Below are 43782 nucleotides of genomic sequence, written 5' to 3' on the forward strand. Positions count from 1 at the left end.
AGTGAGTGGCGGTGAAAATGCATCCGATGTATTATCACTTCAGCAAATTGATGACTATACACATACGCCGGTTAATTCAGCCTTAACCGAAATATGGCAATCGTCTTACGAAGGAATTAACCGTGCTAATTATATGACACAATACAAAGCTGCAAATCTTGCAGGTAAAACTGTTGATTTTGCAGGAAAAGAAGCATTGTATGGTGAAGTATATTTCATTCGGGCATACTACTATTTTACATTGGTAAGAATGTTTGGCGATGTGCCATTGTTTGTTGAAAAACGTTTAAGTCTTAACGAAAGTAAAAGTCTGCAACGCACTGCAAAAGCAGAAGTGTACAAACAAATAGAAACTGATCTCAACGCTGCCATTGCTGTATTACCTGCTGTTCAGCAACAAAAAGGAAGAATAACCAAGTATGCAGCACAAGCATTGTTAGGTAAAGTATTGTTGTATCAAAATAAATTTGATGCTGCAGCAACTGTCCTGGAAAGTGTAATCACTGCCAATGCATTTACACTGCCATCAAATTTTGGTGCTACATTTTTAGCAGCCGGTGAAAATGGTCCTGAATCTATTTTTGAAATTCAGTATTCCAATACTTCTCCTTATTATAATTGGGGTGGTGTTACAAGAGGTCAGGGAAATCATTCGGTGCAGCAATGTGGCATCAGGGGTTTAAATGGTTCGGGGGCTATGCCTTATGCAGCGGGTTGGAGTACAAATTTACCTACAGTAAATTTAGCCAATGCTTACACAGCTGGCGATATTAGAAAAGCAGTAACTGTTTTAGATATTGAAGCTTATAAAAATGCTAACCCCTCTTTTAATATTACTTACCAGGTAGCGCCTTTTAAAAATACTGGTTTATATAATCAAAAATATTTACCCCGCAAAGGCGAAACATCAGGCCAGGTAGAACTTAATTATTTAAATAATTTCAGAACTATTCGTTACGCAGAAGTTTTGTTAATGGCTGCTGAAGCTAACAACAGGGCTACTGCACCTAATGATACCAAAGCACAGCTTTATTTAAACAGGGTACGCCGCCGTGCATTTGCAGTTAACGATGCCAGTAAGGATATTACATCAACCGGCACTACATTAAGGCAAGCTATTTGGGATGAGAGAAGATTAGAACTTGCTATGGAAGGTGACCGCTTTTTTGATTTGGTTAGAACCGGGCAGGCTGTAACAAAAATTACAGGCTTTGTTGCTGGCAAGCATGAATTATTTCCTATTCCTCAAAGAGAAATTGATATTTCGGGCTTAAAACAAAACCCCGGTTATTAATTACTAACTAATAAAAAATTAACGATTATGAAAGTATTAAAATATTTTTTTAGCATAGCTTTTTTACTGGCTGTTGCAATAAGTTGTAAAAAAGAATTGAATGAGGATATATCTTTTTTAGATAGTGATACTGCACCGGCTAAATTATCCGCTCTGTTCGATATTACACAAGATAATACCGGCCTTGTAACTATTACGCCTAATGGCGAAGGCCTTGCCTTTTACGAAATTTATTATGGTGATGCTGCCACAACACCGGCAAAAGTTTTACCAGGAAAAAATACACAGCATGTGTATGCTGAAGGTATTTACAATGTAAAAATTGTTGGCCACAGTATTACAGGAAAAATTACAGAAACAACAAAACAATTAACGGTATCATTCCGGGCACCTGAAAATTTAGATTTTACCATTACTATTGACCCCAACAATAATTATAAAGTAACCGTAACTGCAAAGGCACTTTACGAAACCTTCTTCAGGGTATATTTTGGTGATGTGCCTAATGAAGTACCGGTATCTTTTTTAGAAGGAGATATTGTAAGCCATACTTACGCAGCTGTAGGAACTTATAATATTAGAGTAGTAGCGTTAAGTGGCGGCGCAGCAACCACACAATTAATAAAGCCAGTAACTATTGTTGATCCCGTTTTATTACCAATAACTTTTGAATCTCCTACTGTAAATTATGCTTTTACCGATTTTGGCGGTGGTGCAGTTACTAAAATTAACAACACACAAATAAATGGAATTAATACCAGCGCCAAGGTTGGTAAGATGGTAAAAAATGCACCAGAAGTATGGGGAGGAAGTTTTATAGCATTAGGCACACCAATTGATTTTACTGTAAACAGGGTTTTTAGAATGAAAGTTTTTTCTCCACGTATTGGCGCTAAAGTTTTATTAAAAGTAGAAAATTTAAACAACGGGGGAATAAGTTTTGAAAAAGAGACAACCACTACATTTGCTAATGCGTGGGAGGATTTAATTTTTGATTACAGTGCAGTTAATACTGCTAACTCTTATCAAAAAATTGTTTTAATATTTGATTTAGGCACAGCGGGAGATGGCTCTGCAAATTTCACTTTCCTTTTTGATGACATCAGGCTTACCAATCAGCTTCCTACAAGCTTATTAACCTTGCCTGTAACTTTCGATAACCCATTAGTAAACTATGCTGTTACCGATTTTGGCGGCAATGTAACATTAAACGATGTTGACCCGGGTAATGCTGCAAATAAAGTAAAGAAAACTACCAAAACAAGTGGTGCACAAACATGGGCGGGTACAACTATTGGCGCAGGCTTTACATCTAAAATTCCGTTTACTGCAACTACAACTCAAATGAGTGTTAGAGTATATTCTCCAGCCGCAGGTATTCGTGTAAGGTTAAAAGTAGAAGACAGAACCAATAACACCAGGTCGGTAGAGACAGAAGCAATGACGCAGGCTGCAAATACATGGGAAACATTAGTGTTTGATTTTGCCAATCAATCTGCCGGTACTGCAGGTATGAATCTTGCTTATAATTACGATATGGCATCTATATTCTTCGATTTTGGAAATGCCGGTACCGGAAGGGTTTTTTACTGGGATGATGTTAGTTTTTTACCGGTTAATGTAACACCTAACTATTTAGCGCTGCCACTCGATTTTCAATCTGCAACCATTGCTTACAATTTTGTAAACTTTGATGGAGGTAATGCCACAGTTATAAATAATCCATTTGCTGCAGGAATTAATACCAGTACCAAAGTTGGTAAAATGGTTAAAAGTGCCGGACAGGTTTGGGGTGGTAGTTTGATAGCATTAGTTAATCCAATTAATTTCTCTGTAAAAAAGACTTTTAAAATGAAAGTATATTCTCCAAGAATTGGAGCCAAAGTGTTGTTGAAAGTAGAGGGTCCTAATGGTGCTGCATTTGAAAAGGAAGTAGCTACTACTACTGCCAATACCTGGGAAGAATTAACTTTTGATTACAGTACCATCAACACAGGCCTTTCCTATCAAAATATTGTATTGATTTTTGATTTGGGTACAATGGGTGATGGCTCTGCAAATTTTACCTTTTACTTCGACGATATTTCTCTTAACTAATTATAAAAAAATAATATCATGATCACTAAAATAAAATCACTCATCATTATGTTTCTTGCAACAGGCATTTTTTTTACAGCCTGTAAGAAAACAGAATATAAATTCGGAGAATTAAAAGCTCCAACTAACCTTACATTAACTACTGCAATTGCAGGTGTAGATGCAAGCAACCCCAATGGAAACGGAACAGGTACAGTAATAATTACTTCAACCGCCGATAAAGCATTAACATATAACATAGATTTTGGCGATGGCAAAACGCTGCTAGTACCATCGGGTGTTATTACTTATAAATACACCAACCCCGGAACTTATGATTATACAATTAATGTGAATGCTGTAGGTACGGGAGGCATTATATCTACTGTAAGTAAAAAAATAAAAGTATTTGTTGCTTTTGAAATACCGGCAGCAATTTTACAGGCATTAACTAACGGCTCATCTAAAGTTTGGGTAACAGATAAAGATGCAGTAGGCCATTTTGGTGTTGGCCCCAACGATCAGTTTGCTCCAATATGGTATGCAGCAACACCTAACTCAAGAGAAGCTTGTGCGTACGATGATGAGATCACTTTTTCAAAAGATGCCAGTAACAATGTGTTTATGGCCGTTAATAACAAGGGTGATAATTTTTCAATAGGTGCCTCATCCGGGTTTTATGGTTTTAGCGGTGGCGATGGTTGCTATGCCGTTAACACAGGCGGCAATAAAAAATTAGCTTTTATGGATGCTACAACTGCATCTACAAGTGCTAACTCTACAAGGATACAATTTACTGTACCGGGTAACGGCATAATAAATTTTGGAACAGGCGGAACTACTTATGAAATTTTGTCGATTTCGGCCACAGGTATTAACTTACGTAACATAGGTGCAGATGGCAATTCCTGGTATCAAAAACTAAAAAATAAATAACAGTAAAATGAGATACATTAACAGATCAATACTGCTGGCAATTATGTCAATAGCTTTTATGGGTGGCAGTTGCAAAAAAGGCAGCGACAATAAACCGGCACAAACAGCACCATCTAATTTAATGGTTACTGCAGTACCCAGTACAGATGGCAGCGGTATGGTAGCATTTACAGCTACTGCAACTAATGCTGTTTCGTACGATTATGAATTTGGAAACGGAGTTGTTGCAACAATTATATCTGGTGTTACAAATTATAAATATACGCTTGCAGGTACTAATACTTATACAGTTATAGTTACAGCAAAAAGCAGCTCAGGATTAACTGTCAGTAAAACTATTAGTGTAACCGTAAATGTGGTTATTGGTCCACTGGCGCTTGTATGGTCGGAAGAATTTAATGTAGATGGTGCACCAGGCAGTACAAAATGGGGATACGATTTAGGTGCAGGTGGTTGGGGTAATAATGAATTACAGTATTATACCAGCAGACCGGAGAATGCAGTAATATTAAATGGTGTACTAAAAATTACGGCTATTAAAGAATCTTACAGCGGCAGTGCTTATACATCGGCCAGGCTATTAACAAAAGATAAATTTTCTTTTAAATATGGTAAAGTAGAAGTAAGGGCAAAAATACCTGCAGGTGGCGGTACGTGGCCGGCAATATGGATGCTGGGCAGCAATATTAATACTGTAAGCTGGCCAGGTTGCGGCGAAATTGATATTATGGAGCATGTAGGGAACAGCTTGAATAAAATTTATGCCACGCTGCATCACCCCGGTCACTCAGGTGGTAATGGAGATGGCAGTACTGTTATGATTCCTGATGCTACCACAGCATTTCATAATTATATTATGGAATGGTCGGCAACAACTATTAAATTTTATGTAGATACACAATTATTTTACACATTTAATAACAATGCCACTTTACCATTTAATCAAAACTTTTTTTTAATACTGAACGTGGCAATGGGTGGTAATTTTGGTGGGGTAATTGATCCTGCAGTTACCAGCGCAACAATGGAAGTGGACTATGTAAGGGTTTATCAATAACGAATCATTTAATATTTTTATGAATAAATTTAGAAACTTAGTTTCTTGTATCATTCTTATAGCTGTAAGCGTAATCATTCTGGTTAAATGTAAAACCGCCAAGGCAGATGTACCGGCAACGGCTAGCCCAAATGGAGCAACAATTTTTTTTGATGATTTTTCTGCCTCCGGTTTAGACAATACAAAATGGAATGTTGAAACTACAGGTATGCATTTTAATAACGAACTGCAGGCTTATGTGGATTCAACCGTTGCTATATCATTTATAAAAGGAGATGCGGAAGGAGCAGTAAATGGTGCATTGGTTTTACAGCCACAATTTGCACCGGGTTTTGTAACAAAAGATGGACAAAAATTTGATTTTATTTCGGGCAGGATAAATACAAGAACTAAAGTTGAATTTACTTATGGTACTGTTGCGGCAAGAATTAAATTAACAGCAGGGGCAGGGCTTTGGCCGGCATGGTGGATGTTAGGTACAGGCAACTGGCCCGAAACAGGAGAAGTAGATATTATGGAAAACATAGGTGAAAAAGATTGGGCTAATGCAGCAGTGCATGGTAAAGGATATAGCGGCGACGCAGGCTTAGTAAACCGATTATATTTCCCTGAAAAAAACGATGTAACCAGCTGGCATGTTTACGCTTTAGAGTGGACACCCGATAGCATGGTATTTAAATACGACGATGTGCCGATGTTTCGTGTTACAAAACCAATGGCTCAATTTTTTGGCGAATGGGCTTTTAATACACCTAAATTCCTCCTTTTAAATTTTGCAGTTGGTGGTGTATATCCATTTAAAATTAATGGAGTAAAGGAACCTTACTATGGCTTACCGGATGCTACTTTAAAATCAATAAAAAATAAAGAAAGTAAAATGCTGGTGGATTGGGTGAGGGTAACAAAAAACAGCAACAATTAAAAGATAAAAATTTTACTAAAACAAACGGCCCGGATTTAAAATCCGGGCCGTTGCCATTTTCTTTAGATATTAAATTATCAGTGTTTTTATATTAGCTGAATAAACCACCTTTCTTTAATTCACGTACACCTTCTCCAATTAAAAAGCCATTTTGATAAATCATTATCTTGTAGCTTCCCTGTTGAAAGTTTGCACCCGGAGCAAAAGCGAATTCAACATTTTTCCTTTTAGCGGTTTCAATTTCTACCGGTAATTTAGCTGTATAACTTTTAGCACCATCTTCACGGGTTGTAAAAGTTTCAGTTCCTGTAGCAACTGGTTGGCCATCCGGGCCTATAACTACTACATAAACCTCAGTAGCTCCCGGTTGTGCAATACGGTTAGTAACATCAAAGCTTACTAAAAGTTTATCTACACGCTTTGCAGTGCTTGATACTTTTTCTTTACCATTTCTTTTAATGTTTACCGGAGTAATAACAATGTTAGAAGCGTTTAATGTAGATGCTACATCAACTTTCTTTTCTAATTCTTCTTTAACAACTGTAGTTGCAACCAGGTCCTGAGTAACTTTCTCTTTCTCCTGAGTTAAAACAACTTTGTCGTTAGTTAATGTTTGATTTTCTCCTGTAAGTCTGGCAACATCTGCTTCTAAAACAGAAATTTTATCATTTAAAGAACCGATAAGTTTTTTAGCTCTTGCCAATTCACCAGCCGTTGCATTTTTCTTATTTAAAATGCTGCGTATTTCTGCTTTTACTTTTGTAATTTCAGAATTCTTGTCAGTTAACTGGCTGTTTAAACCTGTGTTTGCAGAAGTCATTGAATCAAGCCTGGCAAGTGATGCATCAAAGCTCACCTGGATGTCGCTTTTTTCGTCAGTAACTTTTGCAATTGTTGTTTGTTGTTGCTGAATAGTTTCTGAATTTTTGTTTTTGTCGTAAACCATGTAACCACCAAGGCCTAAAACTGCTGCTGCTAATACACCTATAACAGCGTTTTTTGCAGTATTGGTTTTACGGGTTGTTACAACCTGTGTTTCCTGTGAAGGAGTTGGAAAATTTGTTGTGCTCATGATAATAGATTTTATGATTAAAAAATTTGATAAACTAATTTAGATAACAGTATTTTTTTGGTACCTGCTGCCATAGTTTCCAAAACCGTGCCATAATTTTTTTATTTTAAAAAAAATAGGTAAAAATTAATTGCGTTTGCAGGCCATAAATCATTGATTTTATATAGAATAGGAGGGTTAAAAAATTTTTTTCTTTGTATGGAAAAAGGTATTTTATGATGTTAATGAATTACTAAAGGAACTGTTAAGCAGTTAAAAGAATTAATTTTTTCAGGAATATTTTAAACTTAACATTCAAAAAATTACATTTATTATACTGCATAAATTTATTCCTTTATTGCAACGGCAACCAATTGGCTTTACCTTACGATATTATCTTAAACCTAAAATTATTGTATGAGAAAATTATGTTTATTACTTTTTGTTTGTATTGGAAGCAGCGCTTTTGCACAGGAAGATACTGCAGTAACAAAATTAATGGCTTCAATGGATGAGCCAAAGACTAAGACAAAGGCAGCAACACCTGTATTCTATTCTCAAAAATTAATTAATGCAAATACTGTAGAAGTTTTGCGTAAAGGTATTTTAGAATTTAAAGTGGTTCATAATTTTGGAGATATAGCCGGAGATAACGGTGGTGCTAAATCTTTTTATGGCTTAGATAATGCAACAGATGTAAAAATTGCTTTTCAGGCCGGGCTGAGCGATAAACTAAATGTTTTTTTATCAAGAACAAGGGGCGGCGGAAATTTATCGCAGTTAATTGAAATGGGAATAAAGTACCAGTTTTTAAAACAGATAGAGAATGATCCTGCTCATCCGTTATCAGTAACCTTATTTGCCAACAATGTAATATCAGCAATGAGAGCAGATACAGACACCAGTATAGGCCAGCTAAAAGTAAAAGAAAATCATTTTACAAAATTTTCCGACAGGATGAGCCAGGTAGTGCAATTAATGATAGCAAGAAAATTTGGTAAACTCAGTTTGCAATTAAGTCCAACTTACGTACACACCAACTATGTAGTGCTTAACGACCAGAAAAGTTTATTTGCACTAGGTGGCGGGGTAAGGGTACCACTAAGTAAAAAATTTATTTTAATTGCTGATTATTTTCATGCCTTTCGCTCTAAAGAATCGGAAGCTGCATTGGCAGCACAGTATGCCAACTATTACGACGCCAAACGATACGATGCTTTTGGTATTGGCTTCGAGATTTTAACACCAGGGCATATGTTTCACCTGAACTTTACCAACACTACTAATATTTTGGAAAACAGGTTTATTCCACGTACTTATACAAGTTGGGGCAAAGGGCAGTACCGGTGGGGCTTTACTATTGCAAGAGAATTTGTTTTGTTCCGGGATAAGAAAAAATAGAATGTGTTTTGCGATGCTTTATAATAAAAAGGGTTCTCTAAATTTAGATAACCCTTTTTATTAACCTGCTTTTTATAATTTACTTTTTCTTTTTTGCAAATGGTTTTACTGCTGCTGTAACTAACAGGCCGGCACTGTTAAGTTTTACCTTACCGGCACCGATACCATTTATGGGGATTTTTAAAAATGGCTCAGCTAAAAACGAAAATCGATGATTTAATTTATACTGGTATCCGCCAGAAAGTGTAAGTACAGAAAAATAATTTTCATTTTCGTTTTTGTATGTACGCTGATAACTCCATACTTGTCCGTTTGCGCTTTTATACAGGTAATCGTATGTTTCTTTTTTCATTAAATAAGAGGAAAAGCCCATACCGCCATACCAGTTATGATTTTTTACCTGCTTAAAATTATACTGCAGCGTAAGCGGTATTTCATAAACATTGCAATCAGCATTTATTTTTTGCAACCAGGGATTTACAGTTGTTCCCGCTGCAAATTTATACTGACCCGGAGCGGCGGAATATATTTTTTTAGAAACTAAAAAACCTGAACGCAGTGTAAAGCGCTTAGATAAAGTATAATTTAAACCTGCTCCATAAAAAGGCTTAAGCTTTCCGGAATTATTTATATGTATATAACTTAATTCTTCACCCGCAGATAAAGTAACAGTAAACTTATCAGCAAATTTTTTATTATTATTTTTCTTTTCTTTTACAGCAGCAGCAACTGGTTCTTTTTTTTCTGCTGCTATTTTTTCTTTTTCAACATTTCCATTTTCCGTTTTTTCGGCGACAGAATCTGTTTTTATTATAGTTATTTTTAAATCCGGCTCATTTGTATTTACAGTTTCGGGAGTACTAACCATATTTTCGTTATCACTGTTTTGTACAATGGTATTTTTTTCAGTAGATAAATCAGTTTCGTTATCGGAAACTGTTGCAGGCTTTTTTATTTTTAATGCAAAGCCGCCTTTTTTGCTGTAAATTAATTTTGCAGTACTACCAGTTGTATTTTTATTATTTGCAAGCGTAAGTTTTTTTGTGCCCGGTAAAATATTTTCTGTATTAATATTATTTGCAGTAGCTAATGCTGGTGTAACATTTTGAGTTGATGATGGAGTTTTGCCTGATGTTTCAGCAGTTATTTTATCAGTATTATTATCAGGCGATGATGTAAAATCTTTTGCAGCAGCAACAGATTTTGCGTCTTGCTGGTTAGTTGAAACTGTTACAGTTTTCTTTCCTGCATTATTAACAGAAAAAATTACAGCACTACCCAGCAATAAAAAAAACAGTATGAAGAAAATATATTTTTTTCTGTCTTTCTTTTGTGGCAAATGTTTATCCAGCAACACCTCCATCTTACCCCATGCTTTATCATCATAAGGCGGATGATGCTGGTTTGCGGCATCCCTTATCAGGTTATCAATTTCTTCGTCAGGCATTTTTGGCAATTAAGGTTTTATTTTGGTGGTACAATATCTTTTGTAATTGTTTTCTTGCTTTAGCAAGATTTGATTTTGATGTGCCTACTGAAATGTCCAGGTGTTTGGAAATTTCATCATGGCTAAATCCTTCTACAATAAAAAGATTAAGCACAGTGCGGTAAGCCGGCGACAGATCCTGTATAAACCGTATTATTTCATCATGCGAAATTTTATCAACAGCAGTTTCTGATTCAATCGGCAAATGCACAACTGCGGAATCCAGTTCTATTACATTCTGATGCTTATTATTTTTTCTAAAATGATCAATGGCAGTATATACCATAATTTTTCTCAACCAACCTTTAAAAGAGCTTATCACATCGCTGTAAGCAGGTTTAAAATGGTGTATCTCCTTAAAAATTTTAATAAACCCGTCGTTTAGTATTTCAGAAGCATCTTCATCCCTGCTGGTATAGCGGTCGCATACAGACATAGCGTAGCCATAGAAAGAGTTATACAATTTTTTCTGGCTCTCTCTGTCGTTAAGGGCACAGCCCCTGATTTGTAGGTTTAATTCGTCGGCGGTTAACAAAAACTAAGCTTTAAAACTTTTAATATTAATCGTAAAAAAATGCAGTAAGGTTGCTACCAGTAAAAGATAATACTTTTTGCGCTGCGGCACAAGTGTTTATGTAAAATTTAAAATCGACTTTAAAATATTAAGTGGTGTTTTTATCTGAATAATACTTTTTTAAAATAAACACTACTTATTGAGATAAATACCCTTTTTTATCTAACGATTTTTTGTAAACACACCAAGTACATTTACGCTGTTAAATATTCTAAAAAATTAAATTTATTTGCTTTGATTTATCTGCACAATAAAACCGTTGTTTAAAACGATTTATATGTACGATTTTATATCGCCGTATCCAAACTGAAAACTATAAGAATGAAATTAATCCGTAACGCATTAATGCTGCCTGCATTGCTGCTGATGGCAAATGCCACTTCTCCTCTTACTGAAAATAAACTAACAATTAAACTGCCTTTGGTTGAGGTGCCGGTTACATCATCCACAGCAAATTGTTATGCAGAATGGAATTTAACAGCTGCAGGTTTATCTTACGAGGTATTTAACGATGCAGTAAAAGGGTATAAATATTTACTCGGCAAAAAATTATTAAATAACAGTAACGTACTTACAATAGTAGATTACAGCAAACCCTCTTCTCAAAAAAGATTGTATGTGCTGGATATGAACAGCGGAGAAGTTTTGTTTAATTCAGTAGTAGCACACGGAAGAAACTCGGGACTGGAATATGCCAATAATTTTTCAAATGCAGAAGCATCTCATAAAACAAGTTTAGGGTTTTTTATTACCGGCAATACATACAATGGTGGTAATGGTTATTCTTTAAAATTAAATGGCTGCGAAAAAGGCATTAACGATAAGGCGCTGGAAAGAGCAATAGTAATGCATGGTGCAGCTTATGCCGATGAAAAATTTATACAGTATAATGGTTACCTGGGCAGAAGTTACGGTTGCCCTGCAGTGCCACAAAAAATAAATAAAAAAATAATTGATGCAATAAAAAATGGCAGTTGTATGTTTTTATATCACCCAACAAAAAAATATATCGCTGCATCAAAAATACTAAACAGTTAGGCTTTTTTCAATCTACAGTTAAAGTTTCAATTGTTAGGCACAACAGGAGAAAGATACCTCACCGCATGGTGGGGCATTCTTTTTTTACAGAATAAATATTGCAGCAGCAAGCTGGCAAACAATGCCAAAAAATAATCCCCAGTAAATTTCTTTTTGTGTATGATTGCTTACAATTAAACGGCTGGTACAAACCAGGCCTGTAACTAATAAAGCAATGCATAAAGGCCATGTCATTAACATGGTATTGTAAGTCATTATTATTAAAAACAAACCCAGCAAGCCACCCATGCCCATGGCATGCATGCTTATTTTAAAATAAATGTTACTGAGTAAGCCCACTACTGTGGTAAGAAAAACCCCCGTCATAAATGAAGGTAGTATAAGCGCAAGCTGAGGATCCATTTTAAAAAATACCCACGCTGCCCAAAAATAAAAAATCATACTGGAGAGGTAAGGTCCAATCCTGTCTTGCGGCGTAACTAAAAAAATTGATTTAATAAACCCTAAGCCCTTCATCAATAAAACTGCAAATGCCGGAAAAAAAACAGTGTTTAAAACGGTAGTTAATAATACCCTGTATTTTTCATAAGGTGTAAAGCCGGCAAAATAAGACGGATGAAAAAAAACTAAAAAACTTATGGCATACAACGGAATAAAAAGCGGATGAAAAATGTATGAAAAAAAATGTGCCAGTACTTTTAGTATACCAGGCTGCGATTCTTTTATTGTTATTTCTTTATTCATATGCTTTCTTTCTCCTCCCCTTGGGGGAGGCTGGGAGGGGCTATAAAACTTTTCTTAAACGGGCCACCGGTATATTCAGTTGCTCCCTGTATTTGGCAACTGTACGGCGTGCAATATTGTATCCTTTTTCCTGTAATAATTCTGTAAGGCGTTCATCACTCAGCGGGTGCTTTTTACTTTCCTCCTCAATAAAATCGCTCAGTATTTTTTTTACCTCTCTTGTACTTACTTCTTCGCCGCTGTCGGTTTGTAAACTTTCGCTAAAGAAAAATTTAAGCCGGTAGGTACCAAATTCTGTTTGTACAAATTTACTGTTGGCCACACGGCTTACGGTAGAAATGTCGAGGTTGGTAGCTTCGGCAATATATTTTAAAATCATCGGCCGCAGTTCTGTTTCATCGCCGGTAACAAAAAAATCATGCTGATAATTCATTATGGCTTCCATGGTATTCAGCAAAGTATTTTGCCGCTGTTTAATAGCATCAATAAACCATTTGGCGGCATCAATTTTTTGTTTAATAAAAAGTACCGCTTCTTTTTGGCGCTTATCTTTTTTGCTGCCACGGTCGTAATCTTTCAGCATATCCCGGTAGCCTTCACTAATTCTAAGGTCGGGAGCATTTTTACTGTTAAGCGTTAATTCTAATTTGCCGGCATTGTTGAAAATAAAAAAATCGGGTATCACATAGCTTTCTCCTTTGTTGGTGTCACCAATATTACCCGCCGGTTTAGGATTTAATTTTACTATCTGTTTAATAACTTCCCTCAGTTGCTCATCGCTAAGGGTTAAGCCACGCTGTATTTTTTCGTAATGTTTTTTTGTAAACTCATCAAAGTATTTATCTAATACTTTCATCGCTATTTCTACCGCTTTGCCTTCATCTAATTTTCTTTCTAACTGCAGCAGCAAGCATTCCTGCAGGTTTCTTGCACAAATGCCGGGGGGGTCAAACTGCTGTATCTGCAATACCAATTGCCCTATCTCTTCTTCTGTAGTGTTAACATTTTGCCTGAAAGCCAAATCATCTACAATAGAAGAAATATCTCTCCGCAAATAACCATCATCATCTAAGTTGCCAATAATTTGTTCGGCAATTTTTTGCTGATGATCGTCTAAGTTGAGTTGTCCCAGCTGCTCCAGCATCAGTTCGTTAAAACCTACTTCCACCCGGTGCGGAATAACTTTGCCATCATCAATCTCCGGATAATTTTCATCACGTAGTTTATAATCTCCTACCTCATCATCACCATCATTTACATATTCGCTGATGTCTAAATTATCATAATCGTCTGAACTGCCATCTGCCTCAAAATCATCTTCAGTATCTTTAAACTCGTCGTTGGCCTCATCATATTCATCTTTATGATCTTCCTCTGCTTGTTCCAACGCCGGGTTTTCCTCCATTTCTTCTTTAATCCGCTCTTCTAAAATGGCAGTAGGTACCTGCAGCAATTTCATTAACTGAATTTGCTGAGGCGATAATTTCTGTAATTGTTTTTGGTATAATCCCTGACTTAATGCCATAACCCCTATCTCCGCCAGCTGCCGGAGGATTTATTATGTTTTATTGTTAAAAATTTTGTTATCAGCATTGAGAGCTTTATTTGGCTTCATTGGCGTCGCACTCTTCAACAGTAAATCTTTACTGAACTTTTATCTAAGCGAAAACTTTAACGCACAAATGACCGTATCTCTTGTTATAAAATGTAAATTTACCCACAAACTTACTTGTAATATGAACGCAAAAGCTAAATTTTTATTTTTTTGCATGATTTTTGTGGGAACTGGCGTTTTTGCCCAAAAAAATGGTATAAATAATGTAACAGAAAAAAGCAGGGTTGCTATTTCCCGATTGGATCCGCCCAGTTTTTACAATTTGTATTCAGTAAAAAAAGACAATAAATTTTATTTAGGCTCCCCGGCATTTAAAACTACCAACGAAAACAAACCCATTATTTCCGCCACACCAATTATCAGCAGCAATTTTTACACTCAAAACTTTGGTTTTTTCTGTAAAAAAGAATTACAGTTGGAAAAAATAACAAAGATCCCTTTTAAGTTCAGGTTAGGAAGTGTGCAGCAATGCGATTGGATGGAAGGGAAGGCGAATGCCGGAATAAAATCGTTTTAATATTTTCAGTCAATAATTTTTTCAACCACGGTCCAAATATCTCCTTCTACTTTATATAAATACTTCGACATTTGCCTGTGGTAAGTATAATACTGATCTGTTACTAATTTTCTAATTTCATCTATAGCAACTAAATTGTCTTTTGTTGTAAAAAGAACCATATCTCTTGCAGGTATAGATACATAGAGTGCACTTGCAAGCTGTTCCTGTAAATTCAACCAGATATCTTCAAATAAAATTAACGAAGCTTCATAATTACCGCCACACACAATCATATTAATACCACTTTCCGACGAACGGATTTCGGGTACCCTTTCATGTTCAGAAAAATAAGTGAGGTTTTCTTTTGCTATCAGGTGTATATTATCTAATCGTAAACTTGCAGTAAAATCGGAGGGCATTACTTGTACAAACATAGTGTCCAAATCAAATCCATAAAACAAAAAGCAATCAGGTAAAATCTTTTTACAGATTATTTCCATTTTTTTATCTTCACTATCTCCCTCAACTTTAAAGTAAGATGTGGCAATTATTGGGTTATCATCCTCAATTTTAAAAACATCACCAGGCTTTGCATCTCCATCACCCGAAAATTTTAAATAAGGAAATATGGTAGATGTTTTTTTCTCCGGCAATTGCGATTCTACCGAAGATGGTTTGGGCTTATTTTTATCATTGCCACCAAATAAATCTTTTAAAAAACTCATTACTGTATTTTTAAGCAGTTACGGAATGTTTTTTTAAAACACTTTTAATTACCGCCACCATTTTTTCTCCCTTCTCTTTTATCTGTTCATCACTCCATACCAAACTAATAGCAGTGGAAACACAACGGCTCATTACTGCGTCGCTTGCAGCAAAATCTTTATTGGCATGATGCATTACTTTTTGTTTTAGCTCGGGGCTTAATGCATTTAAGGTAATAGAATTTTTTAAATGATCCCATTTGCGAATGTAATGCCAGTTATTATCGAACCAGTAAAAATTACCGGCTAAAATATTTTGTGCTTTTAATTCAGCCACAACTGCTTTTGTAATTTCGGCAGTAGGTAAAAACCAGCTTACAAAAGAGCCACTGTCGCCAGCTTCATCAGGCACACGGCGAAAACTTATTTCGGGCACTGCGGCTAAAATGTTTTTTAATGCTGCGTTATTTTTTTTCTGTATCGTTAAAAATTCATCCAATCTTTTTATTTGTGCCAAACCAACTGCAGCATGCAGTTCACTTATCCTGAAATTATATCCTATAAACGGGTGCAGATCGGCACCACGGTCAGCACCTTTATGATCGTGCCCATGATCGCTGTAACCATCGCTGCTTACAAAAATATCTTCCCTGTTAGTCATTATCACACCACCTTCGGCACAGGTAATTGTTTTTACAAAATCAAAACTAAATGTACCGGCATCACCAATAGTACCCAGCATTTTTCCTTTGTATGTGCCGCCAATAGCCTGGCAGGCATCTTCCAATAAAATTAAATTATGTTCTTTGCATATTGCCTGCAATGCATCCATATCGGCCATACTACCGCACATGTGTACTGGCATTACGCATTTTGTTTTTGATGTAATAGCAGCTTTCACTGCATCAGGAGCAAGCGTAAGTGTATCATCCACATCTACCAAAACCGGTACAGCACCTACACTTATGATCGCTTCAAAACTTGCAACAAAAGTAAAAGAAGGACAAATTACTTCGTCGCCATAGCCAATGCCTAAAGCACTTAATGCTGTAGTTAGTGCAGCTGTGCCACTGCTTACTAATTGTGCATGTTTGCATCCGAAAGTGTTACAAACTTCCTGCTCCAATTCTTTTGCTTTCCAAATTCCTTTGCGTGGGCCATCAAAACCATAGCGCATTAAAATTCCTGTTTGTAACACATCATTTACGTGTTTGCGTTCTGCATCGCTCCAAAGTTCAAAACCGGGCATAAAAAAATAATTGATAATTAAAAATGAATAATTAATAATGCCTTTGAGGACAGAACTTAATTATAAAACAAAGGTAAAGAATAGCAAAGGGAAATAATAAAACTTTACCGGTAAAAAATCTGGTGATTCTGCCATGGATATTCAGGACCCCGGAATATTGTAGCCTTTAAACAGAGTGATAATAATATTATAAATGTAAATAAAGCAACTGCATTTTGGGCTTCTTTCCTTTTTTTATATGCTATAATTAAAAAGATGCAAAGCATTACAAGGAAAGCGGCTGCAGATATACCAAGATAAAAAACATCTCCTAAACCATGACCAAATACTATTTTACTACTAAAACCAAACAGGTTAAATAATGCAAATAAAATAAAAAGTAAAATATTCAGGTTTTTCAATGTTTATTGTATTGAAGGTGTTTTTACCGGTACAGAAAAATAATTTAACCGCAAACTATCGCTCCAGCCATTAGGGTTTTTATCAAAACTTTTACTGCTGAAAAATATCATGCCCTGAATGTTGGGGGTACTGCGTAAGGCTTCTATTTGCCGGGGCAGCTGGGTTACATCTTTCCAGTAAACATTACTGCCGGCTTTGTAAATACCCAGGCCTATGTAACAGTTTTTGCCATAAGTATGTGTGCTCCACCAATCGAGTATAATTTTATAAGGTGCATTTTTTTGCTCAAACTCCCAATAAATTTGTGGCGCCACATAATCTATCCAGCCATTTTTTAACCATAATAAAATATCAGCATACAAATCATCGTAATTGGTTTGGCCGGCTCTTGTATTACTGCCGTTTACAGGGTCTTTATCAATATTGCGCCACACACCAAAAGGCGAAATACCAAACTGGCATTTTACATTTTCTTTTTTTATTACCCTGTAAAGCATTACAATTATTGAGTCCACATTGCTTCTTCTCCAATCATCTTTACTAAGTCCGTTGCCATACAATTTATATTTTTCGTTATCAGGAAATTCCTGCCCGGCAATGCGGTAAGGATAAAAATAATCATCAAAATGTATAGCATCTACATTGTAACGGCTTACCACATCTTTTACAATATTGGTTACATATTGCTGTACCTGTTTATTGCCGGGGTCGAAATATTTTTTATCGCCGTAAGTTAAAAACCAATCGGGGTGCAGCCTGGTAATATGTGTTGCAGCAATGGATGAGGTATTAATATTAAACTCGGCCCTGTACGGATTCATCCATGCATGAAACTCCATGCCACGTTTGTGCGTTTCGGTAAGCATAAATGCTAAAGGATCGTAATAAGGCATCGGCGGCTGTCCCTGTTTACCGGTAAGCCATTCGCTCCAGGGTTCGTACTGCGAGGGATAAAAAGCATCGGTAGCCGGACGTATTTGCACCACCATCGCATTCATGCCATTGGCTTTGTGCCCGTCTAATATTTTTATAAATTCTGCTTTTTGAGCATCTGAATTTAAGTTTTTGTTTGATGGCCAGTCTATATTATCAACCGAAGCAATCCATACGCCACGAAACTCGGGTTTGATTTGTGCGGATGCGGCAATAGGCAATAGACAATAGGTAATAAGCAAAACAAAAAGGGAAGAAAATTTCATGAATAATAATTATTTTGGTTCACGGATCTTATCTAATAATTTATTTAATGTTTTGGCATCGGTTTCAGATAAATTACTGAGTACAGCATCCATTTCATCCTGGCTTTCATCTAATTTAGCCAGCAGCTTTTTACCTTTATCAGTTATAGAAACATCTACCAAACGTTTATCGCTTTTGCAAATAACTTTCTTTGCCAATTCTTTTAAAATTAGCCTGTCCACAATGCGGCTGGTGTCGCTCATTTTATCGAGCATGCGCTGCCGTATTTGCAATGTAGAAAGCGGCTGGCCGGCACCACGTAAAATACGCAGTATGTTAAACTGCTGCGACGTAAGCCCATGTTTTTCAAAAAGACCTTTCATTTGTTCACTCATCCAGTTAAAAGTATAAATGAGATTAATGCTGGCCTTCTGGTATTCGTTCCTGAATTTTGATTGGTTAATATCTTCTTCTATACCCATAATAAAAAATTATTCTTTTGGTGATGGTTCGGCAGTTGCCGGCGTTGGTTCGGCAAATTCGTTAAGGTAAATTTTTATTAAAATAATAAAATAGCTAACTAATAAAGGGCCAAAAATTAAACCCATAAAACCAAATAATTTTAACCCAACTATTACACCCAATACTGTTATCATGGGATGCACATTGCCCATTTTTTTTAACAACCCCAGCCTTGTTATATAATCAACATTACCGGTTACCACAATACTGTAAATCATTAAGCCTGTAGCAGTATAATTATTACCAGTGGAATACAAATAAACAACCAGCGGCACCCAAATTATCATAGTGCCTACCAATGGGAAAAAAGCAAATACGCCTGTTACAAAACCCCACATGCCCCAATCTTTTACACCAAAAATTAAGTAACCAATAGTGGCAAATATGCCCTGCACAATACAAATAATGGGTATGCCAATGGCATTGGCCCTTATCATTACTATGGTTTCGCTGGCCAGTTTATCTACATTTTCTTCTTTTAAAGGAATTATTTTACCAAGATATTTTTCAATGGCCCTGCCATTTACCAAAAGATAATAGTACAAAAAGAAAAGCATAATTAGATTAGTTAACACATTGGCGGTGGTGTTAAGTAATTTAGGAATTGCAGCAGAAATTTTTGCTGCTACCGACTTTGTGTTTTCATCGGTAAATATTTTCATACCGGTGAAGGCTTCAATTTTATCCGAAAAAATTTGTATGCCCTGCATTACTTCGTGCTGGTTATTAACCAGCGAATTTATTTTAGGCGATACCATCTTAATTGAAAAATAAACCGGTATGGAAATAATAATAATTGAACCCAAAATAAAAAGCAATGCCGTAAGTCCTTTTTTCCATCTTTTTTTCAGAATTAGTTTATGATACCAGTTACGGGTGAGTATGTATAAAGTAGCGGCACCCAAAAGGCCGGGTAAAAAAGCATACAACTGTGTTAAAAGTGCAATAAGCAGAAACGCAATAATAATAAGTAATATAATTTGCCTTAGCCGGTTATTAAATACATCGGGCATAAATTAAAGTTGATTTAAAATTATAAAAGTAAGTTACTGTTAATCTTTCCATACCGAAGCCCCTTCGCTGCAGTTGGCACAAATATCAATATTCTTCCGGCTGTTCATTAACTCTTTTCTAAATTGTTTATAATTATCGTTGTGCCAAATTTGTTTAAACGATTGATTTTTTAAATTCCCCAGTTGATGCATGGCATCTTTATCAAAACAGCAGGGCACCACCAAACCATCCCATGTAATTACGTTGGCATGCTGCAGCTTCCAGCAGCGGTTGGCTAATTTGTTTTTTGCTGTATAAGTACCATCAGCATTTTTTTTATAGCGGCTGAATTTATCTGTTTCAGGAATTAAATTGTTGGGGTCAGTTTCGTAATCGTACACCTGTGCAGTTTTAAAACGCACTTCATCTACACCCACTTCTTTTGCTAATCTTTTTATATCTTCTATTTGATGTTCGTTGGGTTTTACAACCAAAAACTGGAAGAATACAAAAGGTGTTTTACTGTTGAGTTCCTTTTTCCACTTTACAATATTTTTTGCGCCTTCAATTACTTTATCAATATTGCCACCCACACGGTATTGTTTATACACATCCTGTGTAGTGCCATCAATAGAAATTATTAAACGGTCTAATCCACTCTCAACAGTCCGCTTTGCATTATCATCATTTAAATAATGTGCATTGGTACTGGTGGCGGTGTAAATACCTTTTGATGATGCATATTTTACCATCTCTAAAAAATCAGGATTTAAATAAGGCTCGCCCTGAAAATAAAAAATAAGGTATAATAATTCTTTATAAATATCATCAATAGTATCCCTGAAAAAATCTTTTTGCAGCATTCCAGTGGGCCGGGTAAAATGGCGTAAACCGCTGGGGCACTCGGGGCAGCGCAGGTTGCAGCTGGTGGTAGGTTCAAACGAAACAGAAACCGGGTAACCCCATTGCACAGGTTTGTTTAACAGGCGGCTGATATAAAAACTGCTGAGTACTTTAATACCGTTAAAAAAACGGCGTGGTGTAAGTTTGCTTAATAAATTGGTACTATCGTTCCAGTTAAACTGAGGCATGCGGCAAAGGTAAGATGAATGGGAGTTATTTAATACTTGCCAAACATTACACCTTTAATATCTTCTTTTTTAACAAAACCAATTTATTCCCATTGTATAGATTTATTAAATAAAAAAACCGGCACAATCGTACCGGTTCACAAGATATCATTTCAATTTATTATTGTATCAATAATTTAAAGAGGTTGGCGCTCCTTCTTCCTCCGAAGTATTAATGTCTGCATTATCTGCCTTAGCTTTAACAGGTTTAAAGTTCAGCGTATTGTTAGTAAACTTTTCGTAATTATTAAAGATAACATTCAGCGCAATAAAATTCATTACATAACTTCTGGTTTCAGAAGGTAAATATTTTTTTACATCCCAAAAATCGGGATCGGCTTTGCCGGTTTTTTTCATAGCCTGCCACACATTGCCCACACCACAATTGTAACTGGCTACCACTAATAAATAATCATTATCCAAATTGCGGCAGCGGTCTTTTAAATACCTGGCAGCGGTGTAAGTTGATTTATTAAAATTTTTCCTATCGTCTCTTACAATAACTTTTCTCGCTTTTTTATTTCCTTTTTTTGCAAGCGATTTTGCTAATTTTAATTCCCTCTTTTTTTCGGCAGCACTTAGTTGTGGCGCATATTTTAAACCATACTCCCTTGCTACTTCATCCATAATTTGCCAGTAACCAACTGCACCTGCTTTAGAAACTGCATTACCGTTAAAAGCGCTTTCCAGCGCCAGTAAAATTTTAAACTCATGCGGCAAACTGTGCTTGGTTAAAATGGCGGTAACTTTTGGAAAAAACTTTTTGCCTTTGTTGTAAGTGCGTATTAAATATGCTCTTCTGCTGGCAGAAAATTTTTCAATGTAACCTAAAGATTGTTCTTCGTTGCCACACAGCAAATCGGGGTAAACAACATTTGCAGCTTTTACAACAGTATTGCTGCCTTCTTTTTTATCAAGTCTGGACAGCAGTATTTTTTTTGTACTGTCTTTATTTACCTGTGCCACTACTGGTACACAGGCAAAACAAATACAACTTAAAACTGCTGCAAAAATGCCGGGTACGGAACGATTTCTTTTTATCATATTTGAAATAATTACGGTTGGGTTACGTTAATAAAAACGGGAATACTTAAAACGGATGAGCAAACCCTTTATTGCCCGTTCACAAAACTTTAAGAAACTTTATAAATCTTTTACTTATAGCTGTTTAACTACATTTTTATGCGTTTAATTTCGATATTTTTTTGTTGTATAATTTTTAAAGCAACAGCACAGCCACCTGCCAATTATTACAAACAGATAAATGAAATTGCTGCCGCAGAACAATTGCGCCATGCAAGATTATCTCCGAACGGTACAACAACAACTAATGATCTTTTAACCGCTGCATCTAACTTTGATGCTAAATATTACCGTTGCGAATGGGAGGTTGATCCTGCAATAAGGTATATCAAAGGGAAAATTACCGTGTATTATACCATTAGTGCAACAGGCAATTCAATAAGTTTAGATTTGATGAGCCCGTTGGTTGTTGATAGTGTTACACAACGTAATATGGCGCTTTCAAAAAATCATGCTAATAATATTTTACAAATAGATTTTCCGGCAGCGGTAAATGCAGGCACCTTCGATTCGGTAAGTGTTTATTACCAGGGCGTGCCACCCACCACCGGCTTTGGTTCGTTTATACAAAGTACACATACAGGCACAGCGGTAATGTGGAGTCTTAGCGAACCTTATGGCAGCCGTGATTGGTGGCCATGCAAAAATGGTTTGGATGATAAAGCAGATTCTGTTGATATTATTGTTAGTACACCATCGCAATACAAAGCAGCAAGTAATGGTTTATTGCAAAGCGAAACTTTAATTGCAGGCGGCACAAAAAAAACAGCGCACTGGAAACACCGTTATCCCATTGCATCTTACTTAATGTGTTTTGCAGTTACCAATTATGTGGTGTTTAACAATGCTGTGCAGTTAGGTAATGTATCGTTGCCCATGCAAACCTATTGTTACCCTGAAAGTCTTACATCTTTTCAAAACGGCACACAAAATGTATTGGATGCCATGCAGTTGTTTCACAATTTATTTGGCGATTATCCTTTTATAAAAGAAAAGTATGGTCACGTACAATTTGGATGGGGCGGCGGCATGGAACATCAAACAGCAACTTTTATAGTTTCTATTAACGAAGGGTTGATTGCTCATGAACTGGCACACCAATGGTTTGGTGATAAAATTACCTGCGGCAGCTGGCAGGATATTTGGTTGAATGAAGGCTTTGCAACACATCTTGCCAGTATTTACAACGAAAAAAAATATCCGGCCAACATAATTGCAAACAGAAGATCTTTAGTAAATAATATCACATCGCAACCCGGTGGTTCGGTTTGGGTAGATGATACTACAAATGTGGGAAGAATTTTTGACGGACGTTTAAGTTATAACAAAGGCTCGTATTTAATATATATGCTGCGATGGAAACTGGGAGATACCGTTTTTTTTAACGCCATAAAAAATTATCAAAAAGACCCTAAAGTAATGTATGGTTTTGCAAGAACAGCAGATTTAAAAAAACATTTGGAACAGGAAAGTAAACAAGACCTTACCGAATTTTTTAAAGATTGGTTTACCGGCCAGGGTTATCCCTCTTATAATGTAGAGTGGACACCTGTTGGCAGCAGTACTGTAAAAGTAAAAATGAACCAAACAACCTCACATCCATCTGTTAGTTTTTTTGAAATGCCTGTAGCATTAAAATTTAAAAATGCCACTCTGGAAAAAACAATTGTGGTGGATAATAAAACCAATGGAGAAATATTCATGAGTAATTTAGGGTTTGTTGCCGATACTGTTTTAATTGATCCGGAATACTGGTTATTATCCAGAAATAATACCACATCAAAAGTAGCCGATATAGTAAGCGGACAAAATGTGGTTCAAATATTTCCAAACCCCATAAAAAACCAGTTTTATATTTATTTAAGAAATTTTACTTTTTCAACTGCAACAGTTAAATTATTTAACGCTATTGGTCAATTGATTTATACAAAAAATGTACCACTGGTAAACGGATCAGAATATCTTGACATTCCATCGCAGCATTTGCCTGCAGGCGAATACAATTTGCAGATAATAAGCGGTAACAATTTTAAGTATTTAAAAAAAATAATAAAGCAGTAGAGGATAATACGGCAATATTTTTTAAATAAAAATACAATTTGTGTTAATCTCTTCAATCTGGTGCAAAACAATTTTCTTAATTGATAAACATTACTGTACTTTGCCGCAATTAACCAACCGTGGCAAAAAAAAAGACAACAGCTTTTAAAGTTATTACCGTATCAATTATTTACCTGGCAGCTGCAGCGTTAGCAATTTATTTAATTACCTGGTTTCTTAACAAACCAAAGTTTGTGCGTTACGCCGCTTTTGGTATTCCCATTCCTGTAAGTTATCAAATTCATGGTATTGATGTTAGCCGCTACCAGGCTGCCATTGACTGGGAAGCTGTAAGAGATATGCAGGATAAAAACATTAAAATTGGTTTTGCATTTATGAAAGCTACCGAAGGGTTGGGCAATGTAGATGGCACATTTAGAAGAAACTGGTTTAAGGCGAGGGAAGCAAAAATTACCCGTGGCGCCTATCATTTTTTTATTGCCAGCAAAAGTGGTAAAGCCCAGGCCGAAAATTTTATACAAACTGTTACACTCACAAAAGGTGATATGCCACCTGTACTGGATATTGAACAAACTTACGGTGCATCTGTAACAGATATTCAGCAACGCACCAAAGATTGGTTGCAGATGATAGAAAAACAATACAAAGTAAAACCCATCATTTACACCAATGTAGATTTTTACCAAAATTTTTTAGCCGGTAAGTTTGATGATTATCCCATTTGGGTGGCGCATTATTTAGTAAAAGATAAGCCCCGTATAAAACGGGAATGGCTTTTTTGGCAACACAATGAAACCGGCAGGGTAAACGGCATTGATGCTTATGTAGATTTTAATGTGTTTAACGGCGACAGTACCGATTTTAAAAAGCTGCTGATAAAATAACTTTACTGCTGTGTATTGTATTACTTTTATACAACCTTATACCCCCTTTTGGAACATCCCGATTTTTTCGGGAAGGGGCTAAATTACTTTTTATGGGAATGGAAGATGATACAAGAGATTTTTTAGTAAGGATACTTAATACCATTGCCATTGTATTAATTTGGATGATGGCAAATGTTTTCTTTGGCTTTTACAAAGACTATGCTTTTTTTGAAATCCGCCCTAACTGGACAAACTATCTTTTTTATTTTTTATCGGCCTCTAGTTTAATAATGATGATTATTTATCTGCGGCGAAAATGGCGCTTATAACTTTCGTTATGCATAAAATACCCTTTTACTGGTATTCCCTTATTATAATATTGTATTACTTTTAAGCACTAAACCCAACCGGTATGCTGCTTAAAATTTTTTGCAAATACACTTTACTCACAGGTGCAGTAATAATTGAAGGAATTAAATGGGGTATCAGGCCTTATTTTAATTTTAGCCAACCCACAACATTTTTGCTGGGCATTGCGCCCAATTTGCTGGGTTCATTTTTACTGCCGTTTGGTTGCTACTGGTTGTTAAGTAAATATATTAATCTTCATTCTGATAAACAGTTAAAATGGTTTTGTGTTGTATGTTTTTGCTTGTTGATAATTAATGAAGTATTGCAGTTGATTCCTGTTTTTGGCCGAACATTCGATTACAGTGATATAACCGCATCATTACTGGGCCTTACTGCATCCTACTTTTTATGCAGTAAATATTTATTTGTAAAACTTGCAAAATATCCGTGAAAAGTTGACTGGTTAATTAGTTTATTGGTTTAAAGGTGGAGCAGTATTTGCATACAGTATTAACTAATCAACCAATAAACTAATTAACCAATAAACCATTTAACTGCTATGATCTACCACAATCACCCATTTGTTTTTTATCTTTTTAAATAATAGAGTAAAGTGGCCGCCAACATCGCCAATGCTACGGGTTAAATGCCATTTGCCCACCACAAAAAAATACAGTACCGATAATCTTTTTACTTCCAGAATATTAAAATCTAATTTTCCCATTGCGGCGGTATCAGGATATCCTTTTTTATAATTTTCTAAAGTTTTTTGCCAGCCATAAGTAACACCGCTTTTACCAATAAATTTTAGCGAATCACTTTGCCAGTAAGTAAGCATAAAGCGGTCAACATCACCGGCATTCCAGGCAGCTAACTGTTCGTTCATCGAGTTTCTTATTTGTAATTCATCTTTTGTTTGTGCAATTGCAATTTTATTAACTGCAATAAATAATACAAGTAAGTAGATTATCTTTTTCATTACTGATGATTTTAGTACAATTTAATAAATTCATATTTTAAACTGCATAAAAATTTTAATGACAAAGAGCTTTCACTGCTGACATAGGGTTGTCACAAGCGTTAATTATTTTTGCTGACAAAACAAATAAATATGACTACACAAAAAATAAACCCTTTCTATGTTATTGGTATTGCTGTAACAACTACCAACGAAAATGGACAATCAGGCATTGATATACCGGCGTTATGGAATAAATTTATGACTGAAGGGGTACTGGAAAGAATTCCCAATAAAATTGATAATACGCTGTATTGTGTATATACCGATTATGAAAAAGATCATACCAAACCTTACACCACCATTTTGGGTTGCAAAGCAGAAAGCCTGGATAGTATTCCTGATGGTATGATTGGAAAAACAATTGAAGACGGAAATTATGTACAACACATTGCAAAGGGAAATCTTTTACAAGGAGTAGTTTTTAATGAATGGGTAAAAATCTGGAATTCGACTATAGAAAGAAGTTACACAGCTGATTTTGAAGTGTACGGGCAAAAAGCGCAAAACCCGGAGAACGCAGAAGTTGATATATTTATAGCCGTTAAATAAAATATGCTCAACAATATTGATAATTTTTATCTGCAAAAAGAAGAGCCGTTGCAAGGTTGTTTACTGGCGTTAAAAGAAATTATTCTTTCACAGGATAAAGACATTGCCAGTGCCTGGAAATACGGCATGCCTTTTTTCTGTTACAAAGGAAAAATGTTCTGCTATTTATGGGTAAACAAAAACACACAGCAACCTTATATTGGTATTGTAGAAGGAAAACATTTTGACCACCCTTTACTGATTACTGAAAAACGATCACGGATGAAAATTATGCTGTTTGATGCGGATAAGCAATTGCCCATTAAAACGATAAAATCAATTTTAAAACAGGCTATTGATTTGTATAAAACGGGTGTGGTAAAAATAAAGTAACAAAAAATTATTTTTAATTTTTAAAGCAGGGTTTACGCAAAGTAATGGCCCGTGCATTTTTTACTCTTCCGCAAACCGGGGCTAATGCTGGTGATGCGGTGATGCACATTTACTTTTTTGGCAAAGCCTGTAATTTTTATAATGCGCTGTAATAATAAGCAGCACGGCTATGGCTAAAAACAAATATTCAAAAGGAATAAAAAATTGTTTTAACACGAGGAAAATAAAACCTACTGCAAAAATTAATACCGGTATAAAAGAACGGTGGTGTGTAATGTAGCCATGATACAAAGAATAAACGCCTACAATAAATGCCAGCGCTATCATGCCCCACTCAAAAAAAGAGTTATGAATAATATTGATGCCAAACACGGGCAAACTGGTAACTATCACTGGCAATAAAGCACAATGAATGGCACAGGCAACAGAAGTACCAATACCTAAAGCGTCCCAGTTTAATTTTATATTCATTTTATGGAGGGCAAAGATAGTATATTTGCAATAAGGTTGCAACTTTTAAAAAAGAGTAAAACAACATTTTTTACCCAATTGCATCCGGCGTAAATTTGCAAAAAATATTTGTATGAGTAAGAAGTTGCTGCTGTATGTGGTTTTTTTTTCGTTATTGCTGGGGGCTTTTTATTTAATGGTGTTCAGCGATTACGATTTTTCAAAATCTAATCTTTTGGTAAGAAATGCTAATGTAGAAGACTTTTCTTTTGTTAATCAAAATGGAAAAACCATTACGCAACGTGATGTAGAAGGCAAAGTGTATGTTGCAGAATATTTTTTTACCACCTGCAAAGGTATTTGCCCCATAATGAATGCCAACATGCGACGGGTGTACGATGCATTTAAAGATGATCCCAACTTTATGATTTTGTCGCATACCTGCATGCCCGAAACAGATTCGGTGCCCTTGTTAAAAGCTTACGAAGCAAAAATGATTGATGGTATACTTTTAAAAAATGAAGACGGCTCTTACAAAATTGCGTATGACACAACTGATAAACCACTAAACCCACAGGTACTAAACACCAACTGGAACTTCGTTACCGGCAGCAAAGCAGCATTATATAAGATGGCCCGGCAGGATTATGGAATTGATAATGGTAAACCCGACAGTACACAATTAATAAAAGATCAGTTTATACATACCCAGTTTTTTGCTTTGGTAGATAAACAAAGAAGGGTAAGAGGAATGGTGTATGATGGATTGAATAACGAAGAGATCAATAATTTAATAAATGATATTAAAGGATTGCTGAAAGAAAAAGTTACCAGTAAAAGATTTATGAATGGATTTAGCAGCGACCCGAATTAATGTGGTGAATGGTCAATGGCGAATGGTCAATATTACATCCTTGAAGGACAGCATACTCACCATTTTAGCCTCACGAACTTTATTTAACTTTACAATGTAATGAACAACCTGCTCGATATATTAAAAAAGAACCAGCTGAGCGTTACCGATGGCCGTAAAAAAATATTAGAATTATTTTTGAACAGTCCCGGTGCACTGGCACATGCTGATATTGAAAAAAGTACCGGAGAAATTTTTGACCGGGTAACCGTTTACAGAACACTGCAAACTTTTGTTGATAAAGGGATTATCCATAACATACCCACTACTGATAATTCTATTTTATATGCCCTTTGCAAACAGGATTGCGAAGCCGGACACCACCACGATAACCACGTACATTTTATTTGCGATGTTTGTTTTAAAACCACCTGCCTCGATGATGTAACTGTGCCCGAAGTAAAACTGCCCAAAGGCTTTAAACCCAAACATGCCCAAATGGTGGTGGGTGGGGTTTGCGATGATTGTAAATAATTTTTAAGGCATAGTTTGAAATTTTTATTTTTTAAAACAGGGGAAAATCTGTTTACAATTGGAGCTGTGTTTTTACCCATACAACCGCTAATGGCTTTAACTTAGCCAAAAATGACTACTGCTATTCTGTATCAAAAAATCCCTAACCCTGCTTAACTGTAAATGCGGTACTGCAAAATCTTTTTACCAAAATAAACTTTTAATAAAATGTTGTTTAAAAAAATACTTTTAGTGGGCTTCTTTTTAGCAAGTACTGCTGTGTATGCTCAAAAAATAAAAAGCCAGGCAACTTTCAGAACACTGAAAACTGCTACTTCTTTACTGGAAGCACAGCAGTTTGAAGCGGCTGAAGAATTTTTTAAAAAAGGATTGGAAAAAGCGATACAATTTGATGATGTTTATTGCATGGCATTCGCCAACGAAGGCCTGGGTAATTTTTATACTAAAACTGAACAGCCCGAACTGGCTGTAAAATCTTACAAAAAAGCGATTGCATTATACCGCAGCCAAAATTTAAATATAATTGCTAATGTAGTGGAAAGCCTTTTAAAAAGTGTGCAGGGCATTGGCGATTTATATGCCGGTATTGAAGTGGGCGCAAAAGGAATTAAACTCAGTATAATTGATGTAACACTTAATAAAGACAGGCAGTACGATTACGTTTTAAAATTAGATACCTCTATAAATACAGATGCTGCATCGCTGTCTTATCAAAGCGAAAAAGAAAGCAGGGATGCTATTGCAAAGCTGATGGATATTGTTGTGAACCGTTTTAAGGTGGTAAGTAAACGAACTTATATTGTAATCAGCAGCGGATTAAAACAGGAACTGGACAGGTATGAAAAAGTAGATTATTTTGCAAACGTCATCCGCCCAAAAGAAATTGACACCGCCATTCATATAATGTATGTAACACCCGAGCAGGAAGCGGAATTGAGTTTTATAGGTATTGTGCCGCAAAAAAACCGTTATAGTAATAACCAGTTGGATATTGGAAGCGGTAATACAAAAGGAGGTTATTTTTCCAGAGAGAAAAAATTTATTCCTGTTAATTTTTCTTTAGGCACAAAATCTTTTCAGCGTTTGGTAGATGCAAAAGTGCAGGGTAATTTGGAAGTGTTTTTAAAAACAGCTGAACAAATTATTAAAGACAGTTTAATAAAAGTAATGATTGATGAACTGGTGGCCAAGCCCGATTTTAAAGCAAGAGATGCGGTGTATTTGTCGGGAGGAATTGTATGGTCAATAGCTTCGCTGATGTATCCGCAAAGCGCCGTTAATAATTATACGGAGCTTAGCAGCAGTGATATTACAGCATTTCGCCAAAAAGTTTTTTCCGATTACGAAAAGCTTACGCACCCCGATATTTCTGTTATACAAAACGCCGATGAAGCAAAGGCAACTCAAAAAAATATCAACAGGGTAATAAATACCTACGATCAAAAAGCATTACTTGCCGGCACCGTTTGGTTAGATGAACTGGTAAAACAAATCAATACCATTAACCCCGGCAAAAAATTTATTTTTCCTAAATACGCTTATGTGGGCTGGATAAGCGGATATATTATTAAGAAAGTGAACCAACAGTTTTTGGGTTTGGTGAAGTGATTATGGTTAAGCTGTCTTCTCCACCTCACCCTTCACAAACTCCATCAACACTTTTATTTTCTCCGGGCTAAAATCAAATTTTAATCCGGCGGTTTCAAATAATTGAGGCAAAGTTTTAGTACCACCTAATGCCAATGCATTGCAATATTTGTCCATTGCCAATTGCCTGTTTTCCTTAAACTGCATCCACATACCAATAGCGCCTAACTGGGCAATACCATATTCAATATAATAAAACGGTACTTCAAATAAATGCAACTGGCGCTGCCAGGCATTGCTGCGGTAATTTTCTAATCCGCTGTAATCAATTACATCATCAGCAAATTCATTTAAAATTTCGTTCCACTTAACGGTGCGTTGTTCGTTGGTATGAGCAGGGTTTTCATAAATCCAATGCTGAAATTTATCAATCGTAGCAATCCATGGAAAAATAGTGATCACCCTTTCTAACTGGTGTTCTTTTGCTCTTATCAAATCGGCATCATTATCAAAAAAAGTTTCCCATTCATCCATACTGAATAATTCCATAGCCATGCTGGCCACTTCGGCAATTTCCATTGGGTATTCTTTAAAGCCACTAAGCTCTAATGGATGTGCTAAAAAAGAATGTACCGCATGGCCGCCTTCATGCACCATTGTAGTTACATCATGCATTTGCCCTGCAGCATTCATAAAAATAAATGGTGCACCGCTTTCAGCTAACGGACAGTTGTAGCCGCCCGGAGCTTTGCCTTTCCTGCTTTCCAGATCAAGATGTTTTAATTCATTCATCTTTTTTAGGCAGTCGCCAAAAAACGGACGCAGCTTAGTAAAGCACTCAATAGATTTATTAATTAATTCTTCGCTTGTTTTAAAAGGGCGCAAAGGCTCAGTGCCTGCAGGTTCTGCATCGGTATCCCATGGCCGCAAAGTATCCAATCCTAATTTTTGTTTTTTCTTTTGATAAATAATATTTACCAAAGGCATTACATGCAACTTTACCGCCTCGTGAAATTGAAAACAATCTGCTGCGGTATAATCAAAACGCCCCAGCTCTTTAAAACGGTAATCCCTGTAATTTTTAAAACCGGCATTAATGGCTTCTTTATTTCTTTTTTCAATGAGTTGATTGTATAAATCACTTAATGGCGCAGTGTCAGCTAATCTCCTGTCCTGCATTTTTCTGTACACTTCTTCTCTTTTATTTCTGTCGGCGCTTTCTAAAAACTTAGCAGCCTGTTGCAAAGTATATTCCTGCCCATCAACATCCACCATCATTTTGCCGGTAATAACGCCGTACTGTTGTTGCAAAACAGAAAGCTCCGCCTGCAATGGAATATTTTCTTCCCTGAATAATTCAATACTTTTTTTTACGCTGCGGAGATAAGTAAAATATTTTGCAGCATCCAGTTCACTGGCTAAGGGATGCGCTACTAATTTTTTATTCAGTGCATCAGCATAAGGCTGAATTTTGGGTTGTATCTCCATACAGAAAAAATTAAAAGCCTCTTCCAAACTTTTATTTTCTGTATCGCAGGTCATGCGTATTTGTCTCCAGCAGGCATCTTCATTCACCATGGCCTCCAGTTCGCTCTGGTCTTTCAGCCATTGTTCCAAACTTTCTTTGGTATCAATATTTCTTTCTAATAAATTTTTAAAAAAAGGTTCCAGGCTGTTCCAGTCCGTTAGTACAAAATTTTGAGGAACAAAAAGGCGGGGGAGTTTTTTTATATCGGCGGTGTACATGGTAAATGGTCAATTGTGAATGATGAATAGAAGGTTGTAAAACCTTAAAAATCCTGCTACACTTGTAAAGCCATAGCAGGATTTTGTATTTTTTAATTCGTAAAAATTCGTGTAATTAGTGGCCAACCTATGCCATCTTCCTGGGCGAATTTATTTTTTTAGCCGGCGCATTATTTTTTACCGATGCTGTTTTTTGTTCTGTTGGTTTTGCTTTGGCAACACTTGCTTCAGCACCTTCCTGCGGTACTTCGCTCAGCTTTATTTCTACATTGTTTTTTACCAAAACCTCAAACCACTTTATCATCTTTTTAGTGTCGCTGGCATACACCCTGCTAAAATCCATATCAGGATATACTTTTCCAAAATACGCTTTTACTGCTTTGGCATCACTGGCATCAGGTAATTTTTCGGTGCTGGCTTTCATGGCCAAAAACACTTCCGATAAATTCACATTATCTTTTACTGTAAATACTTCAATACTTTCCAAATGCGAAAAACTGTGTATTCGGCTGCTCACAAATTGCGAAGTGTTATCTTCTAAAGAACGTACCACTGCACCATCTGCTTTTGATGATATCAATTCAAACAATCCACTTTTGCCGGTAACAGAAGCTAATTTATTATACTCCATACTCATAAAATTTTAGGGCTGCAAGTTAATTGTAAAAAAGCAAATTAACCAATGTATATTAATAAGGTAATTTGTTAAAAAATAAGCCTGAACCGCCAAATTAACACCAGTGCGACAGTTTTTTTCAGCTGCGGCGTCTAAAGTAATATGCAGTTAAAATTTACATGTAAAAGAGTATTGGTTTTTTTAGTTTCAGGATTAATTTCTTTAGCAGCTAACAGCCAAAATATAACCCTTAAAGGAAAGCTAACCGATAAGGACGATAAATCTCCCATAGCAGGGGCAACTATAGCACTTATTATGCAAAGTGACAGTACACAAAAAACATTAAAGGTTACTGATAATAAAGGCAATTTTCAGTTTGGTAATTTATTGCCTCAGGCTTACGTAGTACAAATAAGTTTTACAGGCTACGAAAAAATCGAACAAAAAATTACATTGCTTGCAAGTAATATAGATGCCATTCCTTTTGCTATTGCAAAAATTGCCACCGATTTAACCGGTGTAACTGTAGTGGCTAAAACACCGCCGGTAAAACAAAAAGGCGATACCACCGAATTTAGCGCCAGCCAGTTTAAAGTAAACCCCGATGCTACTGCCGAAGACCTGATAAAAAAATTACCCGGTATTACAGTTGCAAAAGATGGTACAGTAACCACCATGGGAGAATCGGTAAGAAAAGTAACGGTAGATGGTAAAGATTTTTTTGGTGATGACGCAACAGCTGCATTAAAAAATTTACCTGCCGAAGTAATTGATAAAATTCAGGTATTCGACAGGCTGAGCGACCAGGCACAGCTAACAGGCTTTGATGACGGTAACTCAATAAAAACAGTAAACATTGTAACAAAATCAGGAATAAAGAACGGCCAGTTTGGAAGGATATATGCCGGTGCCGGAACCGACAGCCGTTACAGCGCAGGTGGCAACATTAGTTTTTTTAATGGCAACAGGCGGCTATCGTTAGTGGGCAATTTTAATAATATCAACATGCAAAATTTTGGCAGCCAGGATTTGCTGGGTGTAACCAGCAGCGGTGGCGGTGGTGGTGGAAGAGGCGGCGGCGGACGTGGTGGAGGCGGTAATTTTGGCGGAGCAGATAATTTTAACGTAGGTCAGTCGAATGGTATCAGTAAAACAAATGCAGCCGGATTAAATTTTAGTAATGTTTATGGTAAAAAACTTACTTTAACAGGCAGTTACTTTTTTAACAACAGTACTAATACAAACGAAAGCTTAACCAATACGCAAAATTTTTTCGATCCCAAAAATTTATTTGGCATACAAAAAAGTACTTCATCAACCAATAACACTAACCACAGAGTTAATTTAAGGCTGGAGTACAAATTGGATTCTGCCAATTCATTATTTATTATTCCAAGCATCAGCTTTCAGAACAATAAATCGGTATCCACTTCTTCTGCACAAAATTTTTATGCCGAAAATGATTCTACCGGGGTATCATTAACTAATAACAATTCCAACAGGGATGGTTATAATATCAGAAATAACATTATGTTCCGCCACTCATTTCCAAAAAGAGGCCGTACCATTTCATTTGGCTTTAATACCGGGTGGAGTAAAAATGATGGGGAAACTATAACTGACGCAAGAAATAAATATTACGATTCCACAAGTGTTTCAGAAGTTATATCAAACAGGTTCAGAGATAGTAAAACCAGCGGTACTACAATTGGCGGAAACATATCTTATACAGAACCTGTTGGAAAAAAAGGACAGTTACAAATTGATTATACTCCAACAGTACAAAAAAATAAAGCCAATCAGCAAACCTTTAATTACGACGGACAGAAGTACACCTTGTTCGATGGTAAATTGTCAAACCTTTTTGATAATACTATTACAACTAATAACGCAGGCATTAGTTACCGTTTGGGGCAAAGCAGGGATGAGCAACTTTCTTTTGGTGTAAATTTTCAAAATTCAAAATTAGAAAGTCAGCGAATTTTTCCCACTGCAAGTTCAGTTAATCAGTCATTCACTAATGTATTACCCAATTTAATGTGGCGTAAAAAAGTATCTGTTAACAGTAATATACGTGTGTTCTACAGGGCATCAACTAATTTTCCATCTATTACTCAGTTACAGGATGTTATCAGTGATACCAACTCTCTGTCAGTAAGCAGTGGTAACCCCAACTTAAAACAATCTTATACTCATTTTGTATCAGGCCGCTATTCTTATACTAATTCAAAAACCAGTAAAAGTTTCTTTGCCAATTTGTTCTTGCAAACTGCAGCCGATTATATTTCAAACGCATCTTACTTTATTAAAACAGATTCTGTCATAAATAATGTAACGGTGAAAAGAAATTCACAATTTACCAAACCGGTTAACTTAGATGGTTACAAAAGCCTGCGTACTTTTTTTAATTACAGCATGCCGCTAAAGTTTATTAAAACAACAGTAAATTTAAATGCAGGATTTAGTTACTCAAGATTACCTGGTTTGATAGATTACAAGCCTGTTGTTACAAATAACTACAATTATAATACAGGTGTGGTGTTTGCTAGTAATATAAGTGAGTATGTTGATTTTAATTTATCGTACAGTGCAAATTTTAATAACTCATCAACCAACACAACAAAAAGCACTACTACCAAATATGTTAATCAGGCAGCAGGTGCACAAATTAACCTGTTAAGTAAAAAAGGCTGGTTTATTCAAAATGATGTTTCGGGAAATGCTAATACCGGTTTAGCTGCAGGCTTTAACCAAAGCTTTTGGTTGTGGAATGCTGCAATCGGTAAAAAAATATTGAAAGGTCAAACAGGAGAAATTAAATTATCTGTATTTGATTTGCTGAAACAAAATCAAAGTATTGTAAGATCTGTAACTGATACTTATATTCAGGATTCCCAAACACAGGTATTACAACAGTATTTTATGCTTACGTTTACTTATAAATTGAAAAATTTCGGAACCGTGCCGGCAAGGCAAAATAATTTTAACAGGGATGGTGGAGACAGACCAATGATGCCGGGAGGTAACAGGGGTGGCGGATTTTAGTTACTTTTAAAGTGGCAATAATAAAATGATACGTTTTGAATCAACCGGAATTAATTGTGCAACTGCAGCAGGGAGATGAGCAGGCTTTTAAAAAGCTGGTTGATGAATGGCAGGATATGGTTTATAATACAGCAATTGGTATTGTGCAAAATGAAGATGATGCCGATGATATTACGCAGGATGTTTTTATACAGGTGTACCAGTCAGTAAGTTCTTTTAAAGGCGAATCAAAATTTTCAACCTGGCTGTACCGCATTGTAATTTCAAAATCGCTGGATCATATAAAGAAAAAGAAAAGAAAAAAACGTTTTGCATTTGTACAAAGTTTATTCGGTACCGCCAGCGAAGAAGATATACATCCGGAAGAATTTAATCACCCCGGTGTGGTAATGGAGAATAAAGAAAGAGCAGGCGAATTATTTAAAGCAATGGAACAGTTACCCGGCAACCAGCGCATTGCATTTACGCTGCATAAGCTGGAAGCTCAAAAATATCAGGATATTGCAGCTATTATGGATATTTCGCTAACAGCCGTAGAATCTTTAATTGCAAGGGCAAAAGGAAATTTAAGAAAAATATTGAAACAGTATTACGAAGAAAATAATTTTTAATACAATGGATAATCACGAACACATAAACAAACTCATTCATGATGCATTAAACAGTTTGGATGGTGCCGCAAGGGCAACACCCAAACCGTATCTTTTAACAAGATTAAATGCAAGAATGCAAAATGAAAAAGAAAGCGGCTGGGATAATGCTTTACGTTTTATAAGCAAGCCTGCAATTGCACTGGTGGGCCTTTGTTTGGTAATAGCTATCAATGCAACAGTGGTTACTTATAATTATCCCGGTAAAACTGCAGCAGCTGCAGAAGAACAATATGCAGCTGTTGATGAATACAGCAGTTCCACTACAGTATTAAACTACATAGAAAATATAGAACCTTAATAATGAGTACACAAACAAAAAGTAAATTTTACCTTTTAATAATCGGCATTTTGCTGGTTACAAATATTGCCATGCTCTTCTTTTTTATGGGTAATAAAGATGCAGGGAGAAGGGGTGGCAACCGTGGTGGCTACGACAGGGGTGCCATGATGAGGGATTTTTTACAAAAAGAAATTGGGTTTAATGATGCACAGCTTCAGCAGTATGATACCCTGAGTAAACAACGCAAAGAAAAAATGAAGGTAGATATGGAAGCTTTGAAAAATAATAAGGAGCTGCAGTTTAAAGAATTGGGCACAAAAGGTTTTAATGATTCTGCCATTGCCGTTGCAATAAATCAATCTGCCGAAAATCAAAAAATGATGGAGTTGCAGATGATGAATCATTTTGCCACCATTAGAAAAATTTGTACTGCAGAACAGCAACCAAAATTTGATTCGCTGTTTTATAAAATATGGAATAAAAAGAAAAAACCCGACGAAAAAAAATAAACTAAATTTTATCAAAAAAAATAAAAACGTAAACATGAAAAAACAAATTCTGTTGGCAGCTATTGCAGCTATGTTCAGCATTACTGCCGTAAATGCACAGGGCGGGGGCAATTTTCAGCGCCGTACACCCGAAGAAAGATTAAAACCCATTCACGAAAAATTAGACAGCGCCTTTAAATTAGATGCTGCTAAAATGAAACAGGTAGATGATATCTTTTTAAATTCTTTTAAAGAGTCAGATAAAAAAATGGAAGAGATGAGAGCCAGTGGCGGACAAATGGACCGTGATGCAATGATGGCTGCCAGACAAAAAATGAATGATGAAAGAGATGCTAAATTAAAAGAAATACTTACTGCCGATCAAATGAAAATTTGGAAAGATACCATCGAGCCATCAACAAGGCCGCAACGTGGAAACAGAGGCGGTGGTGGAAAATAATAATAAATGGTGAATACGAATACAACGGCTCCGCTTTTTTTGGCGGGGCTTTTTTATGTTGATTTAAGATTTGTTTTCTAATTTTAAAAGAAAAAAATGATCTTACAATTCGTGTTATTAATGTTGAAGTACAGTAATACAAAAGCCTCATCAGGGAACAACCCCGAAAAAGGGATGTAATCTTTTTCGGGTGGCTTTTTCCTTTCTTTTTTTTCCACAAAAAAAGAAAGGAAAAGGCAGCTAAAATTTAAAAGAGAAATAAAAACACGGAGAGAATTATTCATTCGACAAATTGTGCTTTAAATACTAAATCTTAAAAATAAAATTTTAAATACATTTTTCAACACTCCGTTTGTTTATGGTATTTTTGAAAAAAGATATTTATGTCATTCAAAAAATTCTTCTCCTTATTGCCAATTGGATATTGCATATTGCTTATTGCCTCGTGTAAGTTTCGCCAAAAAATACCACTCCTTATTCATCATGCAAAAATTTATACCGTCGATGAAAAATTTTCTGTTGCAGAAGCAATGGCAGTAAGCGATGGAAAAATTATTGCCATTGGAACAAACGATGAAATTTTAAAAGAGTACGAAGGCGAAGAAACGATTGATGCAGGAGGTAAATTTATTTATCCGGGTTTTATAGATGCCCATGCCCATTTTTTAAATTACGGATTTAGTTTACAGCAGGTAAATTTAAGCGGCACTAAAAGCTGGCAGGAATGTATTGATAAAGTAAAAGAATTTATAAAAGCAAAAAATATACAACCGGGTACATGGGTGCAGGGCCGTGGGTGGGATCAGAATGATTGGACTGTAAAAGAATTCCCCAACAAAGATTCTTTAGATATTAATTTTCCCAACAATCCTATAGCATTAGTAAGAATAGATGGACATGCATTAATTGCTAACACCAAAGCATTAGAATTAGCAAATGTACAACCAGGCCAAACCATTGCAGGCGGTACAATAGAAACCATCGATGGAAAACTTACCGGCATAATGATTGACAATGCAGAAGATATAATTTTTGCAGCTGTGCCTGTACCAACAAAAGATGAATATGCCATTGCATTAAACGAAGCGCAACAAAATTGCTTTGCGATGGGCTTAACAACTATTGTTGATTGCGGTTTAAATAAAAACCATGTTGATATAATAGATGCCTTACAAAAAGAAGGTACTTTAAAAATGAAACTGAATGTTATGCTTTCGGATGATTCGGCTAATTACGCTTACTATTTAAAAAACGGGCCTTACAAAACGCCTATGCTAAACGTAAATGGTTTTAAGTTGTATGCAGATGGTGCGTTGGGAAGCCGTGGTGCATGTTTGCTGCAACCTTACAGCGATAAACCCGGCTGGCAGGGTTTTTTATTAAAAGACAGATCTTATTTCGAAAAGATTATTCCGCAGATTTACAATTCAAAATTTCAGGCCAATACACATGCCATTGGTGATAGTGGCAACCGAATGATATTACAGGTGTATGCAAGTGTGCTGAAAGAAAACAATGACAGGCGCTGGAGAGTAGAGCATGCGCAGGTTGTAAATAAAAATGATTTTTATTATTTTGGAAAATACAGCATCATTCCATCGGTACAGCCAACGCATGCCACCAGTGATATGTATTGGGCCGAACAAAGATTGGGGGCAGAAAGAATAAAAGGGGCTTACGCTTATAAACAATTGCTCAATCAAAATGGATGGCTGCCGCTGGGTACCGATTTTCCGGTAGAAGATATTTCTCCCTTTAAAACATTTTATGCCGCTGTTGCAAGGCAGGATAGTAAAGGTTTTCCAGATAGCGGTTTTCAAATTAAAAATGCTTTATCACCAGAAGAAACATTAAGAGGCATGACCATTTGGGCAGCCAAAGGATCTTTTGAAGAAAAAGAAAAAGGAAGTTTGGAAACCGGCAAAGCGGCTGATTTTATACTATTGGATACCGATTTAATTGGCGGCGATATAAAAAACTTATTGAACGCTTCTGTTACTCAAACATTTATAAATGGAAAAACCGTTTATAAAAAATTGCCCCAAAAATAGTTTGCAATCTCAATTAATGTGTTAGATTTACACATTAATTCAAATTGCTTGTTTATGAAGAAATACCTGTTTATGCTGGTGCTGTTTTTTATTGTTACAGCAACCAATGCTCAACGTTTATTAAACTGGTCTCCCGAATTTCCGGTTGATAATTCCACCTTAGTTTTTACGATAGATTGTACCAAAGGCAACCAGGGCCTTTTAAATTTTGAAAGTGGTAATTCAAACAATATATATGTGCATGTAGGCGTAATTACCAACTTAAGTACCGGACCATCCGACTGGAAATATGTAAAGTTTACCTGGGGTACTGCTGATCCTTTAGCAAAAGCAACGCCGCTTGGCAATAATAAATATCAATACACTATCACCAATGTACGCAGTTTTTTTGGTGTGCCTGCCGGCGAATCAATAAAAAAAGTTACTGCCATTTTTAGAAATGCACCGGGAACACTCAAGCAGGTAAATTCTGATAACAGCGATATGTATATTCCCGTTTATGGTAATACCGAATACGCAGTACGATTAAACCTGCCGCCATTTGAACCACGTTATATTCCATGGGTGGAGCCCTTAAATGTTGCAGTTGGAGGAAACATTAATATTACAGGAGTATCATCTGCTAATGCAGCATTAACATTAAAATTAAATGGCGTAACAATTAATACAGCAGCAAGTGCAAATACCATTTCTGCCAATCCAACTATAGCCACTGCATGTAATCAAACTGTAATGCTGGAAGGCAACGATGGTACAGGAATAAAAAAAGATTCTTTTAGTTTTTACATTGCCCCCACAACAAGTGTAGCAGCATTACCTGCAGGTGTGCAGGAAGGTATTAATTACGCTGCCAATAACACTGCAGCAACTTTAGTGTTATACGCACCCGGTAAAAACAATGTGGTGGTGTTAGGCGATTTTTCTAACTGGGCAGTTAGCTGTTCTAATCAAATGAACAAAACACCCGATGGTAATTATTTTTGGATAACTGTTACAGGTCTTACTCCAAATACAGAGTATGGCTATCAATACTTAATTGATAACAGTATTATAATTGCAGACCCTTACGCACAAAAATTATTAGACCCCGATAACGATCAGTTTATTTCATCAACTACTTACCCTAACTTAAAACCTTACCCAACAGGATTAACTACAGGTATTGTAAGCATTTTACATCCCGGCGAAGCACCTTACAACTGGCAGATAACTAATTTTGCCCGTCCGGATAAAAAAAATCTGATGGTGTATGAACTGCTGATAAGAGATTTTACAGCACAGCACAGTTATCAATCTTTAATAGATTCATTTCAATATTTTAAAAACCTTGGCATAAACGCTATTGAGTTAATGCCCATTAATGAATTTACAGGCAACGAAAGCTGGGGTTACAATCCAACTTTTTATTTTGCACCCGATAAATATTATGGTACAAAAAATAAATTGAAAGAGTTTATTGATAAGTGCCATCAAAATGGTATTGCAGTTTTACTTGATGTGGTGTATAACCAATGCGATAATTATGCACCGCAGGCAAAAATGTACTGGAATGCTGCCAACAGCCAGCCAGCTGCCAATAATCCCTGGTTAAATGTTACAGCGCCTCACCCTTACAGTGTGTTCAACGATTTTAATCACACTTCAACTGCTACACAGTATTTAGTGCAGCGGTCCATTAATCACTGGATAACGGAATATAAAGTAGATGGCTTTCGTTTAGATTTGGCGAAAGGGTTTACACAAACACCCACCAATACAACTACTGTTGAAAATTACGATGCAAGCAGGGTGGCCAATTTAAAAAGATATTACGATGGCACCATTGCAAATTATCCCAACACTTATATGATACTGGAGTTTTTGGGTTCTCTGCCCAGCCAGGAAGAACAGGAATATGCAGCGCATGGTTTTATGCTTTGGGGAAACAACAATGCAGTGTACAATCAGTGTACCATGGGTTTTGCATCTAATTCAGATATCTCTCCTATTGTGTACAGCGATGCTAAAAAAGCTTTTAATAATCCTGCCGAAGTTGGGTATATGGAAAGCCATGATGAAGAAAGAACCATGTACAAAAATATAACCTTCGGTAATTCATCGGGCAGTTATAATGTAAAAACACTGGCTACTGCTTTGGCAAGAGAAGAAGCTGCGGCATCAGTATTTTTTACTGTGCCCGGCCCAAAAATGATCTGGCAATTTGAAGAAAGGGGTTATGATGTTTCACTGGTTTTTGGTGGTTCAAATCTTTCGCCCAAGCCACCACGTTGGGAATATATGGACGACCCTAACCGCAAACATTTGTACGATACTTATAAAAGTTTACTGCAATTAAGATTGGGTAATCCGGCAATTTTTAACAACACCACCTTTGCTTATGATTTTAATAATGCCGGGGGATTAGTTAAACTGTTTCAAATTGCCGACCCAAATGCTGGCGGTAAAAAAATTACAGTTGTTGCCAACCTTGATGTAGTGCAGCAAACCAAAGCAGTTACTTTTCAAACCACCGGCGACTGGACAAATTATATAAGCAATGGAACCGGTACAGGAATTAATGGAACAACAGGCACCACTTTTAATCTAACAGCAGCAGCTCAAACTATAACATTGCAGCCGGGAGAATATCATGTATATATAAGTGTACCTGCATGTGCAACACTTGCACCCGCAGCTACAACACCGGTTAACTATTGCCAAAATGCAACGGCAACAGCATTAAGTGCAACGGGTACTAGTTTATTATGGTACACTGCTGCAACCGGCGGTACGGGCAGTGCAACTGCACCAACACCGGTAACAACAACTGCCGGAAGTACCACCTACTATGTAAGTCAAACTTCAGGCTGCGAAAGTGTGCGTTTGCCCGTAGTAGTAAATGTAACAGCAATACTTGCAGCACCTGCAGTAGCCACCCCGGTTAGTTATTGCCAAAATGTAACAGCAAATGCTTTAACTGCAACCGGCACAAATTTAACCTGGTACACTACAGCCACAGGCGGTACAGGAAGTGTGAATGCACCCACACCTTTAACCACTGTTGCAGGAACAACAAATTATTATGTAAGTCAAAAAAATAATTGCGGCGAAAGTGCCCGAATACCCATTAGTGTAGTAGTAAATGCAACACCGGCAGCGCCATCAGCATTAAACGTAACAGCAGTTACCACTAATACGGCCGTGTTAAACTGGGCATCCACAGCAGGAAATTTTTATACAATTGAGTACAGGGAAGCAGGTACTTTTACCTGGATAAATATTGCAACTGCAATTACTACAGGCTCCGTTACACTAAATAACCTTAGTACTGGTGTATCGTACGAGTGGAGGGTAAGTGCTAACTGTATTGCAGCACCAGCAACAAATTACGCCACAGCACAGTTTGCAACCACTTCACGTAACAGCATTATTACAAGGCTTAAAAATGGTTTGGGAATTAAAATTTCTCCCAACCCGGTTATTGCAAATGCAATAATCGATTACATTGTACCAGGCAATGGAAAAGTAATTATTACTTTAGTAAATTCGTTCGGCCAGCAATTGCAGATATTATGTAATGCCAGTTTAAGTGCAGGCCAGTATAAAATAACATTAAACGATAAATTTAAATCGCTTGTAAAGGGTGTTTATTTTTTAAAGATTGAACAAAATAAAATTAAATACTACGTACAATTTATAAAGCAATAGAATAAGTAAAATTTAAAACTCTAAATATATTCAGCAATGACTTCTGATGTTAGTACAGACAAGGTAAAAAATATTAAAACACTCACGGCTATACAATCCGAAGTAGAAAGCAGTAATGGTATTGCTTTATCGGTGGACTGTGTAATTTTTGGTTTTG

Annotated in this window: 40 protein-coding genes; 24 read left to right on the plus strand and 16 right to left on the minus strand. The window is 36.2% G+C overall.

Annotated elements, in window-relative coordinates:
* The 5 genes from ACY651_RS14075 to ACY651_RS14095 form a co-directional block, all read left to right on the plus strand.
* Positions 1-1294 (plus strand): RagB/SusD family nutrient uptake outer membrane protein (locus tag ACY651_RS14075; protein WP_462253823.1); only part of this gene is annotated, 1294 nt, incomplete at its 5' end.
* Positions 1295-1321: 27 nt separating this feature from the next.
* Positions 1322-3391 carry a hypothetical protein gene (locus tag ACY651_RS14080; RefSeq protein WP_462253825.1) on the plus strand — a complete coding sequence of 690 codons (2070 nt, stop codon included), beginning with the start codon at positions 1322-1324 and terminating at the stop codon, positions 3389-3391.
* Between the two features lie 18 nt (positions 3392-3409).
* Entirely contained in the window at positions 3410-4306 is an 897-nt protein-coding gene (locus tag ACY651_RS14085; RefSeq protein WP_462253827.1) for a PKD domain-containing protein, read from the plus strand.
* 7 nt (positions 4307-4313) lie between these two features.
* The gene (locus ACY651_RS14090) at positions 4314-5363 is read left to right on the plus strand and encodes a family 16 glycosylhydrolase (RefSeq protein ID WP_462253829.1); all 1050 of its coding nucleotides are present in this window, start codon (positions 4314-4316) and stop codon (positions 5361-5363) included.
* Between the two features lie 19 nt (positions 5364-5382).
* Positions 5383-6285: a glycoside hydrolase family 16 protein gene (locus ACY651_RS14095; protein ID WP_462253831.1), complete on the plus strand. Its 903-nt coding sequence runs from the start codon at positions 5383-5385 to the stop codon at positions 6283-6285.
* Positions 6286-6376: 91 nt separating this feature from the next.
* Here ACY651_RS14095 and ACY651_RS14100 read toward each other — a convergent pair whose 3' ends face one another.
* A complete protein-coding gene (locus tag ACY651_RS14100) occupies positions 6377-7357 on the minus strand; it encodes a hypothetical protein (protein WP_462253833.1) in 981 nt (326 codons plus the stop codon).
* 396 nt (positions 7358-7753) lie between these two features.
* On the opposite strand from ACY651_RS14100, the gene ACY651_RS14105 reads away from it, so the two are divergent.
* Positions 7754-8737 (plus strand): DUF5777 family beta-barrel protein, encoded by a 984-nt coding sequence (locus tag ACY651_RS14105; protein WP_462253835.1) that lies wholly within the window; start codon positions 7754-7756, stop codon positions 8735-8737.
* Between the two features lie 79 nt (positions 8738-8816).
* On the opposite strand, the gene ACY651_RS14110 is transcribed toward ACY651_RS14105, so the two are convergent.
* Together ACY651_RS14110 and ACY651_RS14115 are read right to left on the minus strand one after the other, a co-directional pair.
* Complete coding sequence (locus ACY651_RS14110) at positions 8817-10184, minus strand: porin family protein (RefSeq protein WP_462253837.1); 1368 nt, start codon at positions 10182-10184, stop codon at positions 8817-8819.
* Positions 10177-10686: an RNA polymerase sigma factor gene (locus ACY651_RS14115; RefSeq protein WP_462253839.1), complete on the minus strand. Its 510-nt coding sequence runs from the start codon at positions 10684-10686 to the stop codon at positions 10177-10179. Before ACY651_RS14115 ends, ACY651_RS14110 begins: the two co-directional genes overlap by 8 nt.
* A gap of 432 nt (positions 10687-11118) precedes the next feature.
* Here ACY651_RS14115 and ACY651_RS14120 point away from each other — a divergent pair, with 432 nt between their 5' ends.
* Positions 11119-11835 (plus strand): murein L,D-transpeptidase catalytic domain family protein, encoded by a 717-nt coding sequence (locus ACY651_RS14120; RefSeq protein WP_462253841.1) that lies wholly within the window; start codon positions 11119-11121, stop codon positions 11833-11835.
* A gap of 84 nt (positions 11836-11919) precedes the next feature.
* Here ACY651_RS14120 and ACY651_RS14125 read toward each other — a convergent pair whose 3' ends face one another.
* A complete protein-coding gene (locus ACY651_RS14125; protein ID WP_462253843.1) occupies positions 11920-12579 on the minus strand; it encodes a hypothetical protein in 660 nt (219 codons plus the stop codon).
* A gap of 40 nt (positions 12580-12619) precedes the next feature.
* Positions 12620-14104: an RNA polymerase factor sigma-54 gene (gene rpoN, locus ACY651_RS14130; RefSeq protein WP_462253845.1), complete on the minus strand. Its 1485-nt coding sequence runs from the start codon at positions 14102-14104 to the stop codon at positions 12620-12622.
* 211 nt (positions 14105-14315) lie between these two features.
* Here rpoN and ACY651_RS14135 point away from each other — a divergent pair, with 211 nt between their 5' ends.
* The gene (locus ACY651_RS14135; RefSeq protein WP_462253847.1) at positions 14316-14711 is read left to right on the plus strand and encodes a hypothetical protein; all 396 of its coding nucleotides are present in this window, start codon (positions 14316-14318) and stop codon (positions 14709-14711) included.
* 5 nt (positions 14712-14716) lie between these two features.
* Here the strand turns inward: ACY651_RS14135 and ACY651_RS14140 are convergent, their stop codons facing one another.
* The 7 genes from ACY651_RS14140 to ACY651_RS14170 all read right to left on the minus strand — a co-directional run bounded on the left by ACY651_RS14140 (position 14717) and on the right by ACY651_RS14170 (position 21916).
* Positions 14717-15418 carry a DUF1444 domain-containing protein gene (locus ACY651_RS14140; RefSeq protein ID WP_462253849.1) on the minus strand — a complete coding sequence of 234 codons (702 nt, stop codon included), beginning with the start codon at positions 15416-15418 and terminating at the stop codon, positions 14717-14719.
* 10 nt (positions 15419-15428) lie between these two features.
* Entirely contained in the window at positions 15429-16646 is a 1218-nt protein-coding gene (locus ACY651_RS14145; protein ID WP_462253851.1) for a DegT/DnrJ/EryC1/StrS family aminotransferase, read from the minus strand.
* A 404-nt stretch (positions 16647-17050) separates the two neighbouring features.
* Positions 17051-18247, minus strand: a complete 1197-nt coding sequence (locus tag ACY651_RS14150) for a glycoside hydrolase family 10 protein (RefSeq protein WP_462253853.1) — start codon at positions 18245-18247, stop codon at positions 17051-17053.
* Between the two features lie 9 nt (positions 18248-18256).
* Positions 18257-18709 (minus strand): MarR family winged helix-turn-helix transcriptional regulator, encoded by a 453-nt coding sequence (locus ACY651_RS14155; RefSeq protein WP_462253855.1) that lies wholly within the window; start codon positions 18707-18709, stop codon positions 18257-18259.
* A 9-nt stretch (positions 18710-18718) separates the two neighbouring features.
* Entirely contained in the window at positions 18719-19762 is a 1044-nt protein-coding gene (locus tag ACY651_RS14160; RefSeq protein WP_462253857.1) for an AI-2E family transporter, read from the minus strand.
* A gap of 39 nt (positions 19763-19801) precedes the next feature.
* Positions 19802-20833 carry a radical SAM/SPASM domain-containing protein gene (locus tag ACY651_RS14165; RefSeq protein WP_462253859.1) on the minus strand — a complete coding sequence of 344 codons (1032 nt, stop codon included), beginning with the start codon at positions 20831-20833 and terminating at the stop codon, positions 19802-19804.
* Positions 20834-21001: 168 nt separating this feature from the next.
* The gene (locus ACY651_RS14170; RefSeq protein ID WP_462253861.1) at positions 21002-21916 is read right to left on the minus strand and encodes a lytic transglycosylase domain-containing protein; all 915 of its coding nucleotides are present in this window, start codon (positions 21914-21916) and stop codon (positions 21002-21004) included.
* Positions 21917-22054: 138 nt separating this feature from the next.
* Here ACY651_RS14170 and ACY651_RS14175 point away from each other — a divergent pair, with 138 nt between their 5' ends.
* The 4 genes from ACY651_RS14175 (at position 22055) to ACY651_RS14190 (ending at position 25684) form a co-directional block, all read left to right on the plus strand.
* Complete coding sequence (locus ACY651_RS14175) at positions 22055-24016, plus strand: M1 family aminopeptidase (RefSeq protein ID WP_462253863.1); 1962 nt, start codon at positions 22055-22057, stop codon at positions 24014-24016.
* 119 nt (positions 24017-24135) lie between these two features.
* Positions 24136-24900, plus strand: coding sequence for a glycoside hydrolase family 25 protein (locus tag ACY651_RS14180; protein WP_462253865.1), 765 nt, complete (start codon positions 24136-24138; stop codon positions 24898-24900).
* 92 nt (positions 24901-24992) lie between these two features.
* A complete protein-coding gene (locus ACY651_RS14185) occupies positions 24993-25211 on the plus strand; it encodes a hypothetical protein (RefSeq protein WP_462253867.1) in 219 nt (72 codons plus the stop codon).
* Positions 25212-25294: 83 nt separating this feature from the next.
* Positions 25295-25684 carry a hypothetical protein gene (locus tag ACY651_RS14190; protein WP_462253869.1) on the plus strand — a complete coding sequence of 130 codons (390 nt, stop codon included), beginning with the start codon at positions 25295-25297 and terminating at the stop codon, positions 25682-25684.
* 99 nt (positions 25685-25783) lie between these two features.
* Here the strand turns inward: ACY651_RS14190 and ACY651_RS14195 are convergent, their stop codons facing one another.
* Positions 25784-26212, minus strand: a complete 429-nt coding sequence (locus ACY651_RS14195; RefSeq protein WP_462253871.1) for a YybH family protein — start codon at positions 26210-26212, stop codon at positions 25784-25786.
* 132 nt (positions 26213-26344) lie between these two features.
* Between ACY651_RS14195 and ACY651_RS14200 the strand changes: the two genes are divergently transcribed.
* Complete coding sequence (locus ACY651_RS14200; protein WP_462253873.1) at positions 26345-26803, plus strand: GyrI-like domain-containing protein; 459 nt, start codon at positions 26345-26347, stop codon at positions 26801-26803.
* Between the two features lie 3 nt (positions 26804-26806).
* Positions 26807-27175: a DUF1801 domain-containing protein gene (locus ACY651_RS14205; RefSeq protein ID WP_462253875.1), complete on the plus strand. Its 369-nt coding sequence runs from the start codon at positions 26807-26809 to the stop codon at positions 27173-27175.
* Between the two features lie 81 nt (positions 27176-27256).
* On the opposite strand, the gene ACY651_RS14210 is transcribed toward ACY651_RS14205, so the two are convergent.
* Positions 27257-27646 carry a MerC domain-containing protein gene (locus tag ACY651_RS14210; protein ID WP_462253877.1) on the minus strand — a complete coding sequence of 130 codons (390 nt, stop codon included), beginning with the start codon at positions 27644-27646 and terminating at the stop codon, positions 27257-27259.
* A 112-nt stretch (positions 27647-27758) separates the two neighbouring features.
* Here ACY651_RS14210 and ACY651_RS14215 point away from each other — a divergent pair, with 112 nt between their 5' ends.
* The 3 genes from ACY651_RS14215 to ACY651_RS14225 all read left to right on the plus strand — a co-directional run bounded on the left by ACY651_RS14215 (position 27759) and on the right by ACY651_RS14225 (position 30620).
* Positions 27759-28499, plus strand: coding sequence for an SCO family protein (locus ACY651_RS14215; protein ID WP_462253879.1), 741 nt, complete (start codon positions 27759-27761; stop codon positions 28497-28499).
* Between the two features lie 99 nt (positions 28500-28598).
* A complete protein-coding gene (locus tag ACY651_RS14220) occupies positions 28599-29012 on the plus strand; it encodes a Fur family transcriptional regulator (protein ID WP_462253881.1) in 414 nt (137 codons plus the stop codon).
* 207 nt (positions 29013-29219) lie between these two features.
* Positions 29220-30620 (plus strand): hypothetical protein, encoded by a 1401-nt coding sequence (locus tag ACY651_RS14225; protein ID WP_462253883.1) that lies wholly within the window; start codon positions 29220-29222, stop codon positions 30618-30620.
* A 6-nt stretch (positions 30621-30626) separates the two neighbouring features.
* Here ACY651_RS14225 and ACY651_RS14230 read toward each other — a convergent pair whose 3' ends face one another.
* Both ACY651_RS14230 and ACY651_RS14235 read right to left on the minus strand, forming a co-directional pair.
* Complete coding sequence (locus tag ACY651_RS14230) at positions 30627-32345, minus strand: M3 family oligoendopeptidase (RefSeq protein WP_462253885.1); 1719 nt, start codon at positions 32343-32345, stop codon at positions 30627-30629.
* Positions 32346-32472: 127 nt separating this feature from the next.
* The gene (locus tag ACY651_RS14235) at positions 32473-32976 is read right to left on the minus strand and encodes a DUF5606 family protein (RefSeq protein ID WP_462253887.1); all 504 of its coding nucleotides are present in this window, start codon (positions 32974-32976) and stop codon (positions 32473-32475) included.
* A gap of 147 nt (positions 32977-33123) precedes the next feature.
* Here ACY651_RS14235 and ACY651_RS14240 point away from each other — a divergent pair, with 147 nt between their 5' ends.
* The 7 genes from ACY651_RS14240 to ACY651_RS14270 all read left to right on the plus strand — a co-directional run bounded on the left by ACY651_RS14240 (position 33124) and on the right by ACY651_RS14270 (position 43625).
* A complete protein-coding gene (locus tag ACY651_RS14240) occupies positions 33124-36006 on the plus strand; it encodes an outer membrane beta-barrel protein (RefSeq protein ID WP_462253889.1) in 2883 nt (960 codons plus the stop codon).
* Between the two features lie 35 nt (positions 36007-36041).
* Complete coding sequence (locus ACY651_RS14245) at positions 36042-36617, plus strand: RNA polymerase sigma factor (RefSeq protein WP_462253891.1); 576 nt, start codon at positions 36042-36044, stop codon at positions 36615-36617.
* A 4-nt stretch (positions 36618-36621) separates the two neighbouring features.
* Positions 36622-36957, plus strand: a complete 336-nt coding sequence (locus ACY651_RS14250) for a hypothetical protein (RefSeq protein ID WP_462253893.1) — start codon at positions 36622-36624, stop codon at positions 36955-36957.
* Positions 36958-36959: 2 nt separating this feature from the next.
* On the plus strand, positions 36960-37448 hold the full coding sequence (locus tag ACY651_RS14255; protein WP_462253895.1) for a hypothetical protein: 489 nt from the start codon (positions 36960-36962) through the stop codon (positions 37446-37448).
* Positions 37449-37482: 34 nt separating this feature from the next.
* Positions 37483-37887, plus strand: coding sequence for a hypothetical protein (locus tag ACY651_RS14260; RefSeq protein WP_462253897.1), 405 nt, complete (start codon positions 37483-37485; stop codon positions 37885-37887).
* Between the two features lie 383 nt (positions 37888-38270).
* Entirely contained in the window at positions 38271-39938 is a 1668-nt protein-coding gene (locus ACY651_RS14265) for an amidohydrolase (protein WP_462253899.1), read from the plus strand.
* A gap of 54 nt (positions 39939-39992) precedes the next feature.
* Positions 39993-43625, plus strand: coding sequence for an alpha-amylase family glycosyl hydrolase (locus ACY651_RS14270; RefSeq protein WP_462253901.1), 3633 nt, complete (start codon positions 39993-39995; stop codon positions 43623-43625).
* The last annotated feature ends 157 nt before the right edge of the window (positions 43626-43782 follow it).

The organism is Ferruginibacter sp., from assembly GCF_031391665.1.
GTDB lineage: Bacteria > Bacteroidota > Bacteroidia > Chitinophagales > Chitinophagaceae > Ferruginibacter.

Coding starts and splice junctions, on each gene's coding strand:
- ACY651_RS14080 (WP_462253825.1), top strand. CDS start 1,322: ATGAAAGTATTAAAATATTTTTTTAGCATAGCTTTTTTACTGGCTGTT.
- ACY651_RS14085 (WP_462253827.1), top strand. CDS start 3,410: ATGATCACTAAAATAAAATCACTCATCATTATGTTTCTTGCAACAGGC.
- ACY651_RS14090 (WP_462253829.1), top strand. CDS start 4,314: ATGAGATACATTAACAGATCAATACTGCTGGCAATTATGTCAATAGCT.
- ACY651_RS14095 (WP_462253831.1), top strand. CDS start 5,383: ATGAATAAATTTAGAAACTTAGTTTCTTGTATCATTCTTATAGCTGTA.
- ACY651_RS14100 (WP_462253833.1), bottom strand. CDS start 7,357: ATGAGCACAACAAATTTTCCAACTCCTTCACAGGAAACACAGGTTGTA.
- ACY651_RS14105 (WP_462253835.1), top strand. CDS start 7,754: ATGAGAAAATTATGTTTATTACTTTTTGTTTGTATTGGAAGCAGCGCT.
- ACY651_RS14110 (WP_462253837.1), bottom strand. CDS start 10,184: ATGCCTGACGAAGAAATTGATAACCTGATAAGGGATGCCGCAAACCAG.
- ACY651_RS14120 (WP_462253841.1), top strand. CDS start 11,119: ATGAAATTAATCCGTAACGCATTAATGCTGCCTGCATTGCTGCTGATG.
- ACY651_RS14125 (WP_462253843.1), bottom strand. CDS start 12,579: ATGAATAAAGAAATAACAATAAAAGAATCGCAGCCTGGTATACTAAAA.
- rpoN (WP_462253845.1), bottom strand. CDS start 14,104: ATGGCATTAAGTCAGGGATTATACCAAAAACAATTACAGAAATTATCG.
- ACY651_RS14135 (WP_462253847.1), top strand. CDS start 14,316: ATGAACGCAAAAGCTAAATTTTTATTTTTTTGCATGATTTTTGTGGGA.
- ACY651_RS14140 (WP_462253849.1), bottom strand. CDS start 15,418: ATGAGTTTTTTAAAAGATTTATTTGGTGGCAATGATAAAAATAAGCCC.
- ACY651_RS14145 (WP_462253851.1), bottom strand. CDS start 16,646: ATGCCCGGTTTTGAACTTTGGAGCGATGCAGAACGCAAACACGTAAAT.
- ACY651_RS14150 (WP_462253853.1), bottom strand. CDS start 18,247: ATGAAATTTTCTTCCCTTTTTGTTTTGCTTATTACCTATTGTCTATTG.
- ACY651_RS14155 (WP_462253855.1), bottom strand. CDS start 18,709: ATGGGTATAGAAGAAGATATTAACCAATCAAAATTCAGGAACGAATAC.
- ACY651_RS14160 (WP_462253857.1), bottom strand. CDS start 19,762: ATGCCCGATGTATTTAATAACCGGCTAAGGCAAATTATATTACTTATT.
- ACY651_RS14165 (WP_462253859.1), bottom strand. CDS start 20,833: ATGCCTCAGTTTAACTGGAACGATAGTACCAATTTATTAAGCAAACTT.
- ACY651_RS14170 (WP_462253861.1), bottom strand. CDS start 21,916: ATGATAAAAAGAAATCGTTCCGTACCCGGCATTTTTGCAGCAGTTTTA.
- ACY651_RS14175 (WP_462253863.1), top strand. CDS start 22,055: ATGCGTTTAATTTCGATATTTTTTTGTTGTATAATTTTTAAAGCAACA.
- ACY651_RS14185 (WP_462253867.1), top strand. CDS start 24,993: ATGGGAATGGAAGATGATACAAGAGATTTTTTAGTAAGGATACTTAAT.
- ACY651_RS14190 (WP_462253869.1), top strand. CDS start 25,295: ATGCTGCTTAAAATTTTTTGCAAATACACTTTACTCACAGGTGCAGTA.
- ACY651_RS14195 (WP_462253871.1), bottom strand. CDS start 26,212: ATGAAAAAGATAATCTACTTACTTGTATTATTTATTGCAGTTAATAAA.
- ACY651_RS14200 (WP_462253873.1), top strand. CDS start 26,345: ATGACTACACAAAAAATAAACCCTTTCTATGTTATTGGTATTGCTGTA.
- ACY651_RS14205 (WP_462253875.1), top strand. CDS start 26,807: ATGCTCAACAATATTGATAATTTTTATCTGCAAAAAGAAGAGCCGTTG.
- ACY651_RS14210 (WP_462253877.1), bottom strand. CDS start 27,646: ATGAATATAAAATTAAACTGGGACGCTTTAGGTATTGGTACTTCTGTT.
- ACY651_RS14215 (WP_462253879.1), top strand. CDS start 27,759: ATGAGTAAGAAGTTGCTGCTGTATGTGGTTTTTTTTTCGTTATTGCTG.
- ACY651_RS14220 (WP_462253881.1), top strand. CDS start 28,599: ATGAACAACCTGCTCGATATATTAAAAAAGAACCAGCTGAGCGTTACC.
- ACY651_RS14225 (WP_462253883.1), top strand. CDS start 29,220: ATGTTGTTTAAAAAAATACTTTTAGTGGGCTTCTTTTTAGCAAGTACT.
- ACY651_RS14230 (WP_462253885.1), bottom strand. CDS start 32,345: ATGTACACCGCCGATATAAAAAAACTCCCCCGCCTTTTTGTTCCTCAA.
- ACY651_RS14235 (WP_462253887.1), bottom strand. CDS start 32,976: ATGGAGTATAATAAATTAGCTTCTGTTACCGGCAAAAGTGGATTGTTT.
- ACY651_RS14240 (WP_462253889.1), top strand. CDS start 33,124: ATGCAGTTAAAATTTACATGTAAAAGAGTATTGGTTTTTTTAGTTTCA.
- ACY651_RS14250 (WP_462253893.1), top strand. CDS start 36,622: ATGGATAATCACGAACACATAAACAAACTCATTCATGATGCATTAAAC.
- ACY651_RS14255 (WP_462253895.1), top strand. CDS start 36,960: ATGAGTACACAAACAAAAAGTAAATTTTACCTTTTAATAATCGGCATT.
- ACY651_RS14260 (WP_462253897.1), top strand. CDS start 37,483: ATGAAAAAACAAATTCTGTTGGCAGCTATTGCAGCTATGTTCAGCATT.
- ACY651_RS14265 (WP_462253899.1), top strand. CDS start 38,271: ATGTCATTCAAAAAATTCTTCTCCTTATTGCCAATTGGATATTGCATA.
- ACY651_RS14270 (WP_462253901.1), top strand. CDS start 39,993: ATGAAGAAATACCTGTTTATGCTGGTGCTGTTTTTTATTGTTACAGCA.